The sequence below is a fragment of the Nodosilinea sp. P-1105 genome, from assembly GCF_012911975.1.
GTDB lineage: Bacteria > Cyanobacteriota > Cyanobacteriia > Phormidesmidales > Phormidesmidaceae > Nodosilinea.
The window spans coordinates 1-50416 of sequence record NZ_SMDQ01000042.1; the positions used below are offsets into that span (position 1 = coordinate 1).

The 50416-nt window shown below is 56.2% G+C and carries 37 protein-coding genes; 11 read left to right on the top strand and 26 right to left on the bottom strand.

Annotation, left to right across the window (positions count from 1 at the left end; translation table 11 throughout):
- Positions 1-93: 93 nt before the first annotated feature.
- From E1H13_RS16870 to menA, 7 genes are all read right to left on the bottom strand, one after another.
- Complete coding sequence (locus E1H13_RS16870; RefSeq protein WP_169614791.1) at positions 94-438, bottom strand: response regulator; 345 nt, start codon at positions 436-438, stop codon at positions 94-96.
- 4 nt (positions 439-442) lie between these two features.
- Positions 443-4579, bottom strand: coding sequence for a PAS domain S-box protein (locus E1H13_RS16875; protein ID WP_169614793.1), 4137 nt, complete (start codon positions 4577-4579; stop codon positions 443-445).
- Between the two features lie 3 nt (positions 4580-4582).
- On the bottom strand, positions 4583-6022 hold the full coding sequence (locus E1H13_RS16880; RefSeq protein WP_169614794.1) for an ATP-binding protein: 1440 nt from the start codon (positions 6020-6022) through the stop codon (positions 4583-4585).
- Positions 5910-7217 (bottom strand): PAS domain-containing protein, encoded by a 1308-nt coding sequence (locus tag E1H13_RS16885; protein WP_169614796.1) that lies wholly within the window; start codon positions 7215-7217, stop codon positions 5910-5912. Before E1H13_RS16885 ends, E1H13_RS16880 begins: the two co-directional genes overlap by 113 nt.
- An 82-nt stretch (positions 7218-7299) precedes the next feature.
- Positions 7300-9762 carry a hybrid sensor histidine kinase/response regulator gene (locus tag E1H13_RS16890; RefSeq protein ID WP_169614797.1) on the bottom strand — a complete coding sequence of 821 codons (2463 nt, stop codon included), beginning with the start codon at positions 9760-9762 and terminating at the stop codon, positions 7300-7302.
- 141 nt (positions 9763-9903) lie between these two features.
- The gene (locus E1H13_RS16895; RefSeq protein ID WP_169614799.1) at positions 9904-10935 is read right to left on the bottom strand and encodes an o-succinylbenzoate synthase; all 1032 of its coding nucleotides are present in this window, start codon (positions 10933-10935) and stop codon (positions 9904-9906) included.
- Entirely contained in the window at positions 10935-11843 is a 909-nt protein-coding gene (gene menA, locus E1H13_RS16900) for a 2-carboxy-1,4-naphthoquinone phytyltransferase (protein ID WP_169614801.1), read from the bottom strand. Before menA ends, E1H13_RS16895 begins: the two co-directional genes overlap by 1 nt.
- A gap of 280 nt (positions 11844-12123) precedes the next feature.
- Between menA and E1H13_RS16905 the strand changes: the two genes are divergently transcribed.
- On the top strand, positions 12124-12522 hold the full coding sequence (locus E1H13_RS16905; RefSeq protein WP_169614803.1) for a single-stranded DNA-binding protein: 399 nt from the start codon (positions 12124-12126) through the stop codon (positions 12520-12522).
- Positions 12523-12855: 333 nt separating this feature from the next.
- On the opposite strand, the gene E1H13_RS16910 is transcribed toward E1H13_RS16905, so the two are convergent.
- Positions 12856-13215 carry a DUF1823 family protein gene (locus E1H13_RS16910; RefSeq protein WP_169614805.1) on the bottom strand — a complete coding sequence of 120 codons (360 nt, stop codon included), beginning with the start codon at positions 13213-13215 and terminating at the stop codon, positions 12856-12858.
- A 152-nt stretch (positions 13216-13367) separates the two neighbouring features.
- Between E1H13_RS16910 and E1H13_RS16915 the strand changes: the two genes are divergently transcribed.
- The gene (locus E1H13_RS16915) at positions 13368-14573 is read left to right on the top strand and encodes an argininosuccinate synthase (protein WP_169614807.1); all 1206 of its coding nucleotides are present in this window, start codon (positions 13368-13370) and stop codon (positions 14571-14573) included.
- 841 nt (positions 14574-15414) lie between these two features.
- Positions 15415-15597: a hypothetical protein gene (locus tag E1H13_RS16920; protein WP_169614809.1), complete on the top strand. Its 183-nt coding sequence runs from the start codon at positions 15415-15417 to the stop codon at positions 15595-15597.
- 248 nt (positions 15598-15845) lie between these two features.
- On the opposite strand, the gene E1H13_RS16925 is transcribed toward E1H13_RS16920, so the two are convergent.
- The 4 genes from E1H13_RS16925 to E1H13_RS16940 form a co-directional block, all read right to left on the bottom strand.
- Positions 15846-16613, bottom strand: coding sequence for a HAMP domain-containing histidine kinase (locus tag E1H13_RS16925; RefSeq protein ID WP_169614810.1), 768 nt, complete (start codon positions 16611-16613; stop codon positions 15846-15848).
- 48 nt (positions 16614-16661) lie between these two features.
- A complete protein-coding gene (locus E1H13_RS16930) occupies positions 16662-17294 on the bottom strand; it encodes an L-threonylcarbamoyladenylate synthase (protein WP_169614812.1) in 633 nt (210 codons plus the stop codon).
- Positions 17295-17323: 29 nt separating this feature from the next.
- Positions 17324-19018, bottom strand: coding sequence for a glycosyltransferase family 39 protein (locus E1H13_RS16935; protein ID WP_169614813.1), 1695 nt, complete (start codon positions 19016-19018; stop codon positions 17324-17326).
- A 447-nt stretch (positions 19019-19465) separates the two neighbouring features.
- A complete protein-coding gene (locus tag E1H13_RS16940) occupies positions 19466-20893 on the bottom strand; it encodes an NADP-dependent isocitrate dehydrogenase (RefSeq protein ID WP_169614815.1) in 1428 nt (475 codons plus the stop codon).
- Positions 20894-21070: 177 nt separating this feature from the next.
- Between E1H13_RS16940 and E1H13_RS16945 the strand changes: the two genes are divergently transcribed.
- On the top strand, positions 21071-21709 hold the full coding sequence (locus E1H13_RS16945; protein WP_169614817.1) for a response regulator transcription factor: 639 nt from the start codon (positions 21071-21073) through the stop codon (positions 21707-21709).
- Between the two features lie 229 nt (positions 21710-21938).
- Here the strand turns inward: E1H13_RS16945 and nadB are convergent, their stop codons facing one another.
- From nadB to E1H13_RS16990, 9 genes are all read right to left on the bottom strand, one after another.
- The gene (gene nadB / locus E1H13_RS16950) at positions 21939-23639 is read right to left on the bottom strand and encodes an L-aspartate oxidase (RefSeq protein WP_206070625.1); all 1701 of its coding nucleotides are present in this window, start codon (positions 23637-23639) and stop codon (positions 21939-21941) included.
- 128 nt (positions 23640-23767) lie between these two features.
- Positions 23768-24199 (bottom strand): photosystem II complex extrinsic protein PsbU, encoded by a 432-nt coding sequence (gene psbU / locus E1H13_RS16955; protein ID WP_169614819.1) that lies wholly within the window; start codon positions 24197-24199, stop codon positions 23768-23770.
- Positions 24200-24393: 194 nt separating this feature from the next.
- Entirely contained in the window at positions 24394-26793 is a 2400-nt protein-coding gene (locus E1H13_RS16960) for a phosphoketolase family protein (protein WP_169614821.1), read from the bottom strand.
- Positions 26794-27569: 776 nt separating this feature from the next.
- Positions 27570-28616 (bottom strand): recombinase RecA, encoded by a 1047-nt coding sequence (gene recA, locus E1H13_RS16965; protein WP_169614823.1) that lies wholly within the window; start codon positions 28614-28616, stop codon positions 27570-27572.
- A 382-nt stretch (positions 28617-28998) separates the two neighbouring features.
- Entirely contained in the window at positions 28999-30699 is a 1701-nt protein-coding gene (locus tag E1H13_RS16970; protein WP_169614825.1) for a ShlB/FhaC/HecB family hemolysin secretion/activation protein, read from the bottom strand.
- A gap of 399 nt (positions 30700-31098) precedes the next feature.
- Positions 31099-33633, bottom strand: a complete 2535-nt coding sequence (locus E1H13_RS16975) for a choice-of-anchor Q domain-containing protein (RefSeq protein WP_169614827.1) — start codon at positions 33631-33633, stop codon at positions 31099-31101.
- A 235-nt stretch (positions 33634-33868) separates the two neighbouring features.
- Positions 33869-34258 (bottom strand): RidA family protein, encoded by a 390-nt coding sequence (locus E1H13_RS16980; RefSeq protein WP_169614829.1) that lies wholly within the window; start codon positions 34256-34258, stop codon positions 33869-33871.
- Positions 34259-34449: 191 nt separating this feature from the next.
- Positions 34450-34902 (bottom strand): NUDIX hydrolase, encoded by a 453-nt coding sequence (locus E1H13_RS16985; protein ID WP_169614831.1) that lies wholly within the window; start codon positions 34900-34902, stop codon positions 34450-34452.
- 3 nt (positions 34903-34905) lie between these two features.
- A complete protein-coding gene (locus E1H13_RS16990) occupies positions 34906-35658 on the bottom strand; it encodes a dienelactone hydrolase family protein (protein ID WP_169614833.1) in 753 nt (250 codons plus the stop codon).
- A gap of 245 nt (positions 35659-35903) precedes the next feature.
- On the opposite strand from E1H13_RS16990, the gene E1H13_RS16995 reads away from it, so the two are divergent.
- Positions 35904-36890, top strand: a complete 987-nt coding sequence (locus tag E1H13_RS16995) for a GntR family transcriptional regulator (RefSeq protein WP_169614835.1) — start codon at positions 35904-35906, stop codon at positions 36888-36890.
- Between the two features lie 3 nt (positions 36891-36893).
- Here the strand turns inward: E1H13_RS16995 and E1H13_RS17000 are convergent, their stop codons facing one another.
- The 3 genes from E1H13_RS17000 to ileS form a co-directional block, all read right to left on the bottom strand.
- Complete coding sequence (locus E1H13_RS17000) at positions 36894-37277, bottom strand: DUF302 domain-containing protein (protein ID WP_169614837.1); 384 nt, start codon at positions 37275-37277, stop codon at positions 36894-36896.
- Positions 37278-37452: 175 nt separating this feature from the next.
- Positions 37453-37683: a hypothetical protein gene (locus E1H13_RS17005; RefSeq protein WP_169614839.1), complete on the bottom strand. Its 231-nt coding sequence runs from the start codon at positions 37681-37683 to the stop codon at positions 37453-37455.
- A gap of 115 nt (positions 37684-37798) precedes the next feature.
- On the bottom strand, positions 37799-40678 hold the full coding sequence (gene ileS / locus E1H13_RS17010; RefSeq protein ID WP_169614841.1) for an isoleucine--tRNA ligase: 2880 nt from the start codon (positions 40676-40678) through the stop codon (positions 37799-37801).
- A gap of 288 nt (positions 40679-40966) precedes the next feature.
- Between ileS and tssD the strand changes: the two genes are divergently transcribed.
- Entirely contained in the window at positions 40967-41464 is a 498-nt protein-coding gene (tssD, locus tag E1H13_RS17015) for a type VI secretion system tube protein TssD (protein WP_169614842.1), read from the top strand.
- 5 nt (positions 41465-41469) lie between these two features.
- On the opposite strand, the gene E1H13_RS17020 is transcribed toward tssD, so the two are convergent.
- Positions 41470-41796, bottom strand: a complete 327-nt coding sequence (locus tag E1H13_RS17020; protein ID WP_169614844.1) for a CU044_2847 family protein — start codon at positions 41794-41796, stop codon at positions 41470-41472.
- Positions 41797-42039: 243 nt separating this feature from the next.
- Here E1H13_RS17020 and E1H13_RS17025 point away from each other — a divergent pair, with 243 nt between their 5' ends.
- Both E1H13_RS17025 and E1H13_RS17030 read left to right on the top strand, forming a co-directional pair.
- Entirely contained in the window at positions 42040-43290 is a 1251-nt protein-coding gene (locus tag E1H13_RS17025) for an OFA family MFS transporter (protein WP_169614846.1), read from the top strand.
- A gap of 81 nt (positions 43291-43371) precedes the next feature.
- On the top strand, positions 43372-44043 hold the full coding sequence (locus E1H13_RS17030) for a response regulator transcription factor (protein ID WP_169614849.1): 672 nt from the start codon (positions 43372-43374) through the stop codon (positions 44041-44043).
- 129 nt (positions 44044-44172) lie between these two features.
- On the opposite strand, the gene E1H13_RS17035 is transcribed toward E1H13_RS17030, so the two are convergent.
- Complete coding sequence (locus E1H13_RS17035; protein ID WP_169614851.1) at positions 44173-45906, bottom strand: CHASE domain-containing protein; 1734 nt, start codon at positions 45904-45906, stop codon at positions 44173-44175.
- Positions 45907-46181: 275 nt separating this feature from the next.
- Here E1H13_RS17035 and E1H13_RS17040 point away from each other — a divergent pair, with 275 nt between their 5' ends.
- From E1H13_RS17040 to E1H13_RS17050, 3 genes are all read left to right on the top strand, one after another.
- Positions 46182-47864 carry an ABC transporter substrate-binding protein gene (locus tag E1H13_RS17040; protein WP_169614853.1) on the top strand — a complete coding sequence of 561 codons (1683 nt, stop codon included), beginning with the start codon at positions 46182-46184 and terminating at the stop codon, positions 47862-47864.
- A 15-nt stretch (positions 47865-47879) separates the two neighbouring features.
- Positions 47880-48908, top strand: coding sequence for an ABC transporter permease (locus E1H13_RS17045; protein ID WP_169614855.1), 1029 nt, complete (start codon positions 47880-47882; stop codon positions 48906-48908).
- 362 nt (positions 48909-49270) lie between these two features.
- Positions 49271-50116: an ABC transporter permease gene (locus tag E1H13_RS17050; protein WP_169614856.1), complete on the top strand. Its 846-nt coding sequence runs from the start codon at positions 49271-49273 to the stop codon at positions 50114-50116.
- Positions 50117-50416: the final 300 nt, after the last annotated feature.

The window sequence follows — 50416 nt, forward strand, 5'->3', positions numbered from 1 at the left end:
TGCTTCCCCCGATGGCTGGTGCCGTTCTTGGAGATATCGTGAGACCCACAGGTCGGACAGGTCATCTCAATAGCCATGCGCTTGTCTCCCTGGTTATCGTGGTGGCGTAGTCTGATTTTCCTTCGTCCCGTGCATTAATGCACTACCGGCAGCGGCTCTACCGGCGGCGTCTAAAACGCGACTGCCCACCCCACTGGTAATAATAATCTTGGCCTGGCAAGACAGCTGAGCCAGCTCCACCATCACCTGTACCCCATCCATGTCGGGCATGACCAGATCAACGGCAATGTGACTCGGTTGCCACTGGTCAAATAGTTGAAAAAATTCGGTAGGGCTGGGGGTAAAGCGAGTCTCTAGCCCAGCCAGTTGGGCTATGCGCTGAATCATTTCCCCCACCATGGGGTCGTCATCTAAAATCAGTAGACGTTGGGCAACCATGGTGCTATTCCTGTAGCTTGCTCTGGGGGGCAGACGGATCCAAAACCTGGCGCAGCTTTTGGGCCAGCTCAGCCCGGCGGTAGGGCTTGCTGAGCAAATGTACCCCAGGGTCTAGGCGGCCATGGTGGACAATGGCGCTTTCTGAGTAGCCAGAAGTATATAACACCTTAAGCTCGGGCCGCAGCCGCAGGGCCGCATCAGCCAGGGCCCGGCCACTCATAGCCCCCGGCATGACCACATCGGTAAACAACAGGTCAATATCTGGACGCTGGCGAATAATGTCTAGGGCCACAGAACCATTTTCAGCTACCACCACCTGATAACCTAGGCTTTCGAGTTGACGTTGAGCATACTGGCGCACCAGACCATCGTCCTCTACGAGCAGCACCCGCTCTGCCCCCTCTACTGAGTCCATCGTCCTATCCACATCCGAGCTCTCTCCATGACCGCCGACATACCTGGGTAAGTACATTCGAATCGTGGTACCTTCCCCCAGTTCAGAATAAATTTTAATCTGCCCGTTAGATTGCTTAATAAAGCCATACACCATGCTTAACCCTAGGCCGGTACCTTGTCCGATGGCCTTTGTGGTAAAAAAAGGCTCAAACACCCGGCTCAAATGATCGGGGGCAATGCCTGTGCCGATATCAGACACCGTAATCATGACGTACTGACCCGGTACCAATGCAGATGGATTTTGAGCATCGTCTGTGTCTACTCGTATACAGCTGGTCTCTAGGGTTAGGGTGCCCCCGCTGGCCATGGCATCTCGGCTATTAATGCAAATATTTAAGAGGGCACTTTCTAGCTGGGCGGAGTCTACTAGGGCCGGCCACACATCGGCCCTGAGGACCAGTTCAATGTCAATATGTTCCCCCAGGGTTCGCTTCAGCAAACCCTCCATGCCCAAAATCAGCGCATTCACATCTACGGCCTTGGGGTTCAACGCCTGGCGCCGGGCAAAGGCTAGCAGTCGCTGGGTCAACTCGGCCCCCCGCTGGGCGGCACTGCCAATCATCTCCGCTAAAGGATGCAGGGGCGAGGTGGGTTCCAGCAGTTCGGTGAGCAGTTCGGCGTTACCCAGCATCACCGTCAGCAGGTTGTTAAAGTCGTGGGCGATACCCCCCGTAAGCTGACCGATGGACTCTAGACGCTGGGATTGGCGTAGTTGCTCTTCCAGGGCAATGCGATCGCTAATCACCCGAAAATACACCGCCAACCCTTCGGCGGATGGATAGGCGTTGACTTCAAACCATTCGTCTAGGGGAGCGTAGTAAAATTCGAAATGTTGGGATATCCCCTTGGCCACGGCCTGATGGTAGCGGGGAAACAACTCAGAGTCGCGGCTACCAGGGAACGCCTCCCACATCACTTGCCCCATTACCGCGTCGGCTTTGCACTGTAGCACTCGCTCGGCTTCCCGGTTCAGGTAGGCAAAGCGCCACTGGTCATCCAGCAGGTAAAAGGCGTCGGTCATGCTCTCCAGGGTGGTGCGTAGGCGGCTGGCAAACCGCTCCAGCGCCGACTCGGCCTGCTTCTGGGCAGAAATATCCTGAAATGCGCCAATAATCCGCACCACCTCCCCAGCCGCGTTATATTCCGCTTCTCCCCGAACCCGAACCCAAAGGTGACGGTTTTGAAAGGTGAGAATTTCCACCTCCAGGTCAAAGGGTGTGCCTGTTTCTGCACAGTCGGCTAAGGCCGCCTCAATGGTTTGGCGATACTCGGGTGGGTAACGCTCTAAACCAATTTCCAGGGAAGCGGCCTGGTCGTTGGGCCACTCCAGCAGGTTAAACATCTCTGCGGACCAGTGCACCTGGTTGCCCTGGGCAAGGTCAATCGCCCAGCCCCCCAGCCGCCCCAACCGTTCGGCGATGCGAACCAGGGCCTGATTTTCTTGCAGTTGTTGAGCCATCTGGCGCTGCTGGGTGATGTCTTCGATCACCGCGACGGTATTGATGATTTGTCCGATGTCATTGCGCTGGGCGGCAACGCTGACGCGGCCCCACACCACTTGCTGGTCCTGGGTGATAAATCGCTTTTCCAGCACAAAGCTCTCTAGATTGTCCTGGAGCAAAGAGTGGACGCGATCGCGACTAACCGCCCGATCCGCTGGATGGGTAATTGAAAGGTAGTCGGTTTGCAGGAGCTCAGCCTCGGTGTAGCCCATCATCCGACAAAAGGCCTGGTTGACTTCTAAAAACCCACCCTGTAAATCTGCCGCCACAATGCCAGTGGCGGCAGCAGCAAAGGTACGGCGCAGCCGTTCCTCACGCCGACGCAACTTTTCATTCAACGCTTGCAGGTCATGGGCCCGTTGAACAATGTCTGCTTCCATCTGCTGGATGGGCTCCAACGTTTGCCCCACAGCTTGTCCTTCTCCTGCCTGCTGCCGGTAGCGCACGTAAGCGGTGACATCTTCCACCCGATGAATAATGTAGGCCAGGGTGCCATCCGGCCCGAACACCGGAGAGTTGAAGGGGTTCCAAAACCGTTCTTCAAAGCCACCCTCGGGGTGGGGAATCGGGTAGCGCAGCACCGCCATGCCATCGGCTCGCCGCCACTGTTTCACCCGCTCTAGGGAGGTGCGGAGGTTGGTTGTGCCAACGGCCTGGGGATCGCTGGGGTCATCCGGGAAAATGTCAAACAAACAACGCCCGATAATTTCCTCTCGCCGAGTCATGGTGGCTTGCAAATAGGCTTCACTGACGGCCACAATGGCATAATCTGCAGGGGTGACCACCAGGTACATGCCGGGGGCTGACTCAAACAGCGATCGAAAATGAGCTTTAGCCGCCTCGGCTTCAGCTCGGGCCGCTTTTTCCCCAGCCAGGGCGGCGGCGGCGGCTTGCTCGGCCTGCACCCGCTCGGTGACATCCAGCACCAGGGAAAAAATAGACATAATATTGCCGTTTTGAGCGAGCCGCACCGAGTTGTACCATTCACAGTGCACCACCGAGCCATCCCGAGTCAGGTTGCGGTTGCAACAAACATTACGCTTGACCTCGCCGTTAATCAGTTCGGTCATCACTGGCTCGACAGTTTTCACATCTGCGGGGTAGACAAACAGCCAATCCCCAGGATGCCGCCCCTTGACTTCGGCTTCGGACCAGCCAAATAGGGCTTCGGCCTGGGGCGACCAGCGGCTGACCCGAAAAGCCCAGTCCCACTCGATGACCGCTAAGGGCGAGTTTTGCAGGTGAAAGTTGAGGGTGTCGTGGGCATAGCGGAGGTCTTGCTGCTGTTGCTGCTGCAACGTTTGTGCCTGTTTCTCGGCGGTAATGTCTTGGGTGGTGCCGATGAGCAGCGGCGACAGCCTGTCATTGTCGGATAACCGCTGACCGCAGGTATGCAGGTGGCGCAGTTCACCATCAGGGCGAATAATCCGGTACTCAATGTCTAGGGGACTGTTTTCAGCAATTGCTTTGGCCTGGGCTGTGACCAGGGCTTGACGGTCGTCAGGATGAACCAGCTCTAAAAAAGCGTCCAGGGTTTCGTTAAAGCTGTTGGGCTCGACCCCAACGATCTGGCAGACACTCTCTGTCCACAGCAGGCGGTTTTCATGAACTAACAGTTGCCAGATACCCACCTGGCTGGTTTGCTGGGTGGCCGTGAGCCGCAGGGCCGTGAGCCGGTGATGGTAGCGCTCAAATCGCAGCTCCAGGTGGGTCATGGCTTGGTGGGCTAAGGCCCGCAGCAGGTCCATTTGCTCTGGGGTCAACTGGCGGGGCACCTGATCGATCACGGCCAGGGTGCCGAGGGTAGCCCCCAGGGACGAGACCAGAGGAATGCCTGCATAGAACCGAATGTGGGATGCCCCGGTCACAAAGGGATTGGTCGCAAACCGGGGGTCCTGGGTGGCATCGGTAACGACGAGAGGGGCTTCGGCATCTACGACATGGGTGCAAAACGAGATATTTCGGTCTGTTTCAGTGATAGACAAGCCCACCGCAGCCTTAAACCACTGACGATTTTCGTCTATCAGGGTGATGGTGGCCATGGGGGTGTTGCAGACATGGGCCGCCAGCTTTACCAGATCGTCGTAGGCAGGCTCTGGGGGGGTATCCAGCAGGTGGTAAGCGCGCAATATCTGCAATCGCAGTTGCTCTGAAAACGATTGGGGAGTCGGGGGCTGATGCATGGCTTAGGGTTCTGCGAGCACAGCACGGATTTTCTGGGCCAGCTCAGCTCGACGATAGGGCTTAGTTAACAGCTGTACCCCTGGATCTAATCTACCCTGGTGGACAATAGCATTCTCCGCATAGCCTGAAGTGTAAAGTACTTTTAAGCTGGGCCGGATCAGCTGGGCGGCCTCGGCTAAATCTCGCCCACTCATCCCCCCTGGCATAATCACATCGGTAAATAGGAGATCGATATCAGCCCGCTGATGAATGATATCTAGGGCTTGGGCCCCATCTCTGGCAGTAATCACCCGATACCCCAACATTCGTAGCTGTTCTTGACCATAGCGGCGCACTAGATCGTCGTCTTCTACCAGCAAAATGACTTCGGCCCCGCCTACGGTAGCATGGCCGGTAAGGCTTAAGGCCTGCTGGTCAGGGTTAAGGCATCGCGGCAGGTACATTTTGACGGTCGTGCCTTCGCCCAGTTCAGAGTAAATTTTAATGTGGCCTTCTGACTGCTTAATAAAGCCGTACACCATACTCAGCCCCAGCCCTGTTCCTTTACCTTTGGCTTTAGTGGTAAAAAAGGGCTCAAACACTCGCTCTAGGTGGTCTGGGGGAATACCAGGGCCGGTGTCCGAGACGGCAATCATTACATACTGACCGGGCTGCACCTCGGCATGTTGATCGGCATAGTCTTGGTCTAAGCGGGTGTTGGCAGTTTCTAGGGTAAGGCGGCCACCCTGGGCCATGGCATCACGGGCATTCAGGCAGAGGTTCAGTAGGGCATTTTCCAGCTGGGCCGGATCAACCAAAGCTGACCAGAGACCGCCTCCCCTCACCCATTCCAGCTCAATGTGCTCCCCTAGGGTGCGGCGCAGCAGAGCATCCATGCGACCCAGCAGCTGATTGATATCCACCGCTTTGGGATCTAGAGCCTGGCGGCGAGCAAAGGACAACAGCCGCTGGGTCAACTCGGCCCCTCGCTGGGCGGCATTGACCACCATTTCGGCCAGGGTATGCAAAGGCGCGGTGGTGTCTAGCTGTTCAACTAGCAACTCGGCGTTCCCCAAAATTACCGTTAGCAGGTTGTTGAAATCATGGGCAATACCGCCAGTCAGCTGACCCACCGCTTCTAGGCGCTGGGACTGGCGTAATTGTTCTTCTAGGGTGATGCGATCGCTAACATCCTGAAAATACACCGCCAGCCCTTCGCTGGAGGGGTAGGCCCGCACCTCAAACCAGCAGTCCAGCGGGGGATAAAACTCGCGAAATTCCACGGTGATGCCTTGATTCACAGCCCGTTCATACTGGTGCTGAAACGTGCTACCCACCGCCTCTGGAAATTCATCCCACACATTTTGGCCCAACAGTTCGGATCGTTGCCGTTGCAGCAGGTGTTCGGCCTGGCGGTTTAAGGAAGGTAAATCGCCACTGGCGATCGAGAATAAAGAAAGCATCGGTAATGCTTTCCAGGGTGGTATGGAGGCGGTCGGCCAGCTGGCGGGCCTCCTGTTCTAGCTGCTTTTGATCGTGAATTTCGATGGATGTGCCATACCACTTGATGATTTGACCGTCGTCATTGCGGATCGGCACCGCCTGCACCAGGTGCCAGCGATAAGCCCCGTCGTGGCGGCGTAAACGAAATTCAAACTGATAGGGGTTCCCGGTTTGTACCGATTCCATCCAGACGGCCAGACAGGGGGCGACATCGTCGGGGTGTAGCAGGGTTTGCCAGTACTGACTGGGATGGGGGGCGGGGGCTAAAATGCCGGTGTAGGTGCGTAGGGCATAGCTGGCATAGTCAACGGTGCCATTGGGCTCGGCGGTCCAGACAATCAGGGGCATGGCGTCGGCCAGTTGGCGAAACCGCTGTTCGCTACGTTCTAAGAAGGCTTCAGCCTGTTTTCGGGCGGTAATATCCTGAAAAGCCCCCTGCACAATTACAATTTCACCCTGAGAGTTATAGTTGGGCTGGCCAATGGCGCGGACCCAGACCCGGCGGCCTTTGGCGGTAATAATTTGCAACTCTTCGTCAAAGGGGATGCCGTCTTGGGCACAGGCGGTGACTATTGCGGTGATCCGATCGCGGTATTCCGGCGCATAAAAGCTAATCCCTTGCTCTACGGTGGGGGAAAACCCCGGTTCTACCTCATGAATGCGGCAGACTTCATCGGACCAGGTGCAGGTGGCTTCCGGCAGGCGTACCAGCCAGCCCCCCAGGTGACCAATTTCACTGGCGATTTCTAGTAGACGTTGCTGCGATCGCAGGGTGTCATAGGTTTGGTTCAGGGCCAGTTGGGTGGCTTTGACTTGATCCAGGTGATGCAACACCACTAGCACAAGGCCGCCGGTGATGGCACTGGCCAGCCCCGATAGCCCCCGATTGGCAATCACATAGCTGATGGGGAATCCGTTCGGGGCTGGGGGCGACAGCCAAAACCCCAAGATCGTCAACAAAATTGCCGTTACGCTGACACCGATCACCCAGCGCCGACGGCGCGACAGCCCCGCTAGCACCACCAACAGGGGATAGAGGGTGCCATGGGCAAATCCCAAAGGGATGGCCGTGTCGGTGATAAACACCACCCCTAGCCCTAATAGGACTAAAAATTGAGCCAATTTGGCAGAAATGGACGACGACCAGGAACTCATAGCCTTGAACGATTAACGGCTTGAGCTAACATCATATTTCTAACAATAGACCTATCTATCCATTCTGTACTAGCATCTTGGCTTAATCCTGGGTTGCCCCGTTGATAGCAGTCACCGCCTGGGGAAACAAGACCTTAAACCGAGTGCCGACATCCACTTCACTGTACACCTCGATTAGCCCACCGCTTTGTTTGACAATGCCAAACACGGTGGCCAGTCCTAAGCCAGTGCCCTTGCCGGGGGGTTTGGTGGTAAAAAAGGGCTCAAAGATATGGGCCTGGACCTCTGGTGTCATGCCAGATCCGGTATCGGTAATGGTCAACACCGCGTACGTTCCTGGTTGACAGTTGAGCTGCTCTAGGGCAATGTAGCCGTCTAAGGTGGCCATCGACGTTTCCAGGGTCAGATCGCCCCCCTGGGGCATGGCGTCACGGGCATTGACTACCAGATTTAGCATCACCTGTTCCAATTGAATGGGGTCAACCTTAACCGCCGGAATATCTGGCCTGAGCACAGTTCTAAGGCAAATATTTTGATTAATCAGTCGTTTGAGCAGTTGCTCTAGGTTCATGACCACGGTATTCAGGTCAATCACCTGGGGAGTCAGGACCTGCTTGCGGCTGAAAGCCAGCAGTTGCTGGGTTAACGCTGAAGCCCGCTCACCAGCGGTATGAATATCCACAGCCCAATTGCGGATCGAGCTACTACTAGGCAGATGAGACAACACCATCTCGCTATACCCCAGGATGACCGATAGCAGGTTGTTAAAGTCATGGGCTATGCCACCAGCTAACTGACCGATGGCCTCCATTTTTTGGCTCTGCAACAGTTGAGCTTCCAGGTTCTTTTTCTCGGTCAGATTTAGCATGCCGCCAATCATCCGTACTGGTTGGCCCTGACTATTGCGGATGACATAGCCGCGATCGCAGACATAGGCATAGTGGCCATCTTGGCACCGAAAGCGATATTCCTGGAACCAAGTGCTGTCGCCACGGTCTAGCGTAGTCTGGATAGAGGCCAATACCCGCTGACGGTCTTCCGGGTGCAGCCGGTCACGCCACCAGTCGTTGGCGGTTAAGGCTTCGCCGTCACCGTAGCCAAATAGGGTTTTGTAGGCCCCTCCTCGCCAGGTGAGATCGTTAACAATATTCCAATCCCAGATGGCATCGTTGGTGGCCTTAGATAGCAGCCGAAACCGTTCTTCACTATCTTGCAGTTGTTGGGCGGCGGCTTTTTGGACAGAAATATCTTGGAATGCCCCCTGCACCCGTACAATTTGCCCAGACTCATTCCGCACCGCCTCACCGATGGAGCGAGTCCACAATAAATGCCCCTTAGCGGTGATTACCCGCAACTGCAAGTCAAACCCTTCCCCGGTTTGGGCACAGCGATTAAAGGCCGTTATAATCTGACGCCGATCATCGGCTACATAATACTGAGGCACGTCATCCAGGCTAGGCATATGGTCTAGGGGGTGCTCTAAAATGCCATACATTTCTTCAGACCAGGTCATGGTCATGGTGGCTAAGTTCACCCACCAAGCCCCTAAGCGGCTTACATGGGAGGCCATCCGCAACAACGATTGATTGCGAGTCAGCTCTTGTTTAGCTTGGCGCTGCTGGGTAATATCTAAAACGCTGACTAGCACCAAGCTTGAACCACTGGTCCAGTCAGGAAAGGTCATGGTCACCAGGCCGTAGATGAGCTCGCCGGTCAGGGTGCGCAGGGCCATTTCGGTCTCGAACCCGCTTTCGCCCAGGCAAAAGGCCGTCAGCTCTTGTTTAAAACCCGGCAGAGTATCGGGGGTGGAAAAAATAGAGCCTAAAGACTGAATAATGTCCTGTTTGGTTTGGGCCTTAAAGATAGTTAAGGTGGCGGTGTTGATATCTAAAATTTTGACCGCCTCGATCGCCTGAATCACAAAGTCGGGATGCTCGTCGATATAGGCCGCCATGTCGGTGCCCCCCTGGCGCTGTAGATCTCGCACCATAGCCATGATCGCAGACCAGTCTTCTTCCCATAGGGAAACCGGTACCCCTTCAAAAATAGAGCGGTACCGTTGCTCCTGCTGGATCAACTGGGCCGTTGTTTCTGGGTAGGCGATCGCGGCTGGAGTTGCGGCTTGATCACTGGCTGTGGCCCGGCGTCGCTCCTGATGTTGATAACGGGTTTGGGCACAGGCGATCGCCCGCAGAATCTCAGTCCCCGATAGGGTTTCGCGGTACAACACATCCGCTGCCCCAGCCGCTATGGCCCCTAGCCCCAGGGGTAGTTGTTGTTGAGGGACCACAGCAATGATGGGTACCTGGGGAGCCTGGGTCTGTAGCCATTGCAGGGCGGCCAATGTCGCCGCCTGATTTAAATCCAGCAATATGCCATCAATCGCCTGGTTGGCTGCCTCAAAATGGGCCACCGCAGCCTGCACCGATGCCAGCGGCAGAATAGAGAGTTCGGCTGATACTAGGGCAGCCCCTAGGGCCGGGGGTAATGGCCTTACCCCGCCTTCGGCAATCCATAGCACTTGTGTTGCCCGTTGCCCAACCATCACATGTCTCCTGCCAGGATGTCTCCGACTGAGCCCAATCAACTTAGGTGCTGACAATGATCTTCTCGCCCAGATTCTGGTTGAACCTTGCAGATCATGGGTTTATTGTATGCAACCTTTACGGTGGAGAGACTGGCATTGTCATCTCAGCTGATTCCAGATGTGGCTTGGGGGCCAGATGTCCCAATCATCGTCGAACTGGCCCTGGGTGCCAAACCCCAGGGCGGGGATAGGCGATCGCCCCTGGTAACAGGCGGCAGCCACCGCTAGGGCCGCCTGGCGGCCAACCCGGGTTTCAAACACCGACGAAAACACCAGTTGCGGCGGCGAACATTGCCGACAAAAATCTTGCAGCTGCTGGGGAGAACCGGCGATCGCTGGTTTCACCACATATACCCCAGTCCAGCCCTGGCGGTGGCAGGCACGCAATTGGGGCAGGGTGGCCACCGACTCATCCAGGGCGATCGCGGTGTTATGTCGCTGGCTTAGCCGCACCAGATCTGGCCATTGGTCAGGGGGCAGGGGTTGCTCCAGATGTTCAATGGTGCAGCTGTGGGGATTGGCGTTAACGCGATCGCAGTGCTCCAACCAATGGGCTGCCTCGGACGCTGTCAGACCGCCGTTGGCATCGAGTCGCAGTCGGCAGTGGGACGGCAAGTCGTTGACCAGTTGGTCTAGCCAGGCCAGCTCATGGGCGACGGGAAACACGCCAATCTTCCACTTCAGGGTGCGATGGCCCAGGGCCACCCGTGGTGGCCAGCCCCCTAGCATCGCCTCCCCAGCCGGGAGTAAGCCACAGATCACGTCAGGCTCAAGACTTTCCGGCTCAAAGCAACTGTGGGTATGCCTGCTGCCCCCTCCCCTGGGCGGTCTCGGGCTGGGGTCTAACTGCCTCAAGGCCGATCCAATGGCAAACTGAGTGGCCGGCAACCGCGCAGGAATTCCCTCATCCGCTGCTAATGTCCCCGCCAGCGCCTGGCAAAACTCCAGGGCGGCTTCCAGGGTTTCACTGCCAAACCAGGGAATGGGGGCAATCTCGCCATAGACCACCCTGCCTCGATCATCCCTTAGCTGCAATAGGGCTCCGGCTCGCTCAGTCCAGACTCCATGGGCGGTTTGCAACGGCTGGTGAAACCGCCTGCGATACGGTCTAACCGTCACCTTAATGGTCATCAGCTCCAGGTGCTAAGCCAGAACCCCAGCGCCAGCAGCACCCCGCTCCAAAAGTGAAAACCAATGGCATAGAACTTGGCCCCACTCACCTCCTGGGGTTGGTTATGGAATTGATTCACATGGCGGGCTAACCGCCAGGCGGGCAGGGCACTGGCCAGGATTAGCCCCGTCCAGAGGGGAAATGTACCTAGAACGATGGCTAAAATCGCGATCGCAAATACCGCCCCACAGGCCCAGGGCACCAGGGCCGCTCCCTGTTTCGTTCCCAGGCGCACAATCGGCGATCGCTTACCTGCCGCCACATCATCATCCACCTGGTGAAAATGGGAGCAAAACAACACCAAAGTAGTGGTCAACCCCACAATTACCCCCGCCAGTTGACTGCTCCAGGACCAGCTTTGGGCTTGGCTGTAGTAAGCCGCCCCGATGGCTAACGGACCAAAACTCAAGAAACATAGCACTTCCCCTAGGCCATGGTAGCCCCAGCGGAAGGGCGGCCCCTGGTAGACATAGCCCAGGCCGCAGCACAGCAAGATAATGCCCAACACGGTCGGGTCTTGCTGCTGTAGGGCGATCGCCACCACCCCAGCAATACCCAGTCCCAGACAGAGATTGCCCAAGGCAAATACCAGCCCCTTATTTCGGGTCAGGTTTACCAACGAATGGGACTTATTGACATCAATCCCTGTTTCCGAGTCAAACACATCATTGGTCAGATTTTCCCAAGCGAGAATCAAAATCGCCGCCACCACAAATGTAAAGAAAATCGCCCCATTAAAGGTGCTGGTCTCGGCATAGGCGACCGCACTACCCACCACAATTGGCATAATGGCCACGCTGTACATGGGAGGTTTAATGGCTGCAAGCCAAAGTTTACGATCCGCAGGATTCACCGAACGAGTTGTCATAGCGTTGTCCTTCCTCCTGCCCCAGCATATCGCTAAGCTGCGCTTCCCCAGCTAGAAATTTATCCCCCAGACAAGGCCAAGAACGCCCCCATCTCGCCAACCACACTCCCCCGCCTCAACCCAGCCCATCCGTGAAAACCCGGACCCAGCGGCTGCAAAAGTTACGTGATTTTCCTTAGCAAATCTTTAAGCCCTCAGGTGCATATTGATGGAGAGCCACAGTCCTGCCTATCTAAGTAGGCAGATCATTGTGCATCTAACCCTTATAGGAGACTTAATTATGACTAGCCGAGGCCTCAATCTATGTACCCTGGCCGGTAACGTTGCTGCCGATCCCGTCATTCGCACCGTGGAACGCAAGTCGGGGGGGCAAGCCCAGGTCGCTGAAATCACTATTTATGTCGATCGCATACCCAGCCGTAAAGACAGCGACAGCTTTATGGTCGATGTTAGTTTTTGGGAAGGATCAGCCGCTTGGCGCAAGCTGGCTTACATCAAGAAAGGGTCGCTGATCATTGTCAGTGGCACGATTGATGCCTCCCCCTATATCAGCAAAACCGACTCCCAGGCCAGGGCTGGGCTACAACTCAAAGCCACAGATATTTTTCTAGATTCCCCTCCCCGCTCTGACGACGCCGTTAAAGCCGAGCAACCCGTCGCCGTCGGGGCCAAGTTCTAGAACGCCGGTACAGATCCCAGGGTTCTACCCTGGGACGCCCCGAAGTTCATGGCCAATGGCCCAACAACTCTGGGGTCTTGACATGCTGTACCGATACTCTAGAGGACTTCTTTTTCTACCCTCACCATAGAAGCAGGAACACTTTTCCCAATGGTAGGCATTGCCCTACGACAGCTGCGATCGCTGGGATCGTCTTTCTTGGAAATGTTCTAAGCCCCCTGGGCTCTCTTAAGGGTAGATCACAACAATCCACGGAGGGAGCGCCGTGGATGGAGATCCAGGATGCGGAAATATCTGCATCCTGTTTTTTTGGCCGTGATTGAAATTGATGGGTTAGGGTTTCAACTGACTTAACAACCAGTTGGCCATGGTGGCCCGCCGGGTCAGACGGGGGATTAATTGGTCAACGCTATACCCCTTAAAGCCCAATTCTTCTTTCAATAACTGCTTGTGGGGCTTAGGGATAGAACGGGTGAGTTGCACCGTGGCTGGACGACTGGCGATAAAGTCAGGCGGTTCAGGATATGGCTCAACCCAGGCGGTATCTACCCCTGAGTTATCCCAGGATTGGCTGGCGTCGTCATAGCGATAGCCCAGGTGGTGCCACACCAGACGATTGACAGTATCATCGTCCAACTGATCGTTGAGAATGGCCCAGATCGTATCGGTCGAGAGGGGAGGAAGAGACGTCATCGGCATTTGGAATCATCATGTTAGATCATCGCACAGGGGCAGACCCAGTACCTTCTATCATCCATTGTCATCAGATCTTGCTAAACCCTGGTCGTCCAAAACAAGAAACAGTGGATAATATTACCCCTGTACTGGATTAACAGGAATTGACCATGGGTCGCGCAGAAAAAGTCGTCTTAGCTTATTCCGGTGGGGTTGATACCACCGTCTGTATCCCCTATCTGATGAACGAATGGGGGGTGAAAGAGGTGATTACCCTGGCCGCTGACCTGGGACAAGGGGATGAACTAGAGCCTATTCGCCAAAAGGCCCTAAACGCCGGGGTTTCGCAGTCCTTGGTGGCTGATCTAACCGAAGAATTTATCCGCGACTATGCCTTTCCGGCGATTCAGGCCAATGCCCTGTACGAAAACCGCTATCCCCTCTCCACCGCCCTGGCCCGGCCGCTGATTGCCAAGGCCCTGGTCGAAGCCGCTGAGCGCTATGGGGCCGATGCCGTGGCCCACGGCTGTACGGGAAAAGGCAACGACCAGGTGCGGTTTGATGTGTCGATCGCAGCCCTCAATCCCAAGCTCAAAGTCCTCACACCAGCACGGGAGTGGGGCATGGGCCGAGCCGACGCCATCGCCTATGGGGAAAAAAACGGACTTTCCTTTTCGGTAAAAAAGTCCTCTCCCTACAGTATTGATCGCAACTTGCTGGGGCGCAGCATCGAGGCGGGTCCCCTGGAAGACCCCATGACCGAGCCCCTGGAAGAAGTGTTTTTGATCACCCAGGCGATCGAAAACACCCCTGATGCTCCCGAATACATTGACCTTGGCTTTACCGAGGGGATACCCACCCACCTGAATGGCAAAGCCCTAGATCCAGTAACATTGGTCACCGAACTGAATGGCATTGCTGGTCGCCACGGGGTAGGCCGCATCGACATGATCGAAAACCGCCTGGTGGGGATTAAATCTCGGGAAATTTACGAGGCCCCAGCCCTGCTGGTGCTGATTGACGCCCACCGCGATTTAGAAAGTCTGACCCTGACCGCCGATGTCACCCAGTACAAACGGGGCATCGAAGAAACCTATAGCCGCCTGGTGTACAACGGCCTCTGGTACAGTCCCCTGAAGCTGGCGCTAGATGCCTTTGTGCAGCAAACCCAAGCGCGGGTGACAGGTACTGTCCGCATGAAGCTGTTTAAGGGGAACGCCCGAGTGGTGGGCCGCCAGTCTGACCTGGCCTTGTATTCCGATGCCCTTGCCACCTATAACGCCGACGACCAGTTTGACCACAAAGCCGCTGAAGGGTTTGTGTATGTCTGGGGTCTACCCACCCGGGTGTGGGCCGAAAAACTGCGGGAAGGTTAGTACAGAAAGGCAGAAGTAAGAGGGCAAAAGGCAGAAAGGGAATCCCGCTCTAAGCAAAGGCTTGGGCTTGCAGAAGTGGGCGAGTGATTTCTGCCTCAGGTACTAGTGGTCTGTCAAGGCTAAAAATTAGGGTAAGTGCTTTGCAAAAGCCTTTTGTCTTCAGCGAAGTTGCCTCACTCGTCCCCTCCTTGGGAGGGGTGCCCGGAGGGGGGGGTGGGTCTCTTCATGTGAAATTTTGACGATAGCGTTCCTGGGCCAACGGGGCATTGTAGCGGCCATGGTAAAAATTCCATGAAAAACCCCTACATATAGCGGTTGATGCTTCCCACACCAAAAGTTTCCGATATAGTATGGGCAACCTGTCCTAGGTTGGTCATGTAAACCATAGCTTTTTCAGGGGGCAACCTAAGGCGGGAAGCTTTTGGTCTGTGGCCCATCTGGTTTATTCTCGTTCCCGTGCTTTGTGTGGGAGCGCTCCCTAGAGGCTCTACCTCTTCTCGCCACCATGGGGCGGTTCTGCTGTCTCAAATAGGTGTCTTGGCAGAGTGAGCGTACTAAGGAATGACGTGGTTTCAGCCCAGATCTCGATTTCTCGACTTAAGTCAGCATCCATGATTTCTGGATTCCAGGCTTTAGGCTTAAAGTTGGGTACTTCAAGACCATCTCAGGTTCTGGAGTTTTTCTCCTAGGGAAGCTTTACATCTGGATTAGAATTTGTTCTAATTCTTTCCGGAACATAAGGTTATCCCTTTGTATTCCAATATGTGTATACCAATTCCCTGTAGATTGTTCGATGCAGACAGTGTGTTCAAGGCCCTGAAACAGAGTCACAGCAGCATCTATGGAACTTGCAATTATTCTGGTTTTCGTGTTTATTATTTGGACTAATGAGGCTTTGTTTGGGAAATCTTTGGTTAAGGAAAAGCCAAAGAAAACCGCAGACGAAAAGTTTGCTGAGGCGATCAAAGATTACCTGAAAGAAGGTTTTAAAGTGAGAGTTGATTGCCCTAAAGACAACAAATAAATTAGTACGATACCGGGCCTCTCGCTTGACGCAAACGGTGCGTTCCGGCCAGAGCAGAAGGTTTTGCACCACCACCAGGCTGACCTGAGGCCGGGAACACACCCTGCACATAATTAAGCTTGCAGCGCTTCAACAGCGCAAAAATCAACCCTTTCAACCCATCTTGACAGGGCTAGCCCTGTCCACCCTACGAAAGCTACGATCGCTGACTTAACCTGGGGAGCTTCTTTCTCAGAAATCGTCTAAGCTCAGGGGATATCCCCAGCTGTTGGCGTTTCCCTGGGGAGTTGCAGGCTCCATTCTGTACCCTTGCCATCTAGCTGTCGACAGTCCAACTGTCCCCCCAGATGGGGGACAATGCGGGCGGCTAATTGCCCCCTGAATTCAGGGGAGAGATCGTACCCAGTTCGTGGCGAAGCCTCGGCTTCAGTAGCTGAAACCAACTCGGACAGGGGCTCTAGGGGGCGATCGCAGTGGAGGGTCAAGACCACCTCCTGGGAGACTGGGGCCACATCTAGGGTAATTACGTCACTACCGAGGTCAATGGCCGTATCCACCAACATCACCAGTAGTTGCAGCAGCCACTGGCGATCGCTCCACACCACGATCATCGAATCCACCTGGGCCACCATCAAGCGACAATGCCGGTTAAGGGATTTCATTTGGGTCAGCTGTTGCACTCGGTCTAACACCGGGGCTAGCGATAGCTCTTGCAGGTTAGGGGTGACCCCACCCACCTCTAACTTGGACAGGCTGATCAGCAGGTCCAAATTTTTCAGCACCGTTTGAATAGCCCCATTCGCCTGGATCAGAAACTCCCGCTCCTCGGCTGGGTTCTCGCACAGGTCTTCCAGAATCAGCTGGTGCAGACTAATGATTTGGTTGATCGGGGCTCGCAATTCGTGGGAGGCGCTGCCTAAAAACGCCGCTTGAAACTGCTGCTGCTGCTGTAGCCGGTCGTAGGCCAGTTGCAGCGCCTGAACCTGGGATGGGGTAGGACCGAGGGGGTGATCCATAGGGCAGCACAGAAAAGTGGGACAACGCAAAGGGTTGGGTCTAGTATGTCAGATTTGCAGGGTCACCGCCCCCTGGCGCAGAATCTCCCAACTGCTACCCGTCCAGCGGGCCACGGTGGAGGGTAGCCCCGATCCCTGGGGGCGATCGGCAGCGGGGGGTGGCTGGCCAGTTAAGGCAGGGTAAAGTTGGGCCAGGGCGTTGGCCGATAGCACTTGCACCGAGGGGAATGTCTGGGCGATCGCAGTCATGGTCTCTAGGGGCGGTTGGCCCGATCGGTTGACACTGGTGGTGGCCAGGGGGCCAGTGCGCTCTAGCAGGTAGCGGGCCAGGGGATGGTTGGGTACCCGCAGGCCAATGGTGCCCGTCTGCTGGGGGTTGATGGCCGCAGGCACGCGATCGCTGGCGGGCAGTACCAGGGTGAGCGCCCCCGGCCAGTGGCGATTGGCCAGCTGTTGCCACTGGGCGACGTCAGGGGCAGGGCCAATCACATAAGGGCGCAGTTGGGACCATGTGGCCCCCATTAAAATCAGGGGCTTGGTCTGGCTGCGCTGCTTCAGTTGATAAATGCGATCGCCCGCCTGGGGGCGCACGGCCAGGGCAGGTACCGTGTCAGTGGGAAAGCTGACCAAGGCTTCCCGGTTAACCGCATCCAGCCATTCCTCTAATGGGACTTCAGCCATAATTTCCTTTCCCTCGCTGCATCCCCGACCTAGCCCCTGGGGGTCAACGATCGATCAAACGGAGCTCGTAACAACTGCCAATCATCGACGGTGCCAATCACCTCGTGGTCGAGGTTTTCCAGTAACACCGCCTGGGCATTGACCCAGGCATAGGCCTCAGACAGCAAGTCCTGCCAATGGGCCAGGGGCTCTCCCAGATGGGGGGTATAGGCGGTCAGCAACATCATGGTGTCTTGCTGGGCAAAGACAGACCCGGCCAGGGGGACATCCGGCAATGGCACCACATGGACGGGATTGTGGGCCAGGGTCGATGCGATCGCCCCCGTGTGTAAGGCCTGCTTAATATCTGGGCTATAGTTTCCCCACAACCCGGTCAAGAACACTGCCGCCAGCCCCAGCCAAGGCCCCATCAGCCAGCCCCCCTGCCACAGCCGCTGCTGGAGCAGGGGTACCCGTCCCTGGCGATTCAAACCAATGATCCAGGGAACCAATCCGCCAATGCCCCCCAACAGCCCCACCCATCCATAGAGCCGCAGCTCTGCTGAAATCAGTTCGCCAGGGGTGAGCAGCAGGGCCAACCCAGCTGAGATTAACCCCATGGCTAACACTCCCAACCCCCAGCCCAGGGCCAAAGCCACCCGATAGCGGCTGGGGGCCGCCGAGCGATACAACCGTCCTAAATAGTGCAACCCTACCGCAGCCAACAGCGCCATAAACGGATAGATCGGCAGAGCATAGGAGCCATGGCGCGGTTCCACTAGACTTAATCCCACCAGCAGCACCAGCGGATACCCCAGCCACAGGGTACGACGCCCCACTTGAGGATTGCGACCCACCAGCCAGGCCCCCACCACGGTCAGCAACACCCAAGGCAGGGTGGTGAGCGGTACATGCCAGAGGTAGTAAGACAGCCTGGCAGTAGGTTCTAGGGTCATCGCAGGACCCCCCACCTCTGGGGACAACCCCAGCAAGCGCAACTGGCTCACCAGGGGATAGAGCGCCTCTACCCCCTGGCGGGCGACGATGTGCCCCAGCCAAATACCGGTCGGAACTGTCCCTATCCCCAGACCACAGTACAGGCCAGGATTCTGCAAGTGGTGGTGACTGTGGCGCCCCCGCACCAGGTAGGGGAGCAGGGCCACCAGGGGCAGCACGGCCATTAGCCCATTCACCAGGAACCCGGCACTGAAGGCGATCCCAGCCCCTAACCCAGCCCCTAATCGCCGGGAAGGATCAGCTTCGCTATGGAGCAGAGCCCAAATTCCCAACAGAGGCAGGGTCGCCCCCAGCATGTCTGGGGTGCCCAGCTTGCTCGCCTGGCTCCACAGGGGTAATACCACCAAAATAGCCGCCCCCCACAGACCACTCACTGGGGGCAGAAGCCGCTGCCCCACCCGCCAGGTTAGCCCTAGGGTCATAGCCGCCGCCACCATAGCTGGCAACCGCACCGTTAGCTCGCTATAGCCAAACCAGTGGTAGCTCAAGGCCATCAGCCACAGTAACCCTGGCGGTTGATCCACCTGAGGCATCCCCCCCCAACCAACGGTAACCCAGTCATTGTGCTGGAGCATCCACCGGGCCTGCTGAGCATAGTAGGCTTCATCCGCCCGCAGGCTGGGTTCGGGATGATTCAGGTAGAGCAGGCCGCCGCCCCACAGCAGCAGCCATAGCCAGGGCTGTTGTAACAGCCAACGGGAACCATAGAAGAAGCGTTTAGAGATCATTGGCGCGGGCCATCCCCAGATTTTTATAATCCCCCTCAGCGGTAGATACGGTCTGGGCCTGAGGCTAGGGGGCAATCTTAACGGTGCGATTTAGCCCCCTATACTAAAGCCATTCCCAAAAACTGGCGCTTGAGTTTTGCAGAAATGGGGCTTTAATCAATGCCTATTTTCAAGGCCTGAAACCTGGCAATCGCGACCTAACTCCAGATTCCTGGAACGCTTGTACAGATCCCAAAGGAGAGTCCACGAAGGGTTGTCCGTTCGCAAAACGTTCCTCAGGAAAGGATTGGGCGGTCCCCTCCTGGGAGGGGTGCCCGGAGGGCGGGGTGGGTTTCTCCGGGTTTGCATTAACCCACCCCTACCCCTCCCAAGGAGGGGATTTCGGACCTTGGCGCTACCAAATCTCTACATCTGTTAACCCTCAATTCAAGACTTGACGCTGCATTGCTAATCGCCAAAGTGACGAATAATCGCCTCGGCAAACTCCGAGCACTTGAGCGGTGGATTCACCGGCGGTTCCATCAGACGAGCCAGGTCGTAGGTGACTTCGCGGTTAGCGATCGCCCCACCAATCCCCTTTTTAATCAGATCGGCGGCTTCTTGCCAGCCCATATATTCCAGCATCATCACCCCTGACAGGATGACAGAACCGGGGTTAATCCGATCGAGACCGGCGTGCTTAGGGGCGGTACCGTGGGTGGCCTCAAAAATGGCGCAGGTATCGCCAATATTGGCCCCTGGCCCCATGCCCAGGCCGCCGACAATGGCTGCTGCCGCATCGGACAGGTAGTCGCCGTTCAGGTTCATAGTGGCCAAGATCGAGTACTCATCGGGGCGAGTCTGAATTTGCTGGAAGATACTGTCGGCGATGCGATCGTTGACCATCACCTTTTCTTTCCACTGGCCATTGCCGTGGGTATCCCAGATAGCCGCTAAAATTCCCTTAACCTCATCGCAGGCTTCAGCCTTTTTTTCGGGGGTGAGGGCATCGTAGCCGGGTTCCACCTGGCGGGCATTGTCCTCAATGGAAATATCGGGATTATGCTCCTTATTGCTCAGCACCCAGGATTCTCGCTCTGTCACGCATTCGGCCCGAAATTCGGTGGTGGCTAACTCGTACCCCCAATCCCGGAACGCCCCTTCTGTGTATTTCATAATGTTGCCCTTATGCACCAGGGTGACCTGCTGCTTGGCTTTAGGTAGCCGCAGGGCATGCTTCATGGCCCGCCGCACCAGCCGCTGGGTGCCAGTTTTACTGATCGGCTTAATGCCAATGCCAGCATCTAGCGGAATTTGTTTTTTACCGTGCTCTGGGGTGGCGGGAATTAAATCGGTGTTCAGGATCTTGATTAACTGATCACAAATGGGGTCCCCCTGCTTCCATTCGATGCCGAGGTAAATGTCCTCGGTATTTTCCCGATAGATGATCACATCTAGCTTTTCAGGACTGCGGTGGGGAGATGGGGTGCCAGCATAATATGTGCAGGGGCGAACACAGGCATAGAGATCGTTAATTTGACGCAAAGCCACGTTTAATGAGCGAATGCCACCCCCAATCGGGGTGGTCAGTGGCCCCTTAATCGCTACCCCATATTCGCGAATTGCTTGCAGGGTATCTTCTGGCAAGTATTGAAACGTACCGTACTGTTCACAGGCTTCGTCGCCAGCGTATACCTTAAACCAGACAATCTCCCGCTGGCCACCGTAGGCGGTCGCCACCGCCGCATCAAATACCCGCTGGGCCGCAGGCCAAATATCGACCCCCGTTCCATCCCCACGAATGTAGGGAACTATAGGCGTATCTGGTACGACGGGTTCGCCATCTTTAAAGGTGATGCGTTCACCCACGGAGGGAGGAGTAATTCGTTCGTACATCGCAAACTGCCCGCGAAACGACAAAACAACCCATAGTCTAATCCGCTTTTGGGGCTTAGAACCGCTTATGTTACACCGTTTTCTGGTTTCCCTAGCGGCTGTCCTTAGCGCCTCTTGTTTCTGCCTGTAGGCCCTGGCCTATGGCCCATGTCCTGACTATCGTTGAAGCCTTGAACCATGAGCACAGTCCTAATTGTTGATGATGACCAGATTCTACAGATGGCCCTCACCCGCCGGCTAAAGACCCAAGGATTTGAGGTGATCAATGCCTTGTCGGGCCAAGAAGCCCTTACCCTGCTCAGTCGACAACCAGCCGATGTGGTGGTTTCCGATGTGGTGATGCCAGAAATGAGTGGGTTTGAGTTTTGCCATCAACTGCGATCTAGACCAGGGGGCGACATCATCCCGTTTATTTTTTTGTCCAGTCAAGGGGATGTGGATAACCGGGTCAAAGGCCACCTGATTGGAGCCGATGACTATTTGGTGAAACCGTTTCATGCCAAGGAGCTGATCGCGAAAGTCAAGGGGGCGATCGCCCGTTCCCAGCGGCTGTATGAGGCGATGACCCAATCTCGCCCACCCGCCCCATCAACCCCTCCCCCATTGCCCCTCACCCCAGCCGAAGAAAAGGTATTTTGGGAAGTGGTGCAGGGGTTTACCAACAAACAGATTGGTGAGCACCTGTTTATCAGCCCCCGGACAGTCCAAACCCATCTCAGCAATATGCTGGCCAAGCTGAAGCTGGAAAATCGCTCTCAGCTGGTGCGCTTTGCCTTTGAGCAGGGGTACCAGCCGCCAAAAGAGTCGGAGGCATAGTGTTCTGTCAAGCCAGAAGTGACGGGTCAGCAGGGTTCACGGTATACGGTGCAAGGTCTATGGATCGCCTTAAACCGCACACCATAAACCGTGAACCCTAAGTCACATCTGTCGTCATTATTTTTTTGACTGACTAATAGTACTTCACGACAGAAATGACTCACCTACTTCCGTCAGCCCAAACTTCTGTCTAGGGCGGGATTCTCTTTCTGCCTGCTGCCTTCTTGTACTAGTCGACCCTGGCCCGCCGCCATCCCTGGTGCTGATCCACCAGGGTGTGGGCCTGCCAGTCAGCAGCGGTAGCTGGAAAGTCACTACGGTAATGGCCGCCCCGACTCTCCGTACGGAAGGCGGCGCTGCGGAGGATCAAGTCGGCAATGTCGTAGAGGTTGCGTAGTTCGCCCCAGGCGCGCATTTGCTCGTGGCTGAGGGGGCAGGGGCAGGGGCAGGCTACCCCTGGAACTAGTGCCTTAACCCACTGACTGAGAGGGCTGGCTTGGGCCTGCTGCTGCCAGGCCACTACGGTGGCGATCGCCTCCTCCAGCCCCTGTTGATGGCGACTAATGGCGGCCCGCTCCCACATTAGCTGGGTCAGGTGGTGCCGCTGGCGCTGCATCGCCTCCAGGCTGTGATCCGTCCAGCCATGGGGATTGGGCCAGCCAAGGGGATTGGGCAGAACCTCTGGAATCAAAGGTTTATAGGGGTGGGGCTTCACCAACCCTGGCTGCAGGGGTAAGTGGGCCAGTTCCGCCCCATACACCAGACATTCCAGCAGAGAATTGCTGGCTAGGCGGTTGGCTCCATGGACGCCAGTACTGGCATTTTCCCCCACTGCATAGAGGCGGGGGATGGTCGTCTGGCTGTGCAGGTCAGTGGTAATGCCCCCCATCCAGTAGTGGGCGGCGGGGGAAACGGGCACCAATTGGGTCAGGGGGTCGCAGCCCCAGGTGCGACACACCTTGATGATGTTGGGAAAGCGGTACTGTAGCCGATCGGTGGGGATGGGGCGCATGTCCAGCCAGACATGGGCTTTCCCCGTGCGCTGCAAGTGATGGAAAATGGCGCGGCTGACCACATCCCGGGGGGCCAGCTCGCCATCGGGATGATAGGCTTTGGCGAAGCGATCGCCGTCGTCGTCCACCAGATGTGCCCCTTCCCCTCGTACCGCTTCACTAATGAGAAACGGCGGTGCTCCGGGCTGGGTCAGACAGGTGGGGTGAAACTGGACAAATTCCAAATCCCGCAACTGACCGCCCGCCCGCCAGGCCATCGCTACCCCATCGCCAGTGCTAGCGGCCGGGTTGGTGGTGTGCACATAAACTTGGCCACCACCGCCGGTAGCCAGCACCGTCGCCTGGGCCGATATCCACTGCAACTGACCTTGATCAGCCACCAAGGCCCCTTGACATTGCCCCTGGTGCAACCACAAATCAATGGCAAAGGCCCCTTCTAAAACCGTTATGTTAGGCCGTTGTAAGACGGCCTCTGCCAAAATAGACACCACTGCCCGGCCCGTGGTGTCAGCGGCATGCAAAACCCGACGACGAGAATGGGCCGCCTCCAGGGTCATGGCCAACTGGCCAGCATTGCGGTCAAAGGCCACTCCCAGGTCGACCAATCGTTCAATGCAGGGGGCGGCATGGGCAACCAGGTGATCAACGGCAGCGCGATCGCACAACCCCGCTCCCGCTCGCATGGTGTCTTCTCGATGCAACTTAACTGAGTCATCGGCAGCTAGGGCGGCGGCAATTCCCCCCTGAGCCCAATCGCTGGCTGATAGGGACAGGTTGTCTTTGGTGATCAGCCCGATGCGCCATTGGGATGGAATCGACAGGGTGGCATAGAGCCCCGCTGCCCCACCCCCGATTACGAGTACATCAAAGTCATAGGGCGGGGGGACAGCCCCCTGAGCTCGGTTGATCTGGGTCAAACCCCCCTCCTAAAAACTAGAGAAGCCCTCCCTAGCAATGATCCCCTTGTCCGGGACATTGATAGGGAGAGCCTGGGACTAGTGCTATCTGCCGTCACCGCCAGTGAAGGTAGTGATCGGTTCATCCCTTACTTGTAGACACCATTATTAAAGCGATCGGCTCCTTGTACCAAGGCGGGATCCGGTTCGGTGACCGCAAAGTTATCCAAGTTTGCTTTCAAAATATCCAATTGCTGCTGGCTTAACCCCGGCAGATCTAGCACCGCTTCGACGCTATCGTAGGGGGCATTCAACAAAATTTTGCGGGCCAGGGTAGGGTATAGCCCTGGATATTTTCTAAAGCTCTGAACGTTGGCGTTGTTCAGATCTAGCTTGGCACCGTAGGCTGTACCGAGCTTAGCATCAACCGCATTTTCAGGGATGTCTTCTGCAATGTATGCCATGTCTGACACCCGAATGGCACCTAGGGAAGCAGCGGTAGCTGGTTGAGCTACCCCAACACTGCCCCACAGCCCAATGAGCAAGCTAATTCCAACGAGTAGACCAACCAGTCGTTTCATCTACCTAAATCCTCTCCTACTAAATCGAATTCTATACACAGCATTTCTAAGAGCCTACCATTTTCCATCCGCTTATCGGTGTTTGGCCTGGGGATGTCATGTCTGTTCTCAGGGTTTGCCTAAGCCAATGCTGTATTTAGTAAAGCATCCGTTCTAGTTGCCTGCCAACGGTAGCAGGACAAGGTGGAGCTCGATCAATAGGGCCAGGTCCAATGGACAATATCATCTGGATCGCGCCCCTCTTGGTGGGCATAGGTCAGGCATTCGATGATTTTGTTTTTCATCCGTTCCTTCACATGGCCCGCCGCAGAACCCAGCTTGGGCACCCGGTCAATCACATCAATCACCAGGTTAAACCGGTCAATCTCATTGTTGATCGCCAGTTCCAGAGGGGTATTGATGTTGCCCTGTTCCTTATAGCCCCGCACGTGAATCCGTTCTTGCTTTGAACGACGGTACACCAGCTTGTGAATCAACCAGGGATAACCATGGAAGTTAAAGATTACTGGCTTATCTTTGGTGAACAGGGAGTCAAAGTCGCGATCGCTGAGCCCGTGGGGATGCTCTCCTTCTGAGATCAGGGTAAATAAATCTACCACGTTAATAAATCGCACCTTCAGGTAGGGGAACTCTTCCCGCAGAATGGCCGTGGCTGCCAGGGACTCTTTTGTGGTGATGTCACCACAGCAGGCCATAATCACATCAGGGATATCGGGTTCGGTGCCACAGTCGTCATTACTGGCCCAGTCCCAAATGCCGATACCCTTGGTGCAGTGTTTGACCGCCTCATCCATAGGCAGGTACTGCAAGTGGTTTTGCTTATCCGACACGATTACGTTGATGTAGTCCACACTGCGGAAGCAGTGGTCGGCTACCGACAGTAGGCAGTTGGCATCGGGGGGAAAGTAGACCCGCACCACGTCGGGGCTTTTATTAGTGACCAGGTCCACATAGCCCGGATCTTGGTGGCTAAAGCCGTTGTGGTCTTGTCGCCAGACCAAAGAGGACAGCAGAATATTCAGCGAAGACACTGACCGCCGCCAGGGCACGTGGTTTTTGCAGATATCCAGCCACTTGGCATGCTGGTTAAACATGGAGTCCACCACGTGGGCAAAGGCTTCGTAGGTGTGAAATAGTCCATGACGACCGGTGAGCAAGTAGCCCTCAAGCCACCCCTGTAGGGTGTGTTCGCTTAACATTTCCATTACCCGACCGTCCCGTGATAGCTGGCTACCGTCCAGGTCTTCGGGTAGGAAGTCGGCCATCCATACCTTTTTGGTCACCTCATACACCGGGTGCAGTCGGTTGGAGGCAGTTTCGTCAGGCCCCATCAGCCGAAAGTTTTTTGGGTTATCGCGCATGATCTCACGCATCAAGATGCCCAGGGCCTTGGTGTTTTCAAACTCCACCGTGCCATGTTTGGACACCTCAATGGCATAGTCCCGAAAATCCGGCATGTTTAACGCTTTGCGCACCAGTCCCCCATTGGCATGGGGGTTGGCGCTCATGCGTCGGTGGCCGCTGGGAGCCAGCTCCTTCAGTTCTGGAATCAGGGTGCCGTTTTCATCGAACAACTCCTCTGGTTTATAGCTGCGCATCCAGGCTTCTAGCTTTTTCAGGTGGTCTGGGTTGCTGTGCATGCCGCCCATGGGGACCTGGTGCGCCCGCCAGAATCCTTCTACTTTGTGGCCATCGACTTCTTGAGGGCCAGTCCAACCCTTAGGGGTGCGTAGCACAATCATCGGCCAACGGGGACGCTCCACATGACCGCTAATGCGAGCTTCCCGCTGCACAGTCTTGATCTGTAAAACACATTCTTCCATCACTGCGGCCATGCGCTGGTGCATCTCATCTGGGTCGTGGCCTTCCACAAAATAGGGGGTATAGCCATAGCCCCGGAATAGGGCCTCGAGTTCCTCATGGGAAATGCGAGCCAGAATTGTAGGGTTAGCAATCTTGTAGCCGTTCAGATTGAGAATGGGCAACACGGCCCCATCCCGAACTGGGTTAATAAATTTATTGGAATGCCAGGCGGTGGCGAGAGGCCCGGTTTCGGCTTCACCGTCCCCCACCACACAGGCTACGATCAGGTCTGGGTTGTCTAGTACCGCCCCAAAGGAATGGGAGAGACAATAGCCTAACTCCCCCCCTTCATGGATAGATCCTGGGGTTTCAGGGGTGACGTGGCTACCGATGTGCCCAGGGAAGGAAAATTGCTTGAAGAACCGCCGCATCCCTTCGGCATCTTCGCTCTTGTCGGGGTAGATTTCAGAATAGGTACCTTCTAAATAAACTGGTCCCAGTACTCCCGGGGCACCGTGACCTGGCCCAGCCACAAAGACCATATCCAGATCGTACTTCTTAATCAGCCGGTTGCAGTGGATATAGGTGAAGCTGAGGGCGGGGGAGGCTCCCCAGTGCCCCAAAAGCCGATATTTAACATGCTCGGCTAGCAGGGGTTCCCGCAGCAGCGGGTTGTCCCGCAGGTAAATCATCCCTACTGCCAAATAGTGACAGGCCCGCCAGTAGGCGTGCATTTTACGCAGCTCTTCAGGACTAAGAGGCTCAGTTTTGGAAGGGGTTGCAACTACCATAGGATTATAGACTTCTGGGTAAAGTGCTGGTATGAACAGTAGTTCGGCCAAATCAGTAGGCAAAACCATCTAAGGGTTGACATCAGGTTTCTCTACTGCTGAAGTAAAAAGCATTAAAGCAATAGAAACCTGTCTAGGATTGCGATCACCAATCATTGCTATTGAAGCAATCAATGGAACAATGAAAACTTATCAGACCACTTTTAAGGCAGGATTATGCTCCTTATAGAAGCGTTAAGGCATTATAGAAGCGTTAAGGCATTATAGAAACGTTAAGGCATTGCCGCAGGCCCTTAAAGCCATTGGTTTCTGGGATTTGCGAATCTTGTAACTTTGATCACTAACGATTTCTAACGTTTATTTTTGTAAGGTTCCAGCTAATAACGTCAGAATAACGTCATTCGTCGGTTTTCAGAGTTAGATTCAGATTGATTTAAGAAAGTCGCAGTCAAATTCACCGTAGTCCCGACAACATCTAGCTATTATTCAAACGTGGGATTTCACAGATTTTTGTCAATTCTGAACATCTATAAAAGATACCAGTAGCAAAATAAACCAAATCCAAGTCTAGATCTGGAATTCTGCCTGTGGAAAAACTCCAGATCCCGAGCTGGACTTGATATAGATGCCAGTATCTACTGATGCCAGCCTCAACTCCATTGGTTGTTACCCTGGGGCTGGCTGGCAAAAATATGACCACCGCTGCTGAGGGTGTCGGGTGTCAGGTGTCAGGAATGGTTGGCCGACTTAGGCCTCAAAGTAGGAGGGTTCTGGTATCAAGTGTCCGGCTTTTGTTCGCCTTCGACCTCTAGGGCAGCACTGTTAATCGCCAGCTTCTGCCGCACCTGGGCCTCTACCTGAGTGGTAAAGGCGGCATCCTCTAGCAGTCGCTGGATGGTGTTGTCGCGACCCTGACCAATATTGTCGCCATCGTAGCTGTACCAGGCCCCTTTGCGCACAATCACGCCAGTTTGCTCGGCTAAGTCAACCAGGCAACCCAGGGTAGAGATGCCCTGGCCAAATAGGATGTCAAACTCGGCGATTCGGAACGGGGGGGCTACCTTATTTTTAGCCACCTTGACTTTGGCTCGAATACCGAACTCTTCGGTTCCTTTTTTCAGGGTCTGAATGCGGCGAATGTCGAGCCGCACAGAGGCATAGAACTTGAGGGCGTTGCCGCCAGTGGTTACTTCCGGGTTGCCATAGGAAATACCGATTTTCTGGCGCAGCTGGTTTAGAAAGATCACCGTACACTGGGATTTACCAATACTGCCGGTAATTTTGCGCAGGGCTTGGCTCATCAGGCGGGCTTGCAACCCCACATGGGCATCCCCCATTTCCCCTTCAATTTCGGCCCGGGGTACCAGGGCGGCCACCGAATCGACCACCACCAGGTCAACGGCGGCAGAGCGCACCAGTTGGTCCACCACCTCCAGACCCATTTCCCCGGTATCTGGCTGAGACACCAATAACTCGTCAATATCGACCCCCAGGGCCTTGGCGTATACCGGGTCCAGGGCATGTTCGGCATCCACAAAGGCTGCGACGCCTCCCGCCTTTTGCACTTCGGCCAGGGCGTGTAGGGCTACGGTGGTCTTGCCAGAGCTTTCGGGGCCGTAGATCTCGATCACGCGACCTTTGGGCAGGCCGCCCCCCAAGGCCAAATCCAGGGTGAGGGCCCCGGTGGAAATGGTTTCCACTTTCATGCGGCTGGCATCCCCCAGGCGCATGATCGAGCCCTTACCAAAGTTGCGCTCGATCTGAGTTAGCACCATGGAAAGGGCTTTTTGTTTTTCCGTCGCGTCTTTACCTTGAGATGCCATAGCTGCCTGGACGTAATGGGATAAAAAGTCAGTAAAACAAACCTACTGGGTTTAGTAAACCCTAGTTTGCAACCTCCACTACTCTATTGGGGCCGAACCCGATCGCGGCAGCCGGGGGTAGGCGACGGCCGGAATAGGTGTAGGCCAAGATGGCGCTCAGTGGGGACATGCTCTAGAGCAGCGATCGATCACAGGACTGTTGTTCAACAATCGCTGGGGTCTATGGGCAGCGGTCCAGTATGCCAAGATCCCAGGGGTCTTGGACTAATTGGTCATGAATTTCGGGGCATCCCAGGGCTTTGCCCTAGGATTTATACCGGCATTCTAGCTCCTGGCTACTGGCATTGCGATTAGCACAATATCTCGCCAGACGGCAACCTCGCTAGAAAAAGGCTTGCAGATTAAAGTACACCCGTGGGGAGTTATTACTGAGTCCTGTATCTGTTTTACTCAACGGCACGGCTAACTCTAGTTCCCCCAATAGCCGTTGTTCGAATTGATGACGAACCCCTACCCCCACGGAACTAAGCGCATCAGAAGCATTTTCAGCAGCGGTTGGGGTATAGCGAAAGACCTGGCCATAGTCTAAAAACAGGTGGGGCTGAGTCACCATATCCCCCAAGCCCGCGACCGTGTAGCTAATGGGGCGCTGCAACTCTAGCCTTAGCCCGTAGCCTGCGTCCCCCAGCAGTTGGGATGGCACAAAGGCGCGGCCATAGCGACTGCCCCCTAAGCCAAATTGCTCCGGCACCAACAGGCTGGTGGTAGCCACTTGCCCGATCGCCCCCGCTTCTAGGGCAAACCCAGCAGGCAGTTGCTGGCGGCGGGTGACTTCTGCCTTGAGGCTAGTAAAGCCAGTACTGCCCTGGGCTCGCGATAGCGGGCGATCGGGCGCCCCGCTGCTGCCCCCCAGCCCCTGGGATAGGACGAGCCGCCCTAGGGTTAGGCCGCTGGCATCCTGGCGATCGCCTTGCAGGCCAACCCGTGCCACCCGGAGCCGATCCTGGCTGAGAATGGCCGGAGCCCCGGTGAAGGTGCTCTGGGTGGTGCTACTGATGGCCTCTAGACTACCCCACAGCGATAGGTTCTGCTGCCGCGATCGCTGGAGCGGATATATTGCCGCCAGCTCAGCACTATAGCTTTCGCCATCAACCCCAAAGGCTTGCAGCTCGCCCCCTGGTTCCACGGTTGTATAGCTAAATGTGGCGCCCAACTGAAGGCCGTCATCCCCAACCGGGTAGCGCACCCCGGCGGCCAAACTCCCCAACTGACTGAAGTTCTGGGGGGTGATGGTCCCGGTCAAGCTAAGTAACTCCCCCTCACCTAACAACGAGTTGAGGAAAACACCCCCCTGCACCCGCAGTGGCCCAGTGGTGTTACTGCCTCGATTATTGATGCCAAGGGTAGCGTTGACCGGCGCATAGGTGGGACTCAGGACTAAACGAGTCGCCCCGGTCACACTCCCAGGTCCCAGGGTGCTTTTTAGGGTGACTCCAGCCAGATCATTAATCAACAGCAGGTAGCGCTCTAAGGGATCGCTGTTTAGGGGAGCATCCCCTTCCAGGCGTCTGGCATACCTCAAGACTCGTCGTTGCAACCGAGGCGACAGCCGCTCCTGAGCGGCATCATCTAGTTCAACGGATTCGATATAGCCCTCAATGGCTTGCAAACGCACCTGCCCTGCTTCAACGGTTTGGGCTGGAACCACAACCCTGGACAACAAGTAACCATCTTCGCGATAGAGAGCGGTTAAGTCATTGGCGATCGCATAGAGGTCCGCCAGGCTAATCTCTATGCCCAACAGCGGTTCAAACAGTTCTGCGATCTCAGCCTCGTCGTAGACGGTGATGCCTTCTACCGTAAGTTGCTCTAAAACAAACAGTTGCTCGTCTGCTCCTGCCGGAGGTTCGAGGTCCTCGGTTTCAGGAATCACAATATCAGCTGCGGGGTCAGGGGGCGTCACTGGCGGTATATCTTGCTCAATTCGGCTTGGGTCATCCGTGGAAGGCAACATTGGTTGCGCTTCAACGGATAGGGGGAATAGCAGCGGAATTAGACCCAGCAAAAAATAGGGTAAACGCATAGGTAAAACCTTATAAAGGAATGAAATTACAAATTCAAAATCAGTGTCAACTTAGGTTGGAAGTTCTGGTTGACCCTGAATTCAGGAGTCAGAACTCAGGATTCGGGAGTCAGGAGTCAGAACTCAGGAGTCAGGAGTCAGGAGTCAGGAGTCCCGTAGGTTGGGTGGCGCGCTAGCAGAACCCAACAAGGCTAACTCCTGTTGGGTTCCACTGCGTTTCACCCAACCTACAAGCTTGCGATTGACAGACCACTAGTGGTCTGAGGCAGAAGTGACTCACCTATTTCCGTAAGCCCAAACCTGTGCTTATAGCCGGATTTCCTTTCTGCCTGCTGCGCACGGGCTACGCCCTACTGCCTTCTGCCTTCTTACTTCTGCCTTGCTGCCCTAGTCCGGCCCTTATAAATCCGGTAATAACCTTGGCAGTTGATCAGAATAATGGGCGTTTTGACCGCTGATGCCACACCAGGCTGTTGCATCCACGTCTTCCCCTTCAATCTCTAGGATTTCAGGTAAAGCCTCTGGATCTTGACACCATAGCAGGATCTCCTCAGTGCCCTGGGTTAACACGCTTGCCGCTGCTTGTCTCACTTGATCGGCAGTACCAGAGGGTTGAGACGGATCAGGCAACGGGTCGCCGGGTTGGGGATCACCGGGTTGAGGCTCTTCCGGCCGGGGATCCTCAGGCTGAGGCTCTTCCGGCGAGATGGGTTGCACCTCGAAGGCCCCAATATCTGGAGTGTCACCTCTGGGGAGACCCCGTTGGTCTGTGGCGGCACTGGTGCTGCCAGCATTGACAGCCGGGCTTTCGGCCAAAAGCGCATGGGTTGGTGTAGGGCCACCATTGTCGGCTAGGGGACCAAGGCCAGGATTAGTGCTGATGATGTCATTGGTGTCGGCACTAAAGTTGTTGATGCCATTACCGCTGCCTACAAGGTTATGGCCCAAACTGACAAAGGTGTTATTGCTGATATCACCATCGACAATATCTACATCACTGTCGGAATTATTACTAATAATGGTATTGCTGACCCGAGTAAATGTATTGTCCTCAGTAATGCCGCGACTAGCAACCCCGCCACCATTACCTGCAGGGGCAGAGTTTTCTGTGATTGTACTATCTTGAATGACGACCAGCCCGCGACGGGTATAAACCCCACCGCCTGTGTTAGCTGCATTACCAGAAATGGTAGAGTTTCTGATGACTGTTTCTGCGCCACTGATATTGCTAAAAATACCACCACCGCTTCCAGAAGTGTTATTCGATAAAGTGCTCTGGTCTACGGTAAATGTGCCGCCCCAGTTGTAGATAGCGCCACCAAAGCTAGAATTGTTGTCAGACAATAAACTATTCTCTATGGTGACGGTGCTAAACCGACCGTAAATCCCACCACCATCTCTTGCCTGGTTGCCAGTTAATGTACTGTTACGCACCGTGACGTTATTGGCATCTCCTACAAAAATCCCGCCGCCGTCATTACCTTGCGCATTACCTGCTTGAATGCGCAGTTGCTCGAAGGTAACGTTTGATCCGTTATTCACACTAAAAACGCGATACTGACCTTCACCGCTAACAAGGGTATTCGTGTTGGCGTCAGCCCCTGGACCAGCCCCTCGCAAGGTTAAGTTTCGGTTGTTAATGGTTATCGTTGACCCTTCGGTAAAGAGTCCAGGAGCGATGCTAACTAATCCGCCGTCCTCAACTGCATTCACCCCTGCCTGAATGCTACCCCCAGGGTTTACGTTGACCACCGAGGAGGGATTGAATCCGTAGCCTTCCAGCTGAAACCGGGTATTCAAGGTTAGCTGGTCACCGTGGAGCCCATCAGCACGGGCATTGGCAATCGTGATCGGGGTTTGGTCACCAGACTGCAGGGACGAGTCAAGGGATAACTCACGCACCCGTAAAAAGCCATCTTCACTAATATCCAGACTTCCAGGTGCTGCCTCATGGCCCAAGTTAAGGGCTACGGTCATATCGGCTGCACCAGGGCCAACGCCACGAGGGGTGCCAACTTCACTGTCAATGAATAGCTCAGTCCCGGCTATGTCGAGGGTGCCACCGGTAGCCTCTAATTGACCAGCGACTCGCATGCGCCCCTGACCGCCCCGCAGGACGATGCGGCCATCCTGGTTTTCCACCTGCCGAGCCTGAATAATTCCATCGGTATTAATCACGTAATCGACAATGGCAGCTCCGGCTTCGGCAGAAAGCCAAACTTGGCCGCCGTCGGCGATAATCTCTCCGCCGTTTTCAATCAGGGCCAAAATTTCTGGATCATGAACCAGGGCTGGATCGACGGCCAGGCTGATCAGGCCATCGCCGTAGAAATCAACCGTGGCCTGGCTGCCAGAGGCCAGGTCAACTCGCCCTAAACGGGCTCGAATAACCCCCTGGTTAGCCACATGGGGGGCAACCAAAGCGGCATAACCGGCATCGCGAACCGTAATTTGCCCCCGGTTGATCACACTCCCAGGTGTATCTTGGCCTGCCTGTAAGCTCAAGGGCTGGCCCCCCATAAAGCCCACCTCATCCACCAGCAGGCTGGTACCTAACAGACCGCCGACGTCAATTTGAGCTGTTTCTGTGAACAAAATGCCGTTGGGGTTAACCAACATAATGTTGCCCACGGCGGTGATTTGACCAGCAATGTTGGAGGGGGTATCTCCGGTTACCCGGTTCAGGGTAGCGGCATCCACTGATGGCTGGCTAAAGTGCACCTGGTGTCCTGGGCCCAGATTAAAGCTATCCCAGTGCAGAATGGCGCGATCGCTACTTTGATTAATTTCTAAGTAATTTTCACTAACTGGATTAATAACTGCTTCACCCGCCACCACATTGCCCCCCGCAGGTAGGGCTTGGGCAGATAGCGGTAAGCAACTTAGGGCCAGAAGGCCAGTTGAGCCCCATAGCCAAACGCTTGTACGCAACATATACCGATCCTTAAACATCCTGTAGACAAAGCCCTCGCGCCTGCTGATAGGGCGCGATCGGCATCTTTCTAAAGCTACGTATAACTACAGAAGCAATCAGGCTATAGTTGGCTAAATTTATCTAAGCTTCAATCGATGACTGGGGATATAAGGCCTGAATTAAATCTTTGAACCATGATGGACTTTTGCCCAACGCTGACATCAGTTTCTGTGCTTATTGATACAGCACGTCGATTTATAAAGCCGCAATACATTCAATTTCAACAGCCACATCCTTGGGTAGGCGCGACACTTCCACACAAGCCCGAGCAGGGGCATTGTCACCGCCAAAGTATTTGCCATAGACAGTGTTAACGGTGCCAAAGTCGTTCATGTCTTTGAGAAACACCGAAGTTTTTACCACATGGTCAAGGCTGGCGCCAGCCGCCTCCAGGATGGCTTTCAAGTTAGCGATCACCTGCTCGGTTTGGGCGGCGACATCCCCCTGTCCCACCAGATCCCCTGTGGTGGGGTCCAGGGCAATTTGGCCAGCCACAAAGATCAGCTGTCCAGTGACGGCGACAGCCTGGTTGTAGGGGCCGACGGGGGCGGGAGCTTGGTTGGTGTTGATGATTGTGCGTTCCATGGATGGGTGGGGGTGATGGGTGGATGGGGAGGTGATGGGGTGATGGGGAGGTGGGGTGATGGGGAGGTGGGGAGGTGATGGGGTGGATGGGTGGATGGGTGGATGCGTAGGGGCGGACCTATGTGTCCGCCCTGGTGGGGGAATGGGGAAGAGGAGAATTTTGAATTTTCTGTCTTCTGCCTTCTGCCTTCCTACCCTGGTGGCCAGTCGATGCCAAAGCGGGGGCGCTGGTGGTAAAACCGGTAATGCCAATAATCGCGCAAAATGCGATCGTGATCAAAGCAGAGCGCTGTGGGAATTTCCCAGGGATGATAGGCTCTGGCAGATTTGGCGTCGTCGGCAGCGACGGGATCAGCGGTGGCAGTGGCTAGAAACACGACGCTCAGGGTATGTTTGCGCGGGTCGCGGCGGGGGTCAGAGTAGACGGCTAGTTGCTCCACCAGGGTGACCGTGAGACTGGTCTCTTCGTGGGCTTCCCGGCAGGCGGCGGCTTCGACCGACTCGCCGTAGTCCACAAAACCACCGGGTAAGGCCCAGCCCAAAGGAGGGTTGTGGCGCTCGATCAGCACGATCGGCCGATGGGGCTGGTGCAAGAGTTCGATAATTAAATCGACTGTAGGGGCAGGGTTGCGGTACTCGACCATGGGCTAGGCAGCGTCCTGGGTCAGGGTATCTTTGAACAGCTGCATAACCTTGTCCCAGGCGTCGCCAGCGGCTTCGGCGTTGTAGCTGTAACGCTGGTCGCAGAAAAAGCCATGGGTGGCCCCAGTGTAGCGAAAGATTTTGTGGGGGATTTGGCAGTGGGTGAGGGCGGCCTCGATTTGATCCACCTCCTCTAGGGGAATGAGGGGGTCTTCGGTACCGAAGAAGCCATACAGAGTACCGGTGATTTTCGGGGTGAGGCAGACGGTGGGGGGGCCACCGCCGGGGGTACTGGAGGTGAGGCCAGCCCCATAAAAACAGGCGGTGGCCTTAACCTGGGGCAGGGTGGCCGCTAGGTAGGCCACATGCCCGCCAAAGCAGAAGCCAATACAGCCGACGCCAGTTTGGGCCACATTGGGTCGGCTGTAAAGGAAGTCGATCGCCCCCTGGACATCACTGAGGAGCTCACTGGCTTTGGTGCCCATTTTGTACTGACGACCCAGGTCAAGATCGGCTTCGCTGTAGCCCACTTCAAACCCAGGGGCCTGGCGGTGGTAAATATGGGGGGCGATCGCCACGTAGCCTGCGGCAGCAATGCGCTCGGTCACTTCGCGGATGTGGCTGTTGACCCCAAACACTTCTTGCAATACCACTACACCGCCAAAGGGGCCATCCCGAGAGGGCTCAACCAGGTAAGCGGGAATGTTCTGCTGATCGCTAATAATGGTTACGGTTTCACTACGGACAAGGGAGGTCATAGTCACTAGGACACGCTTATCGAGATGGGCTTCATCCCTTTTACCTTACCGTTGTGGTTGGTGGAATTGTCAAAATTTATTGCGTGGCTCCCAGCTGGCCCGCTTTGATCCGACGACTTTTGGCAATTCGTCCTAAATTAACAGTACAACAGGGGTAGTTAACCAGGGAATACTAGGATAATAGTGTCCTAGGCTGATTCCATCGGCAAAACAGTGGTACGCGATCGCAGCCTGGAGGTAGTTTGGTGGTGCAATTTCATATTCAGCCCGATAGCGAGATTCCGGCCTCGACCCAGCTTTATGATCAGATTTGGTTTGCCATCGCCTCGCGCCAATATCCCCCCGGCTATCGGCTGCCCAGTACTCGGCAGCTGGCCATGCACACGGGCCTGCATCGCAACACCATTAGCAAGGTGTACCGCCAGCTAGAGGAGGCTGGCGTGGTGGAAGCGATCCCAGGTTCTGGCATTTATGTGCGTGAGCAAAGCGCCTCTGAAAGCGCTCGTCCCCAGTCCACCCTGTGGAACGAGTTTCCCCAGGCGCGGGAGGTGGTGGAAAATGGCCTGGATGAGCTGCTACGCCAGGGGTGTTCCCTGAACCAGGCACGGGAGTTGTTTTTGGCCGAAATCGACTGGCGGCTACGCTGTAGTGCCCGGGTGCTAGTGACGACCCCCAGGCAGGACATTGGGGCCGGGGAATTGATGGTGCGGGAGCTGGAAAAGGCGTTGAAAATCCCGGTGCAATTGGTGCCCCTGGAGGAATTAGAGACCATTCTGTCGCAAACGCGATCAGGCACGGTGGTCACCAGCCGGTACTTTATTAGCGAAGCGGAGGCGATCGCCGCCCCCAAAGCCGTGCGGGTGATCCCCGTGGATATCTATGACTACAAGAAAGAGCTGGGCCTGCTCAATGACCTGCCTAAGGGCACCTGTCTGGGTATGGTCAGCCTCAGTTCTGGCATTTTGCGGGCGGCAGAGGTGATTAGCTACAGCCTGCGAGGGGACGAGATTTTGCTGATGACCGCCCAAACCGATGATGCCTACAAGCTCAATGCTGTGGTTCACAGTGCCCAGACGATTGTGGTGTTTGACGAAACCAGTTTGCCGACTGTGAAGCAAGCGATCGCCGAAGCCAGAGAAGACCTGATTCGTGCTCCCCAGCTAATCGTCTGTGATAACTACATCGGCGACAAATCAATCAACCTGTTGAAACGAGAGCTGGGCCTGGATTAATGGCTACTTGGCATCATCCACCATCTGGATGGTCTTGGCTTCCACCGCAGCAGCCACTTCAGCCAAGGCCGGGTCGCTGGACAGGGAGGCCAGCATGGGGGCCGGTTTGATTAGGCCAAGCTTGGTTTTTCCATTTTCGGTAAACACAGAGATGCGGCAGGGAAGAGCCATATTCAGCCGCATATCCGCCGCCAGCACCTTAGCGGCCTGCCCTGGGTTGCAGACTTCAAACACCTGACACTGTTCCGGAAAGTCATGCCCCTTACTGCGCAGGGTGTTACCCAGGTCATGGACGTGCAACACCCCAAAGCCATGGTGCTGCACCGCCGTCGCCAAGTCAGCGGTGGCTTGCTCAAAAGACTTTTCGCTGTCAACGATGTAGTACATACTTAACTCTTCTTAACTATATATGAGTATATGGAAATATAGAGATAAATGCAAGGTGGTTTGCATGAGAGGTAGGTATTCCCAGCGTATTCCTTGACGCAGGACATCGGCCAGGAGTAGACCTCAGCGCTCGGTTATGTCCTAGCTTAGACAAGCTCGGGGTAGAGAGAAAGGCTTAGGCTGACAGCCAGAGCTTAACCAAAAACGCCGTAGCATTAATCACCAGAGCCACCGTCGCCGAAATCAACAGGGCAAAGGCCAACTGCACCACCCAGCGCATACCCTGCTCATAGTTGTCCAGGCGCTGGTTAAACTGGCCCAGGCCATCGGTGAGCTGGTCGATGGCCTGGGCATTTTTTTCGACCAGGGCTTCTATGCGGTCCAGGCGATCGTTGCTGGTAGTCATGGGCGTTGGGGATGGCGTGGATGGGTGAATGGGCGGTGGGTGAGCTTACGTCGAGCATAGCCCTCGGCACTGGCGATCGCCCAATATGTGGCCAGCAGCCGGTTGTCCTAAGTCGCTAGAAGGTACCGGCCAGGGCAGCCACACAGCGATCGCAGATAGCTGGATGCTCGCTACTTTCCCCCACATGGGTGGAGTAGTTCCAGCAGCGATCGCACTTCTGCCCCTCGGCGTCCACCACCCCCACCCCCAGGGTCTCCGACTGGCTGTGGTACTTGAGGTCCGCCAGGGGAGCGGGGGTATCCAGCAGGTCCACCTGGGAGACCAGGAACAGGTAGCGCAGCTCATCCACATGGTTGCCGTCTGGCGCCACCGCATCCGTGGGGTTCATGGCCGCGAGTTGCGATCGCAGCTCTGCATCCGCCACATACAGCAGCGCCTTGGCCTCCAGGGAGGAGCCAATATCCTTAGCACTGCGGGCCTGTTCTAGCACCTTATTCACCTCCTGGCGGATGGTACGTAGCTGGCTCCAGCGCTCCACCAGCTGGGGCTGCTGCCACTGGGCATCGAGCTGGGCCCAGCCAGCCTGGAACACCGACTGGCTAGGGACGGGGTAGGGTAGGTTTTGCCAGATGTCTTCGGCCATGTGGCAGAGGACGGGGGCAATTACCTTAGCCAGGTTTTCAATGGCGATGGCCAGCACCGTCTGGCAACTGCGGCGGCGGGGCGAGTCGGCGTCGCTGATGTACAGCCGATCCTTGGCAATATCCAAATAGAAGTTGGACAGGTCCACGACACAGAAATTTTGCACCGTCTGGAAGAACCGGAAAAACTGGTAGGTCTCGAAGGCGTCATTAATTTCGGCAAACACCTCGGTGATGCGGTGCAGCATGTACCGATCCAGCTCCGGCAGCTGATCGTAGGGCACCGCATTCTGGGCCGGGTCAAAGTCATGGAGGTTCCCCAGCAGGAAGCGGGCGGTGTTGCGAATCTTGCGGTACACATCCGCCATCTGCTTCAGAATGGTGCTCCCCAGGGGCACATCCGAGGAATAGTCCACCGACGACACCCACAGCCGCAGCACATCGGCTCCATAGGGGGGCTCCTGCTTTTGGTTTTTGCCGCCGTTGATCACAATCGCCGGGTCCACCACATTCCCCACCGACTTGCTCATTTTGCGGCCCTGTTCATCCAGGGTAAAGCCGTGGGTGAGCACGGTTTTGTAGGGGGCCTGGCCATTCACCGCCACGCTGGTCAGCAGACTGGACTGGAACCAGCCCCGGTGCTGGTCCGACCCTTCCAGGTACATGTCCACCGGGTAGTGGAGGGCGTCCCGCTGCTGGGCCACCGCCGCCCAAGAGGAGCCCGAGTCAAACCACACATCCATGGTGTCGGTGCCCTTGCGGTAGGTGCGACCGTTGCTGCGGTAGGGTTCGGGCAGCAGCTCTGCCTCCGACAGTTCCCACCAGGCGTCGGAACCCTTTTCGGCAAAGATCCCCTTGATGTGGGTTAGGGTGGCTTCGTTCAGCAGGGGTTCGCCGGTTTCGTCGTCGTAGAATACCGGGATCGGCAGGCCCCAGGTGCGCTGGCGGGAAATACACCAGTCCGAGCGATCGCCCACCATGGCGGTAATCCGGTTCTCTCCCTGGGCCGGAATCCACTGCACTGCTTTGATGGCGTTCAGGGCCTGTTCCCGGAAGCCTTCGACGGAGGCAAACCATTGTTCCGTCGCCCGATAGATGGTGGGCTTTTTGGTGCGCCAGTCATAGGGGTACTTGTGCACATAGGGCTCTTGCTTCAGCAGCGCCCCTGCCTGTTCCAGGGCCTCGATCACCGCTGGATTGGCATCCTTCAGTACGTTCAGCCCGGCAAAGGGACCGGCCTCTTCGGTCATGTCCCCCTTTTCATCCACCGGACAAAGCACTGGCAAGCCATAGCGCTGTCCCACCTTAAAGTCTTCTTCCCCATGGCCGGGGGCGGTGTGCACCAGGCCGGTGCCCGACTCGGTGGTCACATAGTCGCCGCCAATCAGAATCGGGCTTTGGCGATCGAATAGGGGATGGCGATAGGTGGAATGCTCTAGATCGGCCCCCTTTAGTTCAGCTTTGATCGTTAGCTCAGAACCTAGGACAGCCGCCATGCGATCGCGCAGATCCTTAGCGATGATCAAATACTTAAACGGCTGGCCCGAGGTCACCTCCACCACCGCATAGGTCAGCTCCGGGTTCACCGCTACCCCCAGGTTAGCCGGAATCGTCCAAGGGGTCGTCGTCCAGATCGCCACCCCCAGCTCACCCAGGTAAGGCTCCAGGGCCTGGGCCGTGGGCGCGGCCCCCACCATGGGAAACGCCGCATAGATACTGGGGGACGTATGCCCTTCCGGATATTCCAGCTCCGCCTCCGCCAGGGCCGTTTGGGAACTGGGGCTCCAGTGCACCGACTTCAGCCCTCGGTAGATGTAGCCCTTCAGATACATTTGACCAAACACGTCAATTTGGGCCGCCTCGTACTCAGGGGTCAGGGTCAGGTAGGGGGTCTCCCAATCTCCCCAAACCCCGTAGCGTTTAAAGCTTTCCCGCTGGCGATCCACGGTTTTCAGGGCAAAGGCCCGGGCCTTGTAGCGCAGCTTAATCGGCGTCAGGTTAGCCCTGGCCTCGGCATCCATTGCCTGGAGAACTTTCAGCTCAATGGGCAGACCGTGGCAATCCCAACCAGGCACATAGCGCACCCGGCGACCCTGCAGCAGCTGATACTTATTAATAATGTCCTTCAGGATTTTGTTGAGGGCATGACCAATGTGCAGGTCGCCGTTGGCATAGGGCGGCCCATCATGGAGCACAAACACCTTCCCAGGGTTGGTGGCCGCCAGGGTTTCGTAAATTTGGTTCTCGGCCCAAAACTGCTGTAGCTCTGGCTCGCGCTGGGTGGCGTTAGCCCGCATGTCAAAACGGGTCTGGGGCAGCAGAACGGTGTCTTTGTAGCTTTTAGTGTCAGTCACAGCCGGAGTTTGCCTAAAGGGTAAGAATGGCCCCCGCCATTATCTGAGAAAGCCCAGGTCAATTCAACCGCTGAGGGTTGGCCTAGTATCGGGGGCGCGGTTAACCATCATCTATATAGGGTAGGCCAGGACCCATGCAATTGTAGAGCCCACTTTCACCCGAGATCAAAGCGCAGCAATCGGGTCGTCTGCTGGGGCTTTACTAAGAAACCTTATGCAGGTCTTCTACCCAGCCAAGTACCCCCCACAATAAAGACACCTGTGCCGTTAGCCTAAACCGTGAATGCCATGGCCCAAAATGCCTACATGTTTCTCAGCCTCAACGGTAGCCAAATTGATGGGGAATCTACCGTTAACACCCTGGCCGGAATTGACCTGAGTCAAGCTATCGAGCTAGTGGAGTGTCGCTTTAAGGTAGGTCTGACCGAGGCCACCAACCCCCGTCGTTTAGAAGGACGGCGCATCCACGCCCCTTTTTGGGGGCTCAAGCGAAGTGATAAAGCCACGCCCCAATTGTTTCAGGGCCTGGTCAATACTATGCAGGTGGATGCCAAGATCCATTTCTTTCGCCCAGATCCAGACACAGGTGAGATAGAAAATTATTTTGATATTGAACTACAACGAGGTCGCCTTAGCCAAATTGAGGGCTATTTGCCCCATCAGCTGACGCCGCATTTGGCCGGGGAGTTGTCTTTAGAAGCCTTTGAGATTGTCTATCACTCCATTCTGCTGCGACACAATATCGCTGGTACAGAGGCCCAAGATACCTTTTCGAGTGTGGCCTAGGGCGGCTAGCTGTCTGCTTTCCAGACCATCTTGATACGCAGGTTCCCCTGCCCGCCAGCCTTGGCGACGATCGCGCCCACTTCCGCGTCAATTTTGATGCCAAACTCTAGCTCAAATTCAGCGGGGGGCTGGGGGAGTTTGGCGATCGCCTCGGTGGTGCGGTTAGCCATGGCTTGAATGGTACCCATGGCCTGGGTCAGCGCCTGGGCTGACTTGGTAGCCAGTTCCGTCGGTCGCAAAGCCCCACTGCGCAGGGTGCCGTTAGTGGAGTCGATGTCGAACAGCACCAAGTTTTCCTCGGGGGAACCGGTGGTTTGAATGATGTCACTCATAAATTGCGGGTTGAACCATCAAGGCAGATTATAGGCCGTTGCCCGTTGTCCCATAGCTTCCAAGTTATGTCTAACACTAGGCCGATTCCGTAGTAACGCTAATAGACCTTCTATAACGTCCTGGGGAAAACTTCTATATCAATTTGTTCACTCAGGCTACATCCGCTAACCCACACAACGGTTAAGTCTGGTAGAGTCTGTGCAATCCTATTGTTCGCTAGATCGCTACTTAGCTAAATACCGATGAACTCTATCTATCAGACTGCCCCAGTTACCGTATTCGGTCTTTCGGCCATGCGGGGGCGATGGCTGTTTATCCCCCTGGGGGTTACCGTGCTCCTGTGCCTGGGCACCGTCTATTCCTGGAGCATCTTTAGAAAGCCGCTGGAGACGGAACTGGGCATTAGCGCCACCGAAAGCCTGTTGCCCTACACGGTAGCGCTGGTGTGTTACGCGATTTTGATGCCCATCGCTGGCTTTTTTATCCCGCGCCTTGGCCCCCGCACGGTGGCCGCCATCGGTGGGGTGGTGGTGGGGCTGGGCTACATTCTGGCCAGCTTCGCTGCTCACATTGGGGCGATTACCCTTACCTATGGGGTGATTACGGGCACCGGGGTCGGCCTGGCCTACGGGGTACCCATGGTGGTGGTAGCCCGCTGGTTCCCAGAACGTAAGGGGTTGGCCGTTGGTCTCACCATTATTGGGTTTGGCCTATCGCCTTTGGTCACAGCACCTCTGGCCAATAGTTTGATCGGCAGCATTGGGGTGCGGCCGACCCTACGACTGTTGGGCATGGTATTTACGGTGGTAATTGTGGCGATCGCCGCTACCCTCAAGCTCCCCCCTCAAGATTGGCAGCCCACCCAGGGTCATCAGGGTCAAGGGGTCGCCACCGCAGCCCAGACCTATCCCCCCCATTTACTCAAAAGCCGATCCTTCTACGGCCTTTGGATCTGTTACATCATCGGTACCCTGGTGGGCCTGAGTGCCATTGGCATTTCCAGCCCGGTGGGAGAAGAAATCATCAACATTAACCCCACGGTGGCGGCTCAAAGTGTGGCCCTATTTGCCCTGTTCAACGGCGTCAGTCGGCCCCTGTTTGGCTGGCTTACTGATCGTTATCGTCCCCATCAGGTGGCGATCGCCTCCTATAGTTTGATGTTGGTAGCCTGCATTTTGATGGTAAACGCCCAGACCGGCCAGGTGGTTACCTATCTGGCGGCGTTCAGTCTATTTTGGTTTTGCCTGGGGGGCTGGCTGGCGATCGCACCAACTACCACCCTGCGATTATTTGATCCTGACCACTATGCCCAAAACTACGGGATTGTGTTTACCGCCTATGGCATTGGGGCACTGATGGGCACCCTAATCGCTGGCCAAATTCGGGACTGGTGGGGCACCTATACCTATGCCTTTTACCCCATGGCGTTGTTGGCAATCATCGGCATCGTCGTGGCCAGCCTGATGCTCAAGCCCGATCCAATCAGACGCTAAAGTAGCCTAAAATACATTTCCCCCTTCCCCTTACCGGCACAATCCAAAGCAACCACCCAATGTGACGGCTGCCCGTTCGCCATGCGCATTTTATTAGTCGAAGACGATCGCCACCTGGCCGATTCCCTAGCAGAAGCGCTGACCGCCCAGCAGTACACTGTCGATGTCGCCTGCGACGGCGAAGCCGCCTGGCAAAACATGGCCACCTACCCCTACGACCTGGCCCTACTGGATGTCACCCTACCCCGCCTGGATGGTCTGCAATTATGTCAGCGGTTGCGGGTGCAGGGGTACCAGTCCCCTGTGCTGATGCTGACCGCCAGGGATACCAGCCGAGACAAGGTGGCGGGCCTAGATGCTGGCGCAGATGCCTATATGGTCAAGCCCTTTGACCTGTCAGAGCTGCTGGCCCAAATTCGGGCCTTGTTGCGGCGGGGGCAGTCTGGCCACAACTCCTGCCTCAACCACCAGGGACTACAGCTGAACCCCACTACCTACGAGGCGATTTATGGCGATCATCCCCTGCGCCTCACCCCCAAGGAGTTCGCCATTCTAGAGTTGCTGCTGCACAATGGTCGTCGGGTGTTGAGCCGTCCCTTTATTATTGAATCCCTCTGGCCCTTGGGGGAAGCTCCTGGCGAGGAAACGGTAAAGGCTCATATCAAGGGGTTACGCCACAAACTCCGGGCCGCTGGAGCCCCACGCACCTTTATTGAGACCGTTCACGGGTTAGGGTATCGCCTGAAGCCGTAGGACTACGGCCACTTTACCCCCCCGCCCCCCAATTCTGGGGGGATCTGAAGCCTCCAAAGTTGGGGGTTTGGGGGCCAAAACCCCCATAGGCAATATTCTTTTACAACCATGAAACAACCCTGGGGAACGTCAGTCCACCCAGGGTAAACACACTGTCACAGTGGTGCCTTGGTGCTCTTGGCTGTGGATGGATAAGTTACCCTGGTGCCGCTCTACACAGGTTTTAACCACCGCTAGACCCAGCCCTGTGCCGGGGATATCCCCCACATTGTCGCCCCGGTAAAAGGTTTCGCAGATGCGAGCTTGGGCTATGGCTGGGATCCCAATCCCTTGATCTTGCACCCGGAAAGTAAGGGTCTTAGCGGTTTGGCTCAGATGCAGACAAATGGGGCTGTGGGCAGGGGAGTATTTAATTGCATTAGAGAGCAGGTTAAGCAAGATCGATCGCACCAGCTTGGGGTCCACATAGGCCTGGGGGCTAGTGAGTTGGGCCTCGACGGTGATGGTTTGGCCGGGGTGTAGTTCTGGTTGCAGTTCGTCGACAAGTTGTTTGCTCAGGTGGGTAACATCGACAATTTCTGGGGCCAGGTCCAGGTGGTTGGCTTCGGCCCGGGATAGGGTCAAAATATCGCTGAGCAGCTGGGTCATACGTTTGGTGATGGTCTGAATCCGCTCAATGGTTTTAGCCCTTTGCCCCTCAGACCAGGTCTGGTGGTTCGCCGCTAGGGATTGGGCCGACACCAAGATAATGCTGAGGGGGGTGCGCATTTCGTGGGAAGCCATGGAGAAAAAGCGCAGTTTCAGATCACTGATTTCGCGGGTGCGCTCGACTTCCGCCTGCGATCGCGACAGCACCAGCAGTAAACTTCCGGTCAACAATAGCCCCAGCACCAGGGTAGAGGTGGCCCCCCAGGGAAAGGTGGCGATCCCCCCGCTAGTGGGGTCAAATTCAATCGCCCATTCCCGCTGGGCAAAGGTCAGGGTTTGGCGACAGGCGGCAACGGTCGGGCAAAGGCTACTGCGGCTGACAGACCTCAGGGGGGCTGGGTTGGCGGGGATACTCACCTGCTGGGATGTGGTGGCGTATTGGCCCAGAAACTGCTGGTCCGGCGGCCCAGTCAGGTCATAGAGTCGAAAGTCAACGGTGTAGCTAAAGTCTTGCAAGGCCTCTTCTACCACGTCGGCCACCCTGAAAACCCCCAGGACATAGCCCAGCAGAGGGTCGGGGGACCTGGGCGAGCCCTGGGCAGAGTTCCCCTCGGCGAAAATCGGTAGAAACACCAGAAAGCTGTATTGTTCAGCCGCCGTTTCCTGCACCAGCCGAATTCGGCCGGTGGCCGCCAGGTGACCCGTGTCGCGGGCCTGGTCCAGGGCGGCCCGGCGAATGGGGTCGGAGGCCAGATCATAGCCCAGGGCGACTTCGTTCCCCTCCCAGGGTTCTACATAGGTGACAGGAATATAGTCGGGACGATCTGTAGCCGGACCCAGTTGTCCATTGGCATACCGTTCAGTGATAGTGGCGGTACCTCGTCCCAGTTGGGTCAGGTGCTGCTCATACTGGGGGCGATCGCCATGATCAATCCGGGGTGCCCATTCCAGAGCCTGAATGCCAGGGTAAACCATCAGTGCCCGTTGCACAAACCGGCCAAACATCGCCTCAGTGACCTGATTATCAGCGACCCGATATAAATCTTGAATCGACAGCAGTACATCGGTATAACGATTCAAGTTACGCTGCAGGGCTGTGGTCAGGTTATTGCTTTGTTGCTGAAACTGAGTCCGGCGACTGAGTTGTTCCCAGCGATTGACCCACAGAGCCATCATCATCGACAGCACAATTCCGCACCCCAGGGCAAGCCCCATAGTGAGGTATCGAGTTAGGGGAGACAGGCCCCTATCTTCCCGAATTCTTCCCGAACTTTTCCTCAAATTATTCCCATTCATTCCCTAAGGTGAGGGGCAATTCTTTTAGAAGTTCTTTAGGGTATCAAGGCTAAATTCAGTTACGCAACCGTAGCCTGACTAGCAGAGGTTTAATCCACAATTCTGCGAACTAAAACGTATCACATTTTACTGTTTTTTGGCAATTGGTCTGACAATTTAACCGACGTTATAGCTATTGACTGGGTGGTTGTTCCATGAAAGTAAGACGACGTGACATGCTGCGCATAGGGGGCGGTGCCATGGCTAGCATGGCCCTGTCTACCATGCTCAAAGGTTGTGGTAACGGCCAGTCTGAGGCCTCTGGAGAGGTTGAATCTGGCGAGGGCAACAGCAACGGCAATACCCTGACCATGGTGCAGGGTTCAGGATTTCCGAATAGCTTAGATATTCACCGGGTGGGAACAAATCGTCCCGCCTATGGGGTATCTTGGGCCCTGTACGATCGCCTCATGACCTTTGGCTCTACCACCCTAGAAGACGGTACCGAATCCTACGATTTCACCACCCTGGAACCGGAGCTGGCCGAGGGTTGGGAAATGGCAGATGATGAGATGTCTGTGACCTTTTTCCTGCGCCAAGATGCTACCTTTCACGATGGCGCTCCGGTAACAGCCGCCGATGTAAAATGGTCCTTTGATCGAGCCATTTTAGTGGGTGGTTTTCCGGCCTTTCAGATGAAAGCTGGCGCCCTAGAAGATCCCGACCAGTTTGAGGTGGTGGATGATCATACCTTTCGGGTGAAATTCATCCGTCCCGACAAACTCACCATGATGGATTTGGCGGTACCGGTGCCGGTCATTATCAACTCAGAATTGGTCAAGCCCCACATCACCGAAGAAGACCCCTGGGGCACTGAGTGGGTCAACAACCACGATGCCGGGGGTGGAGCTTACAAACTAGGCGACTATCGCCCCAACGAGCGCATCACCCTGGTGCGGTTTGAGGACTGGAAGTCGGGTTCCCTACCGGCTATGGAAAATGTGATTCTGCTGAATGTGCCCGAGGCCGGCAACCGCCGCGCCCTGCTGGAACGGGGGGACATCGACATCAACTTCGACCTGACGGAGCGGGACACCCAGGAACTGGGCGAGATGGATCGCTTCCAGATCGTGTCTACCCCGATTGAAAACTGCACCTACTCCCTAGATATGCACGCCCGCCCCGATCTCAACGGGGCGGCCAATCCCCTGGCCGATGCCCGGGTGCGCCAGGCGATCGCCTACAGCGTGCCCTATGACGACATCATGGCCACTGCCTTTTACAGCCAGGCGGTGCCCCTGTTTGGGGCCGACAGCATCGAGCCTTCTACCCCCGACTGGCCCCAACCTCACCCCTACACCAAAGACCTAGACCAGGCCCGGGAACTGCTGGCAGAAGCCGGTTACCCCGATGGCTTTGACACCACCATTGCTTTTGACCTGGGCAACCAGGCCTGGGCCGAACCCATGGTGGTCCTGGTGCAGGAATCCCTGGCTGAAGTGGGCATCAACGCCACCATTGAACGGGTACCCAGTGCCAACTTCCGCTCAGTGTTAGTCGAAAAAAGTCGGCCGATCATCGTCAACCCCTTTGGTGGCTGGCTCAACTACCCTGACTACTTCTTCTTCTACGCCTACCACGGCCAAGACGCCACCTTTAACGGCGGCTCCTACAGCAACCCGGAAATGGATGAGCTGATTGACAACGCCCTGGCCACCGCCCCCGGCGAAGGCAACTACGAGGAGTATGTCAAAGGCTTTATTCAGATGGCCTGGGAGGAAATGCCTCGGGTGCCGATTGTACAGCCCGTGCTATCGGCGGCCATGCAGCCCAATGTGAATGGCTACCGCTACTGGTTCCACCGCCAGGTAGACTTTCGCACCATTGAAAAAGCCTAGGACAGGAGAAAGACCATGGCTCGGGCAACCACAGCACAACTGATTGGCCAGCGGCTTCTGGGTTCGATTCCCAGTGTGATTGGGGTGGTAATCGTCACCTTTATTTTGACCCGGGCCTTGCCCGGAGACCCCGCCGCCTTTTTGGCTGGCCCTGCCGCCACCCCCGCCGCGATCGCAGACATTCGCACCAGCCTAGGGCTCGATCGCACCCTGCCGGAGCAGTTCTTCCTCTATGTAGGGGCACTGTTTCGGGGGGATTTGGGCCTGTCATATACCACCGGTCAAACGGTGGTGTACGACCTGATCACCCGCCTGCCTGCCTCCCTAGAGCTAACTGGGGCGGCTTTGATCTTTGCGATCGCCCTGTCCCTGCCCCTGGGTATTCTGGCGGCAGTGCGACCCAACTCCTGGATGGACCACGGGGTGCGGGTACTGGCGACTGCCGGGGTGTCCATGCCCACCTTCTTTACCGGCCTGTTTTTGGTCTATATCTTTTACTACTTGCTGGGCTGGGTGCCCGCCCCCACCGGTCGCATCGATCTGTTGTTCAGTTCGCCCCCTCGGGCGACCGGCTTTTTCTTAATCGATAGTCTGCTGGCTGGCGATATGCGGGGGTTTTGGGCCTCTGCCCGGCAGCTGTTTTTACCGGCCGTCACCCTCGGTCTGTTTGCCCTGGCCCCCCTGGCCCGCGTCACCCGGGCCGCCATGCTGGCCATCTTGTCCAGCGACTTCATCCGCACCGCCCGGGCCAGCGGCCTCCCCCCCCGGCAAATCCTGTTCGGCTACGCCTTTCGCAATGCCCTGCTGCCGGTGGTTACCACCCTGGGGGTCGTGTTCTCCTTTCTGCTGGGGGCCAACATTCTGGTGGAAAAGGTGTTCGCCTGGCCCGGCATCGGCTCCTATGCAGTAGAAGCCCTGGTAGCCTCCGACTATGCCCCGATCCAGGGGTTCATCCTCACCATGGCGTTGTTGTATGTGCTGCTAAACCTGGTGATCGACCTGCTCTATGTGGTCATCGATCCCCGCGCTGGCGTCGATGGGTAAGGGCCTCATCCGGGCAGGGCGGACAGCTATGCATTTGAAGAACGAAGAACGTAGGGCGTAGCCCGTGCGCAGCAGAACGTAGGGCGCAGCCCGTGCGCAGCAGAACGTAGGGCGTAGCCCGTGCGCAGCAGAACGAAAAGGAAAGAATTCAAAATTCAAAATTCAAAGTTCAAAATTCAACCCACCCCTACCCCTCCCAGGAGGGGATCCCAAAATCCAAAATCCAAAATCCAAAATTCCCCATCTCCCATTCCTCCGCCAGGGCGGACACCCAGGTCCGCCCCTACGCATCCACCCACCTCCCCACCTCCCCATCTCCCCCACTTCCCACCTCCCCATCTCCCCCACCTTCCCCACTCCCCATGACCACCACCCTCCGCCACACCCGCTATGTAATCAGCGAAAACTGGGTCACCTTTGGAGCCTTTGCCCTATTTTTGGGCTTTGTGCTGCTGGCCATCTTTGGCGATGCGATCGCTCCTTACAACCCCATTGCCAGTAACTCCGCAAACGCCTTCCGTCCCCCCAGTTGGAGCCACTGGTTCGGCACCGACCAACTGGGGCGGGATATCTTTAGCCGGGTTGTGGTTGCCACCCGGCTGGATCTGGGCATTGCGGTGCTGGCGGTGGCCCTGTCTTTTTTGGTAGGTAGCGCCATGGGCACCTGCGCTGGCTACTTTGGGGGCTGGACCGACCGGATCATCTCCCGTCTGGTGGATACCCTGATGGCCTTTCCCCTATTTGTGCTGGCCATGGGCATGGTAGCCGCCCTGGGCAACACCATCGAAAACATCATCTACGCTACCGCCATCATCAACCTGCCCCTCTATACTCGGGTGGTGCGATCGGAGGTGCTGGTACAGCGCCAGGCCGGTTTTGTGGATGCCGCCCGGTTGGTGGGCAATGGCGACTGGCGGATCATGGCCCGCCACCTGTTTCCCAATGTGATGCCCGTGATGATGGTGCATGTGTCGTTGAATATGGGCTGGGCCATTCTCAATGCCGCCGGTCTGTCATTTATCGGCCTCGGGGTCCAGCCCCCCACCCCAGAATGGGGAATTATGGTGGCCGAAGGCGCCAACTATATTATCTCCGGTCAATGGTGGCTGGCCCTTTTCCCCGGTGCTGTCTTGATGTTGGCCGTGTTTTGCTTCAACCTGCTCGGCGACGGCCTCAGGGATTTGATTGATCCACGGATGAGGACTTAGGGGGAGTGATGGGTGGATGGGTGGATGGGTGGATGGGTGGATGGGTGACGGGGAAATTTTGAGTTTTGAGTTTTGAGTTTTGGATTTTGGATTTTGGATTTTTTTGGATTTTGAACTTTGTAAGTCCTGGGGACTGGTTCTGCCTACGCGCAGCGTCTCCGTAGGAGAGATTTTGGATTTTGGATTTTAAATGTCCTATCTTTCTCTCCCCATCTCCCCACCCTCCCCATCTCCCCCTCTCCCCACCCTCCCCCTCTCCCCCCCCTCCCCCCCCCCCCACCCCCCCCCCCCCCCCCCCCC

Coding starts and splice junctions, on each gene's coding strand:
- psbU (WP_169614819.1), bottom strand. CDS start 24,199: ATGAAACGACTGGTTGGTCTACTCGTTGGAATTAGCTTGCTCATTGGG.
- E1H13_RS16915 (WP_169614807.1), top strand. CDS start 13,368: ATGGGTCGCGCAGAAAAAGTCGTCTTAGCTTATTCCGGTGGGGTTGAT.
- E1H13_RS16985 (WP_169614831.1), bottom strand. CDS start 34,902: ATGGTCGAGTACCGCAACCCTGCCCCTACAGTCGATTTAATTATCGAA.
- E1H13_RS16990 (WP_169614833.1), bottom strand. CDS start 35,658: ATGACCTCCCTTGTCCGTAGTGAAACCGTAACCATTATTAGCGATCAG.
- E1H13_RS16925 (WP_169614810.1), bottom strand. CDS start 16,613: ATGGATCACCCCCTCGGTCCTACCCCATCCCAGGTTCAGGCGCTGCAA.
- menA (WP_169614801.1), bottom strand. CDS start 11,843: ATGACAACTCGTTCGGTGAATCCTGCGGATCGTAAACTTTGGCTTGCA.
- E1H13_RS16880 (WP_169614794.1), bottom strand. CDS start 6,022: ATGCTTTCTTTATTCTCGATCGCCAGTGGCGATTTACCTTCCTTAAAC.
- E1H13_RS17025 (WP_169614846.1), top strand. CDS start 42,040: ATGAACTCTATCTATCAGACTGCCCCAGTTACCGTATTCGGTCTTTCG.
- E1H13_RS17020 (WP_169614844.1), bottom strand. CDS start 41,796: ATGAGTGACATCATTCAAACCACCGGTTCCCCCGAGGAAAACTTGGTG.
- tssD (WP_169614842.1), top strand. CDS start 40,967: ATGGCCCAAAATGCCTACATGTTTCTCAGCCTCAACGGTAGCCAAATT.
- E1H13_RS16890 (WP_169614797.1), bottom strand. CDS start 9,762: ATGGTTGGGCAACGGGCAACACAAGTGCTATGGATTGCCGAAGGCGGG.
- E1H13_RS16935 (WP_169614813.1), bottom strand. CDS start 19,018: ATGATCTCTAAACGCTTCTTCTATGGTTCCCGTTGGCTGTTACAACAG.
- E1H13_RS16875 (WP_169614793.1), bottom strand. CDS start 4,579: ATGCATCAGCCCCCGACTCCCCAATCGTTTTCAGAGCAACTGCGATTG.
- E1H13_RS16885 (WP_169614796.1), bottom strand. CDS start 7,217: ATGAGTTCCTGGTCGTCGTCCATTTCTGCCAAATTGGCTCAATTTTTA.
- E1H13_RS16980 (WP_169614829.1), bottom strand. CDS start 34,258: ATGGAACGCACAATCATCAACACCAACCAAGCTCCCGCCCCCGTCGGC.
- E1H13_RS17045 (WP_169614855.1), top strand. CDS start 47,880: ATGGCTCGGGCAACCACAGCACAACTGATTGGCCAGCGGCTTCTGGGT.
- E1H13_RS16960 (WP_169614821.1), bottom strand. CDS start 26,793: ATGGTAGTTGCAACCCCTTCCAAAACTGAGCCTCTTAGTCCTGAAGAG.
- E1H13_RS17050 (WP_169614856.1), top strand. CDS start 49,271: ATGACCACCACCCTCCGCCACACCCGCTATGTAATCAGCGAAAACTGG.
- E1H13_RS17040 (WP_169614853.1), top strand. CDS start 46,182: ATGAAAGTAAGACGACGTGACATGCTGCGCATAGGGGGCGGTGCCATG.
- E1H13_RS16895 (WP_169614799.1), bottom strand. CDS start 10,935: ATGACCATTAAGGTGACGGTTAGACCGTATCGCAGGCGGTTTCACCAG.
- E1H13_RS16930 (WP_169614812.1), bottom strand. CDS start 17,294: ATGGCTGAAGTCCCATTAGAGGAATGGCTGGATGCGGTTAACCGGGAA.
- E1H13_RS16970 (WP_169614825.1), bottom strand. CDS start 30,699: ATGCGTTTACCCTATTTTTTGCTGGGTCTAATTCCGCTGCTATTCCCC.
- E1H13_RS17005 (WP_169614839.1), bottom strand. CDS start 37,683: ATGACTACCAGCAACGATCGCCTGGACCGCATAGAAGCCCTGGTCGAA.
- E1H13_RS16910 (WP_169614805.1), bottom strand. CDS start 13,215: ATGACGTCTCTTCCTCCCCTCTCGACCGATACGATCTGGGCCATTCTC.
- E1H13_RS17000 (WP_169614837.1), bottom strand. CDS start 37,277: ATGTACTACATCGTTGACAGCGAAAAGTCTTTTGAGCAAGCCACCGCT.
- E1H13_RS17030 (WP_169614849.1), top strand. CDS start 43,372: ATGCGCATTTTATTAGTCGAAGACGATCGCCACCTGGCCGATTCCCTA.
- E1H13_RS16940 (WP_169614815.1), bottom strand. CDS start 20,893: ATGTACGAACGAATTACTCCTCCCTCCGTGGGTGAACGCATCACCTTT.
- E1H13_RS16945 (WP_169614817.1), top strand. CDS start 21,071: ATGAGCACAGTCCTAATTGTTGATGATGACCAGATTCTACAGATGGCC.
- E1H13_RS16905 (WP_169614803.1), top strand. CDS start 12,124: ATGACTAGCCGAGGCCTCAATCTATGTACCCTGGCCGGTAACGTTGCT.
- recA (WP_169614823.1), bottom strand. CDS start 28,616: ATGGCATCTCAAGGTAAAGACGCGACGGAAAAACAAAAAGCCCTTTCC.
- E1H13_RS17035 (WP_169614851.1), bottom strand. CDS start 45,906: ATGGGGCTTGCCCTGGGGTGCGGAATTGTGCTGTCGATGATGATGGCT.
- E1H13_RS16975 (WP_169614827.1), bottom strand. CDS start 33,633: ATGTTGCGTACAAGCGTTTGGCTATGGGGCTCAACTGGCCTTCTGGCC.
- E1H13_RS16920 (WP_169614809.1), top strand. CDS start 15,415: ATGGAACTTGCAATTATTCTGGTTTTCGTGTTTATTATTTGGACTAAT.
- E1H13_RS16870 (WP_169614791.1), bottom strand. CDS start 438: ATGGTTGCCCAACGTCTACTGATTTTAGATGACGACCCCATGGTGGGG.